This is a genomic window from Shewanella abyssi (assembly GCF_023284025.1).
Classification (GTDB): domain Bacteria; phylum Pseudomonadota; class Gammaproteobacteria; order Enterobacterales; family Shewanellaceae; genus Shewanella; species Shewanella abyssi.
Genome location: NZ_JAKIKR010000043.1, coordinates 1 through 43,248, shown reverse-complemented (window position 1 = coordinate 43,248; position 43,248 = coordinate 1). Strand labels below are relative to the sequence as shown.

The 43,248-nt window shown below is 44.8% G+C and carries 27 protein-coding genes and 1 tRNA gene; 17 read left to right on the top strand and 11 right to left on the bottom strand.

What is annotated here, in order from left to right:
- Window positions 1-1,300 precede the first annotated feature (1,300 nt).
- Complete coding sequence (gene xseA / locus L2755_RS16545; protein WP_248981781.1) at window positions 1,301-2,638, bottom strand: exodeoxyribonuclease VII large subunit; 1,338 nt, start codon at window positions 2,636-2,638, stop codon at window positions 1,301-1,303.
- Between the two features lie 120 nt (window positions 2,639-2,758).
- Between xseA and guaB the strand changes: the two genes are divergently transcribed.
- The 3 genes from guaB (at window position 2,759) to tadA (ending at window position 6,616) form a co-directional block, all read left to right on the top strand.
- Window positions 2,759-4,231: an IMP dehydrogenase gene (guaB, locus tag L2755_RS16540; protein WP_248981780.1), complete on the top strand. Its 1,473-nt coding sequence runs from the start codon at window positions 2,759-2,761 to the stop codon at window positions 4,229-4,231.
- A gap of 121 nt (window positions 4,232-4,352) precedes the next feature.
- Window positions 4,353-5,930: a glutamine-hydrolyzing GMP synthase gene (gene guaA, locus L2755_RS16535; RefSeq protein ID WP_248981779.1), complete on the top strand. Its 1,578-nt coding sequence runs from the start codon at window positions 4,353-4,355 to the stop codon at window positions 5,928-5,930.
- 167 nt (window positions 5,931-6,097) lie between these two features.
- Window positions 6,098-6,616, top strand: coding sequence for a tRNA adenosine(34) deaminase TadA (gene tadA / locus L2755_RS16530; protein ID WP_346348097.1), 519 nt, complete (start codon window positions 6,098-6,100; stop codon window positions 6,614-6,616).
- 264 nt (window positions 6,617-6,880) lie between these two features.
- Here the strand turns inward: tadA and mltF are convergent, their stop codons facing one another.
- Complete coding sequence (mltF, locus tag L2755_RS16525) at window positions 6,881-8,302, bottom strand: membrane-bound lytic murein transglycosylase MltF (protein WP_248981783.1); 1,422 nt, start codon at window positions 8,300-8,302, stop codon at window positions 6,881-6,883.
- Between the two features lie 290 nt (window positions 8,303-8,592).
- Between mltF and purL the strand changes: the two genes are divergently transcribed.
- The 4 genes from purL to cydX all read left to right on the top strand — a co-directional run bounded on the left by purL (window position 8,593) and on the right by cydX (window position 16,525).
- Window positions 8,593-12,474: a phosphoribosylformylglycinamidine synthase gene (gene purL, locus L2755_RS16520; protein WP_248981782.1), complete on the top strand. Its 3,882-nt coding sequence runs from the start codon at window positions 8,593-8,595 to the stop codon at window positions 12,472-12,474.
- Between the two features lie 1,208 nt (window positions 12,475-13,682).
- Entirely contained in the window at window positions 13,683-15,239 is a 1,557-nt protein-coding gene (locus L2755_RS16515) for a cytochrome ubiquinol oxidase subunit I (RefSeq protein WP_248981778.1), read from the top strand.
- Between the two features lie 15 nt (window positions 15,240-15,254).
- Entirely contained in the window at window positions 15,255-16,394 is a 1,140-nt protein-coding gene (cydB, locus tag L2755_RS16510) for a cytochrome d ubiquinol oxidase subunit II (protein WP_248981777.1), read from the top strand.
- Between the two features lie 14 nt (window positions 16,395-16,408).
- Window positions 16,409-16,525: a cytochrome bd-I oxidase subunit CydX gene (gene cydX / locus L2755_RS16505; RefSeq protein ID WP_248981776.1), complete on the top strand. Its 117-nt coding sequence runs from the start codon at window positions 16,409-16,411 to the stop codon at window positions 16,523-16,525.
- 130 nt (window positions 16,526-16,655) lie between these two features.
- Here cydX and L2755_RS16500 read toward each other — a convergent pair whose 3' ends face one another.
- The 4 genes from L2755_RS16500 to L2755_RS16485 all read right to left on the bottom strand — a co-directional run bounded on the left by L2755_RS16500 (window position 16,656) and on the right by L2755_RS16485 (window position 23,944).
- Entirely contained in the window at window positions 16,656-17,066 is a 411-nt protein-coding gene (locus tag L2755_RS16500; RefSeq protein WP_248981775.1) for a DoxX family protein, read from the bottom strand.
- A gap of 384 nt (window positions 17,067-17,450) precedes the next feature.
- Window positions 17,451-19,454: a methyl-accepting chemotaxis protein gene (locus L2755_RS16495; protein WP_248981774.1), complete on the bottom strand. Its 2,004-nt coding sequence runs from the start codon at window positions 19,452-19,454 to the stop codon at window positions 17,451-17,453.
- A 282-nt stretch (window positions 19,455-19,736) separates the two neighbouring features.
- Window positions 19,737-22,826, bottom strand: coding sequence for an efflux RND transporter permease subunit (locus L2755_RS16490; RefSeq protein ID WP_248981773.1), 3,090 nt, complete (start codon window positions 22,824-22,826; stop codon window positions 19,737-19,739).
- 5 nt (window positions 22,827-22,831) lie between these two features.
- Complete coding sequence (locus tag L2755_RS16485; RefSeq protein WP_248981772.1) at window positions 22,832-23,944, bottom strand: efflux RND transporter periplasmic adaptor subunit; 1,113 nt, start codon at window positions 23,942-23,944, stop codon at window positions 22,832-22,834.
- Between the two features lie 161 nt (window positions 23,945-24,105).
- Here L2755_RS16485 and L2755_RS16480 point away from each other — a divergent pair, with 161 nt between their 5' ends.
- Window positions 24,106-24,720, top strand: coding sequence for a TetR/AcrR family transcriptional regulator (locus L2755_RS16480; protein ID WP_248981771.1), 615 nt, complete (start codon window positions 24,106-24,108; stop codon window positions 24,718-24,720).
- Between the two features lie 138 nt (window positions 24,721-24,858).
- Here the strand turns inward: L2755_RS16480 and L2755_RS16475 are convergent, their stop codons facing one another.
- Both L2755_RS16475 and L2755_RS16470 read right to left on the bottom strand, forming a co-directional pair.
- Window positions 24,859-25,419, bottom strand: a complete 561-nt coding sequence (locus tag L2755_RS16475; RefSeq protein ID WP_248981770.1) for a chalcone isomerase family protein — start codon at window positions 25,417-25,419, stop codon at window positions 24,859-24,861.
- A 28-nt stretch (window positions 25,420-25,447) separates the two neighbouring features.
- Entirely contained in the window at window positions 25,448-25,927 is a 480-nt protein-coding gene (locus tag L2755_RS16470; protein WP_248981769.1) for a DUF2947 domain-containing protein, read from the bottom strand.
- 497 nt (window positions 25,928-26,424) lie between these two features.
- Here L2755_RS16470 and L2755_RS16465 point away from each other — a divergent pair, with 497 nt between their 5' ends.
- From L2755_RS16465 to L2755_RS16440, 6 genes are all read left to right on the top strand, one after another.
- Window positions 26,425-28,407: a methyl-accepting chemotaxis protein gene (locus tag L2755_RS16465; RefSeq protein WP_248981768.1), complete on the top strand. Its 1,983-nt coding sequence runs from the start codon at window positions 26,425-26,427 to the stop codon at window positions 28,405-28,407.
- 299 nt (window positions 28,408-28,706) lie between these two features.
- Window positions 28,707-29,792, top strand: coding sequence for a hypothetical protein (locus tag L2755_RS16460; protein WP_248981767.1), 1,086 nt, complete (start codon window positions 28,707-28,709; stop codon window positions 29,790-29,792).
- On the top strand, window positions 29,789-32,383 hold the full coding sequence (locus tag L2755_RS16455) for a hypothetical protein (RefSeq protein ID WP_248981766.1): 2,595 nt from the start codon (window positions 29,789-29,791) through the stop codon (window positions 32,381-32,383). Before L2755_RS16460 ends, L2755_RS16455 begins: the two co-directional genes overlap by 4 nt.
- Window positions 32,380-32,577, top strand: a complete 198-nt coding sequence (locus tag L2755_RS16450) for a hypothetical protein (protein ID WP_248981765.1) — start codon at window positions 32,380-32,382, stop codon at window positions 32,575-32,577. Before L2755_RS16455 ends, L2755_RS16450 begins: the two co-directional genes overlap by 4 nt.
- Before the next feature lie 2 nt (window positions 32,578-32,579).
- Window positions 32,580-32,882 (top strand): hypothetical protein, encoded by a 303-nt coding sequence (locus tag L2755_RS16445; protein WP_248981764.1) that lies wholly within the window; start codon window positions 32,580-32,582, stop codon window positions 32,880-32,882.
- A 630-nt stretch (window positions 32,883-33,512) separates the two neighbouring features.
- On the top strand, window positions 33,513-34,334 hold the full coding sequence (locus tag L2755_RS16440; protein ID WP_248981763.1) for an HNH endonuclease signature motif containing protein: 822 nt from the start codon (window positions 33,513-33,515) through the stop codon (window positions 34,332-34,334).
- A 234-nt stretch (window positions 34,335-34,568) separates the two neighbouring features.
- Here the strand turns inward: L2755_RS16440 and L2755_RS16435 are convergent, their stop codons facing one another.
- Entirely contained in the window at window positions 34,569-35,561 is a 993-nt protein-coding gene (locus tag L2755_RS16435; RefSeq protein WP_248981762.1) for a putative porin, read from the bottom strand.
- A gap of 578 nt (window positions 35,562-36,139) precedes the next feature.
- Here L2755_RS16435 and L2755_RS16430 point away from each other — a divergent pair.
- Window positions 36,140-40,045, top strand: a complete 3,906-nt coding sequence (locus tag L2755_RS16430) for a Dyp-type peroxidase (RefSeq protein WP_248981761.1) — start codon at window positions 36,140-36,142, stop codon at window positions 40,043-40,045.
- Between the two features lie 192 nt (window positions 40,046-40,237).
- Here the strand turns inward: L2755_RS16430 and L2755_RS16425 are convergent.
- Together L2755_RS16425 and L2755_RS16420 are read right to left on the bottom strand one after the other, a co-directional pair.
- Window positions 40,238-40,313 (bottom strand) — tRNA-Arg (locus L2755_RS16425).
- 92 nt (window positions 40,314-40,405) lie between these two features.
- Window positions 40,406-41,575 carry a flagellar assembly protein FlgT gene (locus tag L2755_RS16420; RefSeq protein ID WP_248981760.1) on the bottom strand — a complete coding sequence of 390 codons (1,170 nt, stop codon included), beginning with the start codon at window positions 41,573-41,575 and terminating at the stop codon, window positions 40,406-40,408.
- Window positions 41,576-41,894: 319 nt separating this feature from the next.
- Between L2755_RS16420 and L2755_RS16415 the strand changes: the two genes are divergently transcribed.
- Together L2755_RS16415 and L2755_RS16410 are read left to right on the top strand one after the other, a co-directional pair.
- Window positions 41,895-42,524 carry a FlgO family outer membrane protein gene (locus tag L2755_RS16415; protein WP_248981759.1) on the top strand — a complete coding sequence of 210 codons (630 nt, stop codon included), beginning with the start codon at window positions 41,895-41,897 and terminating at the stop codon, window positions 42,522-42,524.
- On the top strand, window positions 42,525-42,983 hold the full coding sequence (locus L2755_RS16410; RefSeq protein WP_248981758.1) for an LPP20 family lipoprotein: 459 nt from the start codon (window positions 42,525-42,527) through the stop codon (window positions 42,981-42,983).
- Window positions 42,984-43,248 lie beyond the last annotated feature (265 nt).

Sequence of the window (43,248 nt, the reverse complement as noted above, 5' to 3'; positions counted from 1 at the left end):
CTCGTGGTAACTTTTGTTTGGCGATAAATTTGATCACCAAATGCCATGAATGTTCCTTACTATTTTATCTATCTCATTATTTTCATTTATCTTTTTGTGGGGATTCGTCAGGGTCAGAGTAAGATTTAATCGTGATCATAATTTCGTGTCATTTCAGCTCAATTTTGAAAAACAGAAATGACACATGACTCAACCTCTTTACCAAGCCTTTCAATCAAAATTCGATTAGTTTTTATATGTCTCAATGCTATTGTTCTCGAGTAGATAACATTATCTGCCAACTCACAATGGGGCAGAAGCGAGTTACCTTTAAGCTAAAATGGTTCCAATTGCCTGCGGCAGGCGTATGTGCAGACGCGACTGTGGCTCGCCGCAAGCACGTCCCTGTGGGCTCAACGAAAACGTCCCTGTTTTCGACGGCCTCAGCCGCATCTACACTGGGTTATAAAAGCATAATCATCTGGCATTCGAGTTATCCATCAGAAAACACGAAAGCTCAACTATAAATTCAAACTAACAGATAACACCCATCTTCCCCGTTGGAAATTTTGCTGTTTAAATTTCGCCGGGGCGCTGAGGGTTCGACTCTTATGAAATCAAGAGCGGGTATAAGCGCTTTACCCCTTGGCTCTACTCTTGATTACAAGAATGGGCGAAGCACCACGACGTTGACGTTGATTCTGATTTGAAAAAGCAATAACTGATATTGCAGCCAGCACACAATGGGGCATAAATGCTTTAGCTGCTGACCGAAGTGGTTCCAATTGCCTGCGGCAGGTGCTGGACAGGATGTCCGAATGTCGTGATCACATGGTCGATGATGTTCCCGACATCATAACGACATTTCCCATATCCCTATGGGTCAGATGTGATTTAGCTTCACCCCTAAGTGGTTCCAATTGCCTGCGGCAGGCGTATGTGCAGACGCAACTGAGGCGCGCCGCGAGCACGTCCTTGTGGGCTCAACGAAAACGTCCTGTTTTCGAAGGCCTCAGCCGCATCCACACTGATTTCGAAAAGCGCAAACTCTCGGCATTTGAGTTTTCAGTTTAAGACTAAGAAGTTAGATAGTTAATCTATAGCTGACAAGTAACACCCATCTTCCCCGTTGGAAATTTTGCCGGGGCGCTGAGGGATATCCAAAAGGGGGACAAGCGCTTTCCCCTTTTTGGCCGGGTGTGGGATGGAATCCCACGACCTTTATCAAACGAAGTTTGATTAGCTGTATGCCATCTCAAACGAAGTTTGAACACTGTTCTAAAATGGAAATTGTATTCAACCCTAACAGGCTGAATTAAAGCTAACTAACCTCAACAACCGTTGAAGTCACACTGCCATCTCGAAGACGTGTCGTCAACGTATCCCCCACAAGCGTATCGTCAGCGGTCTGTAGCACCTTACCTTTGCCATTTAAGGTAATACTATAGCCTCGGCTCAATGTCGCCAGTGGACTCACTGTGTCTAACTGCTGAGCGCGATGGCTGATACGTTGCTCGCTCATGTTTAACTTATCGGTCATTAGTGTGGTTAGCTTGTCACCAAGATAACTCAATCGCTGGCTTTCCAAGTTCAATCGATGCTGTGGCGATTGGTTGTCGAGTCGATTACTCAATTGCTGCTGCTTTAGTGTCAAAGCGTGCAGTTTTGACTGCAGTGCTTTTTGCAGCCTAAGTTGCATCTCGTCGAAGGTTTGCTCATAGGTTTGCAAGCGTCGCTGTGGATCTTGCTTTTGCAGCTTATGCTCGCAAGTTTGCAGTCTATTTTGCTGCTTTAACTGATAGTGCTGCCAGCTTTGTTGTAATCGAGAGAGCACAGCCGTTAGCGTTTGCGCCTTGTTGTCGGCATCATTTGATAATAGTTCAGCACCCGCTGATGGGGTCGGCGCGCGCAGGTCGGCGACATAATCACTGATGGTGGTATCGACTTCATGACCCACTGCGGAGACTACTGGAATACCACTGTTATAGATCGTATGGGCTAAGCCTTCGTCGTTAAAGCTCCACAAGTCCTCTAATGAACCACCGCCGCGGGTGACCAGTAATACATCGACCTCAGCACGGGTGTTGGCGATGTTGATGGCGCTACAGATGCTTTTGGCGGCGTCAACGCCTTGAACTGGCGTTGGATAGATGATCACTTCTACCGATGAATCGCGCCTTGCTAATACGTGCAATATGTCGCGAATCGCCGCGCCAGTAGGGGAGGTCACAACACCAATGCGTTGTATGTTTTTCGGTAATGGCCGCTTGGTGTCAGCAGCAAACATGCCTTCAGCGGCGAGCTTCATTTTCAGCGCTTCATACTGCTGCGCCAGTAAACCATCGCCCGCTGGCAGCATTGATTCAATCAGTAACTGGTAATCGCCTCTTGGTTCATAGACACTAATATTGCCTTTTACCAAAACCTGCTGGCCATTGACGGGACGAAAAGTCACCGCTTGGTTGCGGCCTTTGAACATGGCGCAACGTATTTGCGAAAAATTGTCTTTAAGGGTCAAATACCAATGACCAGAACCCGGGGCGGCAAAGTTTGAAATTTCAGCATTTAGCCAAATTCGGCCTAACTGTCCCTCAAGAAGTTGTCTGACTTCACCATTGAGCCGAGAGACGGTATAAACATTGTTTTTTGAGGTTTTCATGATTTATTTACACACAAATGCGAATTAATGCCTATTTTCCATTTACCAACCCTAATATGCAAGGTATAATCTCGCCGCAATATTTCACCTCTAAATCCTACTCTCTTGGGGAGATGTTGCATGTTAAGATTAAAGAAAGAAGCGCTAACGTTTGATGATGTGTTGCTAGTTCCAGCGCACTCCACCGTCCTCCCAAATACTGCCGTTGTCAAAACACGTCTAACAAATAAGATAGAACTAAACACGCCTATAGTGTCAGCTGCGATGGATACCGTCACAGAAGCACGCTTAGCAATTGCGATTGCTCAAGAAGGTGGTTTAGGATTTATCCATAAGAATATGACGATTGAACAACAAGCTGAAGAAGTTCGCAAAGTAAAAATTTACGAAGCGGGTATTGTTCAGCAGCCAGTCACTGTGACGCCAACCACCACCCTTGCCGATCTAAAAGTACTCACTGTTAAAAACGGTTTTGCGGGTTACCCTGTTGTGAACGAAGCACACGAATTGGTCGGTATCATTACCGGCCGTGACGTGCGTTTTATCACTGATTGGAGCCGTACTGTTGATCAGGTGATGACCCCTAAAGATCGTCTAGTGACAGTGCCTGAAGGCACTAAGCTTGATGAAGTTCAAACGCTAATGCATTCTCACCGTGTTGAGAAAGTACTGGTGGTCGATGATAACTTTAAGCTTAAAGGTCTTATCACCGTTAAAGATTTCCAAAAAGCTGAGCGTAAGCCTAATGCCTGTAAAGACGAGTTAGGTCGACTACGTGTTGGCGCTGCCGTTGGCGCAGGACCTGGTAATGAAGAGCGCGTTGATGCGCTTGTTATCGCCGGTGTCGATGTATTGCTTATCGATTCATCTCATGGTCACTCTGAAGGCGTTCTGCAGCGTATCCGAGATACCCGTGCTAAATATCCAGAACTACAGATTGTTGGCGGTAACGTAGCCACAGCTGAAGGTGCATTAGCCCTCGTTGAAGCCGGTGTTAACGCGGTTAAAGTTGGCATTGGCCCTGGTTCTATCTGTACCACTCGCATCGTTACCGGTGTTGGCGTACCGCAGATCACCGCGGTTTCCGATGCAGCTGAAGCAGTTAAGCATCTTAATATCCCAGTTATCGCCGATGGCGGTATTCGTTTCTCTGGCGATTTGGCTAAAGCCTTGGCTGCTGGTGCATCATGCATCATGGCGGGGTCTATGTTTGCCGGCACTGATGAAGCACCTGGCGAGACAGAACTATACAACGGCCGTGCTTATAAGTCATACCGTGGTATGGGTTCTCTTGGCGCAATGACGCAAACACAAGGTTCATCTGACCGTTATTTCCAAAGCGATAACGCAGCAGACAAGTTAGTGCCAGAAGGTATTGAAGGTCGCGTGGCTTACAAAGGTAAGCTAAAAGAGATCATTCACCAGCACATAGGCGGTTTGCGTTCATGTATGGGTCTAACCGGTTGTGCCACCATTAAAGATCTTAATGAAAAAGCTGAATTTGTGAAAATCACCTCCGCAGGCATGGGCGAGTCCCATGTTCACGATGTGACTATCAGCAAAGAAGCGCCGAACTACCGTTCAGGTTCTTAAGCTTTGATAAAGGCGACAGTCACTGTCGCCTTTTATTTATGTGTTAAAAGACTGGCCTACTCACGGCGCAAGTTTTTACCTACAACAATTGTTAAATAAAACTATAAAGATAAGGTACCCCATGAGCAATATTCATGAGCATAAGATCCTCATCCTCGACTTTGGATCGCAATACACCCAATTGATTGCCCGCCGTATTCGTGAAATCGGTGTTTATTGTGAACTTTGGGCTTGGGATGTTTCCGAAGAGCAAATTCGTGGTTTTGCACCTAATGGCATTATCTTAGCCGGTGGTCCAGAAAGTGTGACTGCCAAAGACTCTCCACGTGCCCCTGAATATGTATTTAACGCTGGCGTTCCAGTACTTGGAATTTGTTACGGCATGCAAACCATGTCTGAGCAGCTTGGCGGTAAAGTGATTCAAGGTGTTGGCGAAGGTGAGTTTGGTTACGCCCAAGTTGAAGTGCAAACTGAATCAGCACTGTTCAAAAGCATTGAAGATGCCATCGGTGAAACGGGCAAACCACTGCTTGACGTATGGATGAGCCACGGCGATAAGGTGTCTGCAATCCCTGCGGGTTTTGTCACCGTCGCAACGACTGAGACATGTCCATTTGCGGCTATGGCCAACGAAGATAAAAAATTCTACGGTGTACAATTCCACCCTGAGGTGACCCACACTCGCCAGGGTAAACGTATGCTGGAGCATTTCGCTTTAGAGATCTGCGGCTGCCTTGCGAATTGGAAATCGTCATCAATTATTGAAGATGCGATTGAGAAGCTTAAAAAACAGATCGGTAACGATGAAGTTATCTTAGGTTTATCAGGTGGTGTTGATTCATCAGTAGTGGCAATGCTGCTGCATCGCGCGATTGGCGATAAGTTGACTTGTGTGTTCGTTGATAACGGTCTGTTACGTTTAAACGAAGCAGAGCAAGTGATGGATATGTTTGGCGATCACTTTGGCCTTAAGATTGTTCACGTCAATGCAGAGCATCGTTTCCTAGAGCAGATGGCTGGCGAAGCAGATCCAGAAGCAAAACGCAAAATCATCGGCCGAGTCTTTGTTGAGATCTTCGACGAAGAGTCAAAGAAATGCGCTAATGCTAAATGGCTTGCTCAAGGCACTATTTACCCGGATGTGATTGAATCTGCGGGTAGCGCCACCGGTAAAGCCCATGTGATTAAGTCACACCATAACGTTGGCGGGTTGCCAGATGATATGGAGATGGGCTTAGTTGAGCCACTGCGCGAGTTGTTTAAAGATGAAGTGCGTAAAATTGGTTTAGAGTTAGGTCTGCCATATGACATGCTTTATCGTCACCCGTTCCCAGGGCCTGGTCTTGGGGTACGTGTACTTGGCGAAGTGAAGAAAGAGTATTGCGACTTGTTACGTTTAGCCGATGCGATTTTCATCGAAGAGCTACATAACGCTGATCTTTATAATAAAGTGAGCCAAGCGTTCACAGTGTTCCTGCCGGTACGTTCTGTAGGCGTCATGGGTGATGGCCGTAAATACGATTGGGTTGTTTCCTTACGGGCGGTAGAAACTATCGACTTTATGACAGCACATTGGGCGCACTTACCCTATGATTTCTTAGGCCGTGTTTCTAATCGGATCATCAATGAAGTCGATGGCATCTCACGTGTTGTTTACGATATCTCAGGTAAGCCGCCTGCGACAATTGAGTGGGAATAATAGTTAGCGATTAATAGATTGATAAAAGGTGCTACGGCACCTTTTTTATTTTGTACCACAATTGATAGAATACGCCTGATTAAGGTTAATGTAGGCTGGAGAGCAGATTGTCAGATAGCGATAGTACAGATACAACACAAGCCGATAAGTTTTCATCTGCAGCAGAGATAGCGCAAGCTAATGAAGATAGCCGTTTTATGATGATGGCGATGCAGATGGCCGCTAAAGCGGAAGAGAAAGGCGAGGTGCCGGTTGGCGCCGTGCTGGTCAAAGACGGTGCAGTGATCAGTGGCGGTTTTAATTACAGCATTGGTTTACACGATCCAAGCGCCCATGCCGAAATGCAGTGTATTCGCCAGGCGGGTAAAGTGTTACAAAATTATCGTCTACTTGATAGCACCTTGTATGTCACGTTAGAGCCGTGTGCCATGTGCGCTGGCGCCATTGTTCATTCAAGAATTAGCCGATTAGTCTTCGGTGCTAATGACGAGAAAACGGGCGCTGCAGGCACCGTGATTGACATCGTACGTCACGAGGCTTTTAATCATAAAGTTGAGGTGACGGCTGGCGTATGTGAGGCCGCTTGTAGCGAGCAATTAAGTGCGTTCTTTAGACGCCGAAGAAAAGAGAAAAAAGCGGTAAAAGCACTGGCTAAATTGGCTGCTGAAGAGTGCGCTAAGCGATAAGAGTGACGTGTGTTGGTAAAGGTTCGGCTTGCTAAGTAAGGCGCCTTGAGCTAATCCAAAGGTCTGATAACGGCAAAGAACTGTTTATGCCTGCTAAGGGTTTTAAAGTGACGAGTTTTTAATAGTGTACGACGACGAGCGGCCATATTGTTAATTGCTTTTTTTCTCATGTTGAACTCTCCTGATTTTTTGATAAGACAAATAGTTTAACCCAGTGCGATGAACTTTAGCTGAATCGACGTGAAAAATGTGCTTAATAACCCATTACTGTGGTTGAACACTGTCGATTATTGCTTTTCCGCTGTCGGCAGTTTGCGTTACATCTTCCTTTAGCTCAAGCAAAATATTCTGGTTATCAATCCACACTAACGTATCGTAATAACGACGGATACTATCGACATAGTGTACTGCTTCATTGCCGCGAGCATAACCATAACGGGTTTTCTGGTAATGTTTACGCTTTTGTAGCAGCGGTAACACCTCTTTTATATCGCGCCAAGCACTCGGATTCAGCCCCATGGATTGGGCGAGTTTACGAGCATCTTCCACATGGCCCAAACCAATGTTATATGACGCCAGTGCAAACCACATCCGCTGACTCTCTGGTATAGAGTCGGGCAGACGCTCAAGCATACTGTTGAGATACTTAGCGCCGCCTTGGATGCTTTGAAAAGGGTCAAGGCGATTTTTAATTCCCACCTGTTTTGCTGTGGGCAGGGTGAGCATCATTAATCCACGCACACCAGTTGGTGAGCGTGCATTGGGGTTCCAATGTGATTCTTGGTAGGCGGTCGCGGCAAGCTTGCGCCAATCAATCCCCCCCGCGTATTTTTCAAAGGCCGCTTGATATTTTGGCAGCTTATTATCGATGGCACGTATAAAGGCGCGTGTGTCGACGTAATCAAAGCGCTTTACGTGAGCAAAATATTTTTCGTTCAGATGGGCGAGGGTGCCACTGCGCTTTTCAATATGCCAAAACGCTAATAGCTGGCTCATAAGACGGTCACTATTATTGGGCGGCAGTAACCACACTACGGGTTGTTTTTCTTTCAAGATAGGCCCTTGACGTAACTCAGGCATAAAGCGTCTGTTAATATCTAAACTGGTCGAGTCGGCAATGGTATAGAGTAGCTCGCCAGCGGCTATCATGGTGAGCAACTCTTCGGCATCCTTATCTTTTTCCTGACTCCAAACAAGATCAGGGTTAGATTTTTGCAGTTCAGTTAAGGTGTCGACAAATGAAGAGTCGCTAATAACGGTAATATCGCCCTGTAAGTCGTTAATGTCTTTAGGCTGCGGCGTGCCCTGACGATAAACTAAGACTTGGTTGACTCGGTATAAAGGTGGACCAACACGAAACTGCTCTCTTCTTGCTGGTGTATCAGCAAGGCCTGCTGCAATCAAATCAATTTCGCCACGCCTTAGTGCATTATAAAGGTCACTGATATTGCCGTAGGGCTGCATCTTCAGCTCTAGATTTAAGTATGTGGCAAAACGCTCAGCCATCTCAAAATCGTAACCAGAGTCACCTTGACCAGAGCTAAAGTAGATCTGCGGGCCAAACATAGTGCCAACCACTAATTCTGTTTTAGGGGCTATAACGTGGACTTTTTCTTGCTCCACTGCCACCTTCTGGCAGGCTGCCAGTAGGATTATGCAGGTAAAAACAAGCAAAAGTCTTTTCATCATTGTTATTGGTTAGCGCTTAAAATATAAAGAAATAGTCGTCGATTATACCACATTCTGCTATAGGGTAAAAAAACGCCGCTTTTCAATTAGGCTGCTATTTTATTATGACCCTAAATCGAGATTTTGCTGCAAATTTGCTCAGCAAATCGACAAAAAACAGAGAGCGCTTTTTCCTATACAGGAAACACTGTTTTCGACAGCGACTGCTAATGATTTGTGGTAAACATTTCCCTATAATAGCGCCAGATCTGACCCTGCAATTATAATTTATAAGGTGAAAAGACGTGATGGAGATCATTCGCGGAGCCCCTGCACTTTCGGCGTTTAGAGTACAGAAGCTGATGGAAGCTTGTGGATCGGCAGCACTACCTGTGCGCCAAATCTATGCCGAGTTTATCCACTTAGCTGATTTGAAAGAATCACTAGATGAAAATGAAACTCAACAGCTTGAAAAAATCTTAACCTATGGCCCTGCTATTGAAGCACACCAGCCAGAAGGTAGCCTCCATTTTGTCACCCCCCGTCCCGGTACAATTTCTCCTTGGTCTTCAAAAGCAACGGATATCGCCCACAACTGTGGACTCGACAAAGTATTGCGATTAGAGCGTGGTATCGCTTACTACGTTGTCGCTGACGAGTTGACAGCTGAACAAGAAAAGACGTTATTTGCACTGTTACATGACCGCATGGTCGAAGTGATCTTAACTGACTTTAATGCCGCCGATATACTGTTTGTTCGTACAGAACCGGCAAAATTCAGCAGCGTTGATATTCTTGGGCAAGGACGCAGCGCACTTGAACTGGCTAACACTACGTTAGGGCTGGCATTAGCTGAAGATGAAATCGATTACCTTGTTGAGAACTTTAAGCTGCTAGGGCGTAACCCACACGATGTTGAGTTAATGATGTTTGCCCAAGCAAACTCTGAGCATTGTCGTCATAAAATTTTCAATGCTGATTGGACAATTGATGGCAAAGTACAGCCTAAATCATTGTTCAAGATGATTAAGAACACCATGGCTGTCACCCCCGATAATGTCTTATCGGCTTATAAAGATAATGCCGCGGTGATGACGGGTGAGACAGCGGGTCGATTCTTCCCTAACCAAGAGGGTGTATATGCTTACCACACTGAGCCTATGCATATCTTGATGAAGGTCGAAACCCATAACCACCCGACGGCTATTAGCCCCTACCCAGGCGCTGCCACAGGTTCCGGTGGTGAAATTCGTGATGAAGGCGCTACCGGTCGTGGTTCTAAGCCAAAAGCAGGTCTTACCGGTTTTAGCGTTTCAAACCTTAAAATTCCAGGTTTTGTGCAACCGTGGGAAGCCGATTATGGCAAACCCGATCGCATTGTTACTGCACTCGATATCATGACAGAAGGCCCACTGGGCGGCGCGGCATTTAACAACGAGTTTGGTCGTCCTGCACTGGTGGGTTATTTCCGTACCTATGAGCAGGAAGTTAACAGCCACAATGGCGTTGAAGTGCGTGGTTACCACAAGCCGATTATGCTTGCCGGTGGTTTAGGCAACATTCGCGAAGACCATGTGCAAAAAGGCGAGATCACCGTCGGCGCCAAGCTCGTCGTGCTCGGTGGCCCTGCAATGAACATCGGTCTTGGTGGTGGTGCGGCGTCTTCAATGACATCGGGCCAATCGAGCGAAGACTTAGATTTTGCTTCCGTTCAGCGTGAAAACCCTGAGATGGAACGTCGTTGCCAAGAAGTCATCGATAGATGTTGGCAGATGGGTGATGAAAACCCAATTCAATTTATCCATGATGTGGGTGCTGGCGGTTTATCAAATGCCTTCCCTGAGCTAGTCAATGATGGTGGCCGCGGCGGTAAGTTTGAGCTGCGTAACGTACCCTCGGATGAGCCGGGCATGAGCCCGCTTGAGATCTGGTGTAACGAGTCGCAAGAGCGCTACGTTATGTCAATTGCCCCTGAGAATTTACCCGTGTTTGTCGCCATTTGTGAGCGCGAACGGGCACCGTTTGCGGTTGTCGGTGTCGCGACGGCAGAGAAAGAGCTGATCCTAACTGATGAACACTTCGACGATCACCCCATTGAGCTGCCATTAGAGGTCTTGTTAGGTAAAGCCCCTAAGATGAGCCGCGATGTTGTCAGTGCTAAAGCCAACTCGGCAGCACTGGATCAAAGTGTGATTGAAGTTAAAGAAGCGGCGCATCGTTTGCTACGTTTACCGACGATTGCAGAGAAAACCTTCCTGATCACCATTGGTGATAGAACGGTAACCGGTTTGGTTAATCGTGACCAAATGGTGGGCCCATGGCAGGTTCCTGTTGCCGATTGTGCCGTGACAGCGTCAAGCTATGACGCCTATGTGGGTGAAGCCATGTCGATAGGTGAGCGTACGCCGCTGGCACTGCTCGACTTTGGCGCATCGGCTCGTATGGCGGTAGCGGAATCAATTTTAAATATCGCCGGTACTGATATTGGTTCATTCAAGCGCATCAAATTATCTGCTAACTGGATGTCACCTGCGGGTCACCCTGGTGAAGATGCGGGTCTGTATGAAGCCGTGAAAGCGATTGGTGAAGAGTTATGCCCTGAGTTGTCACTGACCATCCCAGTGGGCAAAGACTCAATGTCGATGAAGACAGCATGGGAAGATAACGGCGTTCAAAAAGCGGTTACCTCACCAATGTCACTGGTGATCACCGCCTTTGGTGTGGTTCAGGACATTCGCAACACTGTGACACCAGAACTACGCACCGATAAAGGTGATAGTGAGCTATTGCTGTTAGATTTAGGGCTTGGTCAGAATCGCCTTGGCGGCTCTTGTTTAGCGCAAGTGTACAGTGAACTGGGTGATGTCGCGCCAGATCTGGATAACTCAGCGACCTTAAAAGGTTTCTTTGAAGTGATCCAGCCTTTAGTCGCCGACAGATCAATTATTGCTTATCACGATAGAAGTGACGGTGGCTTATACACCACACTCGTTGAAATGGCATTTGCCGGTCACACAGGCCTAAATATCGATTTAAGTGCCTTAACAGGGACTGACGTTGAGCGGCTATTTAACGAAGAACTGGGTGCTGTTATCCAGGTGAACCGTGAACAGTCTGCCGCGATTAGTGCTCAGTTTACCGCTGTGGGTGTGCCTTGCCATAAAGTAGCGACGCTCAACGATACCGATCAAATCGCTATCTTTGATGGTCAGCGTGAGATCTTAACGGAGTCACGTACATCATTGCGAACTATGTGGGCTGAAACCACTTATCGCATGCAGTCACTGCGCGATAATCCAGAGTGTGCCAAAGAGGAGCATGCGCTTAAACAAGACAATAACGACCTTGGTCTTACTGTTGATCTAAGTTTTGATCCTAGCGAAGACGTTGCTGCGCCGTTTATCTTAAAAGGTGCAGCCCCAAAGATGGCTATCATTCGTGAGCAAGGGGTTAACTCGCATATCGAAATGGCCGCGGCATTTGATCGTGCAGGCTTTGAATCGACAGATGTTCACATGAGCGACATTCTAAGCGGTCGTATCAGCTTAGAAACGTTCCAAGGCCTAGTGGCTTGTGGTGGCTTCTCTTACGGTGATGTGCTGGGTGCTGGCGAAGGTTGGGCTAAGTCTATTTTGTTCAATGAGCGTGCTCAACAGCAGTTTAGCCAGTTCTTCGAGCGTAACGATAGTTTCTCTCTCGGTGTGTGTAACGGTTGTCAGATGTTGTCTAACCTAAAAGACATCATTCCAGGTACTGAACTATGGCCACACTTTGTACGTAACCGCTCTGAGCGTTTTGAAGCGCGCTTTAGTTTGGTTGAAGTACAAAAGAGTCCATCGTTGTTCTTCCAAGGTATGGAAGGTTCACGTATGCCGATTGCAGTCTCTCATGGCGAAGGTCGTGCAGAGTTTGCATCACCGGCAGCATTAGCAGCCGCAGAAGCCTCTGGCACCATTGCACTGCGCTATGTCGACGGTAATGGTCAAATCGCCACTCAATACCCACAAAACCCTAACGGTTCGCCAAATGCGATTACCGCACTGAGCTCAACCGATGGCCGTGTCACCATTATGATGCCGCATCCAGAGCGTGTATTTAGAACGGTCGCCAACTCATGGCATCCAGATTCTTGGGGTGAAGATAGCCCATGGATGAGAATGTTCCGTAACGTTAGAAAATCAATTGGTTAATTAGCATTAGCGCAATTTAGCGTGACAATTAAGCAATTTAAAGCCCCTAAATGTTAGGGGCTTTTTTTTTAACTAAAATTGAGATGAAAAAAAGAGTAGTTAAACAGGCTATTAGCTTAAGTTTAGCGATGCATGTAATGCTTAATTAAGCTGTTTTATAGTTGTTAGAGATTGCCGAATGACTAGGTAAAGTTATTGCAGGTTAGCGAGAAAAGCTAATGGAAAGGCGAACTTATGGAAAGAGTGGCTTTTAAATATTAAAAAGCCACTCCTATTGCTAAGAGTGGCCGCTTTGCGCTAACAAAACTTCAAGATTAATCTTGCAAAGAAAACGTAAATTAACGCTCTCTTGAGGTATAAAGCTCAACGAAAACACGCTGATAGCGGCTAACTAGACGCTCAAAAAATGTATTCATAATCGTATCTCCACGCTTGGTTGATGATGTAAGCGGAGTCAGTGTTTCCGGGTAACTTCACCAGGGCAGCTTCACTGTCTCCTTAACTTGGTGCTCATTCTATGGGAAACAATGTTTTTCATCAAACGAGAAAAAATATTCATAAGGATTAGATTTTATAATCCAATATTATGTGGTTAATGAGCTGACTCTTGCGTGTTGTGTTGTAACTATTTGTTTTGCATGACTTAAAAGTGGTCAGTGGTCTTTGCGGTAAATGTTATGAGATATAAATACTAACTTATATTCTTGACTGTTTGTTATTTATATTTGGTTGGTGGTAAATTCGCTTGTTAACGATGTAATCTTGGCTTTTTATCCCTGTGGTTGGCTTTCCTAGCATGAGGGTAATATACTGTCAATGGTGAGTTGGGTAGAACTGTGTGCTCCAGCCCAAAACCCGTTGAAATCGAATGCATTGATTGATTTGAATCAATTTTGAATGGTATAAATTCACTGCGGATATAGTTGTTTTTCAATACAAGTGACTGATACTAACTGATTTGTTCGTTTCGCATTTGTCAGTTTGGGATCTTGATCACGTTAACGGATAATACTGTGACAGCAAGCTATCGCTTGATGGTTTTTCGCGCTTTAAATTACAAGATTGATGAATTAAACAAACAGACGCATTTAAGTGGGCTTTTTATTAAGATTGCCCAGTTTACTGCACTACTCTTCCTATATAGGCAGTTACTGTTGTTGATGGGGATCTAACAGCAGTAATTGGACGCACCACCTAAGGAGTCACAAATGATTTTAGAAGAGGTTGTTGAGCTGTCGCGCTTTCAGTTTGCGATGACGGTCATGTATCACTTCCTATTTGTTCCCTTGACCTTGGGGCTAGCATTTTTGTTAGCCATTATGGAATCACTCTATGTGATGACCAATAAGCAGATCTATAAAGATATGACCAAGTTCTGGGGTAAGTTATTCGGTATTAACTTTGCACTCGGCGTAGCTACTGGCCTGGCAATGGAATTTCAGTTCGGCACCAACTGGTCATACTTTTCACATTATGTTGGCGACATTTTTGGCGCGCCACTCGCGATTGAAGGCTTAATGGCCTTTTTCCTCGAGTCGACCTTGGTCGGCATGTTCTTCTTTGGCTGGGATCGCTTTAGCAAACGTCAGCATCTGGCGATAACTTGGTTAGTCGCCCTTGGCTCTAACATGTCTGCGCTGTGGATTTTGGTGGCTAACGGTTGGATGCAAAACCCAGTCGGTTCGGTGTTCAACTACGAAACCATGCGTATGGAGATGACTAGCTGGGGAGAAGTGTTATTTAACCCCGTTGCACAGGTGAAGTTTGTTCACACTGTAGCATCAGGCTATGTTGCCGGTGCAATGTTCGTATTGGCGATCAGTGCGTACTACATCTTGAAGAAGCGAGACCTACCGTTTGCTCGACGCTCTTTTGCTATCGCTGCAAGCTTTGGTATGGCGTCTATTCTGTCTGTTATCGTACTCGGTGATGAGTCGGGTTATAAAGTCGGTGAAGTACAGCGGGTTAAACTCGCCGCCATTGAGGCTGAATGGCACACTGAGCCAGCACCTGCAGCATTTACAGTCGTCGGCTTTCCTAACCAGGAAACGCAGCACACTGATTATGCGATTAAAATTCCATTCGCAATGGGTATTATCGCCACGCGTTCACTTGATGAAGAAGTGACGGGTATCAAAGACTTAATTGCTGAGCATGAAGTACGTATTCGTAACGGTATGGTGGCATACGGTTTACTTGAACAACTTCGAAATGGTAACGAAACGGCTGAAATCAGAGCTGCATTTGAAGCGTCGAAAGATGATTTAGGTTATGGTTTCTTGCTCAAACGTTACACCGACAAAGTGGTTGATGCGACTGAAGAGCAGATCAAAGCGGCTGCGGCTGACTCCATTCCAAGCGTAGCGCCTATGTTCTGGTCTTTCCGCGTGATGGTTGGCGCTGGCATATTGATGTTGTTCGTGTTTGCTGCGGCATTCTGGCAAAGCACACGTCATCAGATTGAAGAGAAAAAATGGGTACTTAAAGCGGCACTTTACAGCTTACCTCTGCCTTGGATCGCTATCGAGTGTGGTTGGTTTGTGGCTGAATATGGCCGTCAGCCTTGGACTATCTCAGAAGTGTTACCGACCTATATGTCAGCTTCAAGCTTGTCGGTTAACGATCTGTTGTTCAGTATCATTTCTATCACTGTTTTCTACTCAATCTTGTTAGTGATTGAGCTTTTTCTAATGATTAAGTTTGTGCGTCAAGGTCCAAGTTGTTTGAAGACTGGTCGCTATCACTTTGAAAAGCTTGATGCTTAAACTGGAGATCTGATTATGTTTGATTATGAAATGTTAAGATTTATCTGGTGGGCACTTGTGGGTGTGCTGCTCATCGGTTTTGCTGTCACTGATGGCTTCGATATGGGGGTGGGGGCATTATTACCGATTATCGGTAAGGATGACACTGAACGTCGTATCATGATTAACTCTATCGCCCCCCATTGGGACGGTAACCAAGTTTGGTTAATCACTGGTGCAGGTGCATTGTTTGCGGCTTGGCCTACGGTCTATGCGGTTTCTTTCTCAGGTTTTTATGTCGCAATGATGTTGGTATTGTTTGCGTTATTCCTAAGACCTGTAGGCTTTGATTACCGTTCAAAGATTGAAGATCCAAGATGGCGTAAGTCATGGGATTGGGCACTGTTTGTCGGTGGCTTTGTTCCGCCGCTGATTATCGGTGTCGCCTTTGGTAACTTATTGCAAGGGGTACCGTTTAACTTTGACGAATACCTACGTGCAACCTACTACGGTGGTTTCTTCGGTCTATTGAATCCATTTGGGATACTTGCAGGTCTTGTGTGCGTAAGCATGTTCATGCTGCAAGGTTCGACTTGGTTGCAGATGAAGACAGAAGGCGAGCTACGTGTTCGTGCCACTAAGATGTCACAGTTACTATCGGTATTGCTGTTTGTGTTCTTCGGCGCTGCAGGCGTATGGCTAGCGAACGGTATCGACGGTTATGTGGTTACCTCGATAATCGATACTTATGGTGTATCAGATCCGACACTTAAGACTGTTGCGGTTGAAGCGGGTGCATGGTTGGTTAACTATGACAAGTATCCGCTGACGATGTTGTTCCCAGTATTGGGCTTATTAATGCCAATCTTAGTATTGCTATCAAGTCGAATGAACCGTTCTGGTTTTGCGTTCTTCTTCAGCTCAATCGGTATAGCGGCGGTTATCTTAACTTGTGGTGCAGCAATGTTCCCATTTGTTATGCCATCATCACTAGAGCCAAACGTCAGTTTGACCATGTGGGATGCCACCGCGAGCGAAGTCTCACTAACGGTAATGACATGGGCTGCAATCATCTTTGTCCCTATCGTACTAAGCTACACCATTTGGACTTATTTGAAGATGTTTGGCCGCTTATCACGCGACTTCATCGAAAAGAATAAGACCTCACTGTATTAATAGGAGCCTAGACTATGTGGTATTTTGCTTGGATTTTAGGCGTGTTGTTAGCCTGTTCCTTTGGTATTATCAACGCACTTTGGCTTGAAAATACTGAAAATATGGATCGAGATATTGAGAAAGAAGATTAACTTCTGATTAATTGAATGGTTCTAAAAAGCCCCGCATAGCGGGGCTTTTTTTATGAGGATGAACCAGACTGTGATGTTTAGTGACTCTGAGGATCTAGGGTCCACTTCTCAGTGTCTTTATCGAGGTTAACTACAGCGCTTTGAGTTTATCTTTTTTATTCATATGCGGATAACCGATGCAAAGCAATGAGACCACTAGCAAAGTACTGTATTCGATACCATTGGTTCCTGAACCGACAACAAACCAACCATGCTCTAGGTGGACTAGAAATATTCCACTGATATATATCACCATATAACTGGCGCAAATATAGGGTAGCTGTTTCCCCATCAACAGGAAGAGAGAACCGATGATTTCAAACAGTGTAATTGCCCATGCTATGGCTAGACCCAATGGGAACCCTTGACTGGTTAACCAGCCTCCAAATGGCTCATAACCGCCGCTGAGCAGCCTATGCCAGCCGTGACTGGCGATAATAATTGCTACGATAACCCGCAAAAAAATGAATGCGACTTCCTCTTTCGTTTTCGTTTTGTCCATTTTAAACTCCCTATGTCCATATAAACCCATCGCCTCTGAAACGAGCATCTTCGAGTAGGATGGGTATAGATAAATCAATTAAATGATCCCAGTAAAACTATCAACAGGGATCATGGTTGTAAATTGAATGATTTTCCTGATCCTCATGGCAAAATGACTAGAGGCAAACACGCCATGTTAGAGGGTGATACTAGTTCGATTGCTCGCACTTGAAAGAACAGTTATTGCAGAAATGATGAGCGGGAAGGCGAAACATTTTGGGGGCTGGAAGTCGCTGTGGCTATCACTATCGTAAAAGTAACAGCTTAGGCTGTTACTTTTACTTTAAGTGACTCAGAAGCGGTCTAGGTCACAATGAGATCTACTCATTTTAATTGAGCTGAATTACGCCTTAAACACACTGATTTTTTGCTTAATATCATTAGCGATAACGGCAAGATCTTCAGCTGAATTGACGGTATCACCAGAACGTTGTTCGCCATCTCTGGCAAGTTCAGTGATCTGATGTAGATTACGGGTTATCTCCTCAGCGACTGCGCTTTGTTGTTCGGTGGCGCTGGCAATGCTGCTCGATGCGATAGCTAGCTCACCAATGCTTTCGGTGATGGTAATAAGCAGTTCGGTGGCTTCTTTACCTTGAATTGCCGAGCGGTCACCAAGTTCATTGCTTTGATTCATTTGAGCTTCAGTGGCTTTGACTTGATTTTGCAACTGGGTAATAGTGTGCGAAATTTCAGATGTTGATGTTTGGGTGCGCTGGGCTAAGGTACGTACCTCATCGGCAACAACGGCAAATCCACGACCTTGCTCGCCCGCTCTAGCGGCTTCAATGGCGGCATTGAGTGCCAGCAAGTTAGTTTGCTCTGCAATACTGTTGATCACCTCGGTAACTTGGCTAATCGCTATGCTCTCTTGACTGACAAGCTCAACACTACTGTGACTCCTCGCCAGCTGTTCGCTAAGGCTTTGTAGATCGATAACAAGTTGATTGAGACGGTCGAGGCCATTTTGAGTGGCTGAATCCACTTGCTGGCTCATAAGCGCACCTTCGCTTGCATGGTTGGCAACATCACGCACGGAAGCCGACATCTCTTCAATTGCGGTGGCAATTTGATCTGTCTGCGCCATTAACGCTTGAGACTCTTCACCATTAAGCCTGGCGGTTTCTTGCGTTTGCAGCGCATGCTCTTGCAGTGAAGTTACCGATTGCTGCAGCGAAATGATAAGTTCTCTTAGGTTAGTGGCCATTCTAGCGGCGCTTTGGGTGATTTTGTCGACCTCGTTATTTGAGTTACTGTCGGTATTTGCAAAGCTTTGTGACAGATCGCCTCTACCTAAATTATCGAGCTGAACTTCAAGCTGTCGCAGCGGCTTAAGCGTTCTGAGTAAAATAAGCGAGAGCAGTATGGTGATGGCTAATAAACCGATGGTGCTAAAAATCAAATTAATGGTTAGCAATTTAGCACTTTCTTCATTGAGCTCTTTCATCGGCACCTGACCGACTAACGCCCAGTTCCAACCTGGTATATTGAGAGTGTAAGCATAGGATTTATCACCATTGCTATCGAGGTACTCCCATGAGCCTCGATCGGTTAATGCTTGATCTACAGTGATACCATCGAGCACACTTTTGTCAACTTCAGCGCCAATCTCATGACCGGGGTGGGCGACAATGGTTTGATCTGACTTACGTATAATAAGAAAACTACCGGTTTCTTCGAGGCGCAGCGAGTTGGTTGAACTCCGCAGCTGTGTCAATGAGTCGCTGATATCGAAGCCGATATAGAGGATCCCTATCACCTCACCAGCGGCACTTTTAATCGGGCGATATACTGCCATATAATCGTTACCGAATAGGCGAGTATAGCCCTCATAGATCTTCCCCTGCAGTAATCTATTGTAACCAGGGTGTTTTTTCCCTAAATAAGTGCCTAAAGCGCGCTTACCATTAGCTTTCTTTAGCGATGTTGCAATTCGTAAAAAATCATCACCATCTCTAACAAACACCGTGGCGTTGCCGCCCGTTAAATTAGCATAGCGATCAACTTTACTTTTTGATGAGTTAACTTGTTGGCGCTCATGAACCAGCGACGGAGTGTCTTTACCCAGTACCCGCACGGTTCTATTGGGTTTATGAAAGTTGCCAGGATACATGGCTCTAAAAACATCGGCATTGCGGTGGGCGAGCGCTAATAAACTGTTGTATTGCAGTTCGATAAGATCGGCGGTGCCGTGCATTTGAGCCTGCATTGCCGTTTCTGCTTTCTCGGTTAACACATTCGAGGCAGAAATATACGAGGTCATGCCTAATGCGCCAAAAACAATGATGCTGAGAATAAAGGTGACAAATCCAATCTGTTTGGCCACTGGCCAATTTTTATATTTCATGACAGGTTAATGTTATCTGTAGGATGTTGCGGTTAATCTAATGGAAATTAAGGATAATTTATTTGATGTAGGTCTAATACTTAAGTCGTTTTAGCTAAAATGCTAAAAAATTAAGCGACTAATGTGGCTATTCTGGTGGATCTGTATGGGAACAGCTGGTTATCAAAGTTTAGGTTGTTGCTGTAGAAGCATCATTTGTCCTCTATTTACAAGGACAAATGATGGTCGTATTTAATGGGACCCTAACGTTATGCCTTCCACTAAGGGATGATTAATGATGTATTAAGTGCTGGTGTTGGTCATTAACGGTAAAGAAGAATCGCTCTCTGTGGTTTTTTTAGGGCGCATAATTAAATGATACATCGTCGGTACCCACACCAGCGATAACAGGGTGGTAAGCAGTGTACCGCCTGCGATGGCGATGGCAAAGGGTGGCCAGAAGCCGCCGCCAGCGATAATCAAAGGTAAGAAGCCGCCAATCGTGGTAATCGTGGTTGAGCCGATATGGCGACCACAACTACTGACGAGTTCGACAATCACTTGCACGTTGCCATCACGAGTGGCAGGCACCTCTTCAAGCTCCGCTAAAATCACGATAGCAGCGTTAATCGCCAGTCCCATTAAGCCGAGTAAACCGATAATAACGGTAAAGCCAAACGGATAACCGAAGGTATAAACGGCCAGTAAGCCAAGACCAGCCGACTGAATCGCGCTGAACAGTATAATGCCAGTCAACCTAAACGAGTTAAATGACAGTACTACGGTGGCGAATAGCAAGGTTACCACTAACACCAGGTTAGACATTAGATTACCGACAGCTTCATTGCGTTTGGCACTTTCACCCCCCACCTCAATTTTATAACCACTGGGTAGCGCAATCGCGTCGAGCTTGTCTTTAGCGTGGTTCAAGACTTCTTGGGGTAATACCCCGCTAGTGATGTACGCCTCAATGGTATTGACGCGTTGGCCATCACGGCGAGGGATAGCGCCGCGGCTTACCTCGATTTTGGTGGTCGATATTGCCGATAATGGAATACTATTACCACTGCTCGACACCAGCATCAAACCTGACAGTTTTGTTTGCTCTTCTCGGGTACTGTCGTGTAAGCGCACTCTAATAGGCAGTGACTCCGTTTGCTCTAATATACTGCCACCATTAATACCTGTGGTCGCCATTTCAACTTGTTTGGCGATGTCGGTTAACGACAAACCGCTCATTAAGCTTGCATCTTCATTGACCTGTAGCCAAACCTTGGGTGCACCGGCACTTAATGTAGCGCGAGTATGGATCACGTCCTTGGTGTCACTCAGCACCTTTCTTACCTGCTCACCGAGCAGCTTTAACTGATCAAGGTTAGGGCCAAATATTCTGAGCTCAACCGGCGCGTTAAAGGGCGGGCCTTGTTCAAGTTTTCTCACAATAACTTGCGCCTGTGGGAACGCTAAGTCGAGGGATCTCTGCAGCTGCGGAATAAGTTTGTTGGCGGTGTCAAAGTCACGCACCTTAACCATGGCTTGGGCGTAGTGGCTGGCGCCTTGCTGCCGTTGTAGTAGGTTGTAATAAAAAGAGGGTGCATTGCCGCCAATAACCCAATCAATGCGGGTTATGCCCGCGGTTTTACGCAGCTCGCTATCCATTTTTTCGACCTGAATACGGGTATTGTCAAGGCTGACATGTGGCGCGAGGTAGACCTCGATTTGAAACATATCCCTGTCTGATGGCGGAAAAAACTGTTCGGTCATTTGCCCTGCGGCAATAAAGCCCATCACAGGCAATACACCAATGACGACCGCGGAGAGTAATGGACGCGATAAGGCAAAAGTTAAACTGCGCTTAAAGGCATTGCTCATCGCTGGCAGTCTTATGCCATGGTGATACCACTGAGTGCCTTTGCCGTCGCTCCCAAATCGCCCCGCGAGTCCGGCGATAATAGTGTGGGAGATAATAAATGAACCAAGCAGGGCAAACATCACTGAGATAGCGATACCGCCAACAAACTCTCCCGCGGCACCTGGCATCAATACAATCGGTGCAAACGCTAACATGGTGGTGATCGTTGAACCTGCCAAGGGTAGCCATAGATGCTGCAGTGTCTCCTTAACGGCTTGGATTTTGTCTTTGCCTTGTTGTCTGCGCTGGGAAATAGCATCGACAATGACAATGGCGTTATCGACCATGATCCCTAACGCAACGACTAAGCCGGTGACAGACATCTGGTGAATCGGCAGTCCGATGTATTTCATGCAAGCGAGGGTAAATAGGGCGGTTAATGGCAGTGACAACGACACAATAACAGCGTTTCTAAGCCCGAGCGTTAGCATTAATACCGCCAGAATGATCACGAAACCTAGCAATAGGCTACCGACTAATCCGCTTAATCTCTCAGTGGTATAATGCTCTTGGTCAAACAGCCATTCGATTTCGATATTGGCTGGGATCCCCGCTTGCATCTCATCGACAACCACGCGCACTTTTTCGAGCCAAAGATCGACGCGGGTATTGTTCAGCATGCGTGCTGCCACCATCACACCTTGTTGTTGCTCAACCAGTGCGATACTGCTGGCGGGCGTTTTAGGTTGCCTAGTGATCTTGGCAAGGTCGCCTAAGCGAATGATCTGTCCGTTACTGGTCACTTTTAAGGGCACTTGACGCACACGTGCAATCGAATCGAGTTCACCGGAGACCTCAATCAAGGCTCTGAAATTATCATTATTAATTTCACCGGCAGACACTTTGGCGTCGGCATTTTGCAGGATCTGCGCTATGCCCTTCGATGTTAACTGCAGTTGATTGACCTTGTGGCCGTCAAGTTGTACTAAGATCTCCTCAGTCGGCTGGCCATACAGTTTGACAAAATTGGTGCCGTTTAACAGTCGCAGTCGGCTCTGTAGCTCTTTAGCATATCGATTTAACATGTCGGTACGAACAGCACCTTCACCACGCCATGCGATGCCTAAAATGGCGGTATTGGCATAGCCGACTTTGTCATCGAGTATGGTATTTTGTGCCGAACTCGGCAGTAAGCCTTTGGCGTCGCCGATCATGTCTCTAGCACGAGACCACACTGGCGCGGTTTCTAAGACATTATCTTTAAGTTCAAGCTGAATGACTGAAATACCGGGGCGAGAGGTTGACTGCACCAACTTTAACTCTTCTAAACGCCTCAATTCACTTTCGAGTACTTCAGTCACTAGCGCTTCGACGCGCTCGGCCGATGCACCAGGATATAGGGTGATAACGGAGGAGAAACGGTTGGTAATATCGGGATCTTCCATGCGTGGAAGGCTTGAAATTGCCCCTAAACCTGCTACCAGTAATAATGCGATGACCAAGCTAATTAAGCGGCCATTTTCAACTAATGCTTTGACCATCTTTATTACCTCGTTGCCAAGTTAGTTTGGCGAGTCACAATTTGGCCAGCAACCAACTTATGTAAGCCTTGGTCGACATAAGCTTCGTTAGCTTTTATGGCGCCATTGATGAAGGCTTTATCTTTTGCGGTGTAGATGATTTCAACATCGCGGCGCTCGATGCGAAAACGTTGTTCACCGTCTTGAGTTAACACGTAGATATTCCACAGGCCGCGAATGCCATCGGTAAGCGCGGATATTGGCACCCAATAGCCTGCCGTATCGATAGCATGTTGGTAAGCGAAGTAGCTTAACTCGCCATTAATGACATCGGCATCAGAGGGCAGTGTCACTCTTAGCTCTACGGTGCGAGTCACAGGATCTAGCTGTGCGCCGATCCCGGCAATGTTAGCTTGATAGCGTTTATTTCTAACGCGTAAGTCAACCTGTTGGCCAGTGGTTAAGGTGCTAGACACAGCAATGGGCACACCGATATAAGCTTGCACATTGTGATGTTGGATTAAGGTAAATACCGGGCTGCCGAGGGCAATAACTTCACCGAGGTTATGACTTCGCTTACTAATGGTGCCATTGAAAGGGGCGAGCAGATCTGATTTTTCAATCTTAAGCTGGTTGGATTGAATCGCGGCGTTAAAACGGCTTTTTGCTGCCAGTAAACTATTGAGTTGGCCTTTTAGTTCATCAAGTTGTTGCTCAGAAACATAACCTTGCTTCTTAAGCTCGAGACTACGGTTAAGTGTGGCGGTTGCAAGATCTAAATCGGCTTTATTCTGCGCCAAACTTGCAAGCAGTTCATTTTTCTCAGCCTGTAAAAGTCGCGTATCTAATTGGGCTAGCAGCTGACCTTCAACAACGCTATCACCACTGTCGACAGTGAGTGCATTAATTTTACCTGCTAACTCAAAACCAACGCCTGTGGTGTTGCCTGCGCGGATGGTTCCAGAAAACTCTTGAGCATAAGAGTAGGATGATTCAGCAATTAACTCACTGCTGCTAACGGATTGGTAGTTTGGCGCCTCAGGGGGCGCAACGGGGGCATCCTGGCATGCAGAAAGAAAGCTAACAACAGCTAAGCTAATAAGCAGCTTACGGCGAGTCAAAGCCCTTTTAATATCCATTTTATAAAATCCGTTTGAGTAAGTTAATGGTTAACACAGCGTAAAGAAAACGTTAAACTAGACTGTCTAGTCTATTTCTTAAGAACTAGACTGTCTAGTCCATTTTGTGATTAAATAGTTAATTGAGCTATTTCAGCCCCCTTAAAAGAGCGTAAACGCCAATGAATGCACCTGTGATGAGTCGTAGTGAGCAAAAGAGAGAGCAAATATTACTGGCTGCAAAAGAGCTTTTTTGCGGGCAGGGCTTCCCTAATACCAGCATGGACGAAGTGGCTAAGCTGGCAGGGGTCTCGAAGCAAACGGTGTATTCACACTTTGGCTGCAAAGACGATCTGTTTGTTGCCTCCATTGAATCTAAATGCCTTATTCATGGGGTAAACCAAGAGATGTTGTCGGATCCAGCAACCCCTGAAGACAATTTGGCCATGTTTGCCAAACACTTTTCCGAGGTCATCACCAGTGCAGAAGCGATTACGGTGTTTAAAGCCTGCGTGTCACAAGCCGATACTCATCCTGAGATCTCTAAGTTGTTTTACAGCGCAGGTCCTGAAAACATACTGCGGATATTAACGGACTACTTTATTAAGGTGACAAAATTGGGTCGATATCAATTCGATAACCCACAACACTGTGCGGTAAGGTTTTGCTTAATGACGTTTGGTGAAATGAGAATGAAGCTAGAACTCGGCTTAGATGTAAGCGACCTTTTAGCTGATAGAGCTGAATATATAGAGGGCAGTGTTTCGATGTTTTTAAACGCCTACCGAGTCAAATAAGCCAGCCAATGGTTATGGGGGGGACTTCTTTAATGGCGAACTTGAGCTTAATCCACAAGGCAGCAAGGAAGATATTGAAAACCAAGGCGCTATCGCCTTGGTTTTTACTCACAAGTTCTCAGCAGTAAACGCCAAAATTTACTTGCCCAGCATGGCTTTTTTTAAGCTATTTTGGGCCGGTTCATCCCCTAGCCAAATATTGAGTAGTGCTTGACGGAACGGCTCGCTGATAATGGTCGCTTGGGCTGTGCCATTTTTAAACGCCGTGACGCCAGAGGCTTTACTTGCCAGAAAAGTAAACTGATCGCCATCGACAATCTCAGCGCTAAATAGCCCCATAAATTGATCTATCTGGGGTTGAATCGCCGCAGTGTTGCCATCGGTTGCATCATCGAACCCTTCGTTGATGGCATCTTTCATCTTATCGGCAGTAATCATACCTGAGGTAATATTGAGTCTCACAGCGACGTTATCGGCGGCTATTACTGCTGCGGTATTATCAAGTGTTGTCGGGACATATAAACTACCCACATAAAGGTCGATAAAAAACTTACTGCGGACACCCGCGCCATTAAGTACTAGCGGTTGCTCGTTAAACGTTAATGTTTCATTCACTTCAACACCGGCTACCTCTTTTGCTTGTAAAGAGAGTGGCAAAAATAGCGTGGCAGCAATAACAATAGTAGAGATAAACTTCATAAAAACCTCAAATAATAAATAGCAGCGATTAACCACGTGCACCCAGTTGATACTCACCACTTTGAAGAAACATGATAGCTTGCTTTTGCTTCGGTGAAATAAGCAGTGGACCATCGTCAAAAAACAGAAAGCATTTCCAGTTTCTAACAAATACATCCCAACGGGTTTCGATCACTTGATACTTTTCATAGCAAAAATAGACCTTGGCTGCATCCTGCCACTTAATATGCTCGGCGATAGGCTCTGGTAGCGCGGGGTCTTCGCTGTCCCAAGCACTTTGCCAAGGTTCCGGTAATGCCCAAGCGTCTTGCTTTGCTGCCCAATCACCTTTACCAAATTGTTCAGCACAGCTACTTTTATTGCTTATCCATTTATTCCAAACTTCCATCGATGCTTTTTGAGAAAGCGGCATAATTAGTGCTTTATCTTCATCGGTAACAGGCAGATCTTTGTGATTAAAAATCCACTTACGTTTGTATTGTTCTAATGGAATATAGGTATCAGACACAGGGCCTCTCTGTTGAATTTAATTAGCTTAAAACGCAGTGCCCAGCATTATATACCCAAACCGATTATAGGGGCATAGAGGGTTAAGCTTTTAATTGTTGCTATTGGTTTTACTGATGGGTGCTAGGGGGTTTTTGTGTTGATGTGGCAAGCGTACGAAAAACAAGCTAAATCGTTGCGAAATACTAAGTAGACCTACACTTAGCAAGGGCTTCGAGCTTGATTTTCAGAGTCTATTAGTCTGCATAATATGAGTATTTATTGATTATTTAGAGTAAGTTACTTAGAAATAGCTATTTAGCACCACAAAGGTCGCACTTTTGGTCTATCTTGTGATCTGTGCGTACTTTTGCGGCGTTGCAAGTTACAATAATGTTTCATTGAATATTATGTGCAGTATGGAGTCTTGTCTTTTTGATTTCATCTTTGAGTGTTTGAAAGCATATTTATTTACAATAAAATCAAATGATTAATAAATAATAAGTTAAGAATACTTTTATGACATTAAAATACAAATTATTATACTCGTTTATTTTTTTAGGCATGGTACCTGCAGCTATCATTGCTTTTTTCTCCCTGTACATCACCAGCCACAGCATTGAAAAGCAAGCTTACAATCAGCTGACATCAGCAAGAGAGATCAAGAAAAAGCAGTTGGAAAACTATTTTGAGCAGACGCAGAAAGATCTCTCTTTAATAAACAGTGTATGGTCAAACAATCTAAAGCTCGACTCTGAGCTTAGCCCTGAACTGCTGGCAAAGTTTAAGCATCGCTTTTTTGAGTCTTTTATCAGAGAATATCATTACTACGATCTGTTTATTATTGATGATGAGGGGGAGGTATTTTATACCGTTGCGAAAGAGTCAGACTATCAAACAAACCTCAAGACTGGGCCTTACAACAAATCGGGTTTGGGAACGCTGTTCCAACGAGTCAGTTTAAGCCGAAAATTAGAGATTGTAGACTTTGCGCCCTATGCGCCAAGTAATGATGAACCTGCGAGCTTTATCGCAGAGCCTATAGAGGTTAATGGCAAGTTTATTGGCGTTATTGCACTGCAGCTATCAATCGAAAGAATAAACCAAATAATGCAGCTGCGTGAAGGGATGGGGGAGACCGGAGAGACCTATCTTGTTGGCGAGGACCACAAGATGCGTTCTGACTCATTCTTAGATCCTGTCGGTCATTCGGTGGTTGCCAGCTTTGCCGGCAGTGTTCGCCACAATGGCGTGCAAACCCAAGCAACAGAAGCGGGCCTTAGAGGCAAATCTGGCACGGATCACATCATCGACTATAACGGACATCCGGTACTGTCTTCCTACAGCCCGGTTGATTTCTTGGGGCTAAACTGGGTGTTAGTGGCGGAAATTGATGAAGCAGAAGCCTTTGCCGAACTGAAAAACCTGCAGAGCATCATCATAGTGATCACCCTGCTAACCTTGGGCATTATCCTTATCGCTACATGGGTGATCTCAAAATCAATTTTGCGCCCCATAGGCGGTGAACCCGAAGAGATGCGCTTATTGACTGAGAAAATAGCCGCAGGCGATTTGACCACCCATCTAGCGTTCAGTAGCGAAAATACCGGGGTTTATGCGTCAATGGTATCGATGAGCCAAAACTTGACTCGCATGATAACCACTCTGAGCCATGCGACTACCGAACTGTCGAGCGCAGCAGAGCAAACTAGCAGTGCTAGTGTGCAAGCCAGTGCCAGTTTGCAAGAGCAACAAGCCAGCATTGAAAGTGTCTCTTCCGCTATGTATGAAATGTCTGAAACAATTGCAAGTGTTTCAGAAAATGCGCGTTCAGTGGCTGATTTATCGAAAAATGCCACGGCAACCTCACAACTTGCAACTAACAGCATGGCTAACACCATCAATGAGTTACATGAGCTGGTGGAGGAAGTTGGCACTGCCACAGAAGTGATTGCCGAGATTGAATCTAAAAGCCAGGGGATCGGTTCAATTCTAGACGTTATTCGAGGGATTTCAGAGCAAACGAATCTGTTAGCGTTAAATGCAGCCATCGAAGCGGCGCGGGCCGGAGAGCAAGGCCGAGGCTTTGCTGTGGTGGCCGATGAAGTGCGTCAACTGGCACAGAAAACACAGTTATCCACGAGAGACATTGAAGAGATGATTGCTCAACTACAGCTTGATGCTCAAAACGCCGTCACGGTAATGAAGCAAAGCCGTGATCATACGCAAAAAACCATTAACGCTGCAGGTGGCAGTAAAGAGTCGATTCAGCTGGCAATGGAAGAGATGCAAAGTATTTCGGCCAATGCCGAGCAGATTGCCACGGCCACAGTGCAACAGTCATTAGCAGCACAAGAGATAAGCCAGAGCATTACTGCGATTAATGATACAGCGGCTCAAAATGCCGCGGGCTCAGAGCAGGTCGCCGCAGCAAGCGAACATATCGATAAACTATCGCAGCAACTGTACTCCCTAACAGCGCAGTTTAAGCTAAAAAGTTAGTTAACAGTTACTTATAAGCGCTAAAGTCCGCAGCATTATATTTTCAATAGGAGCCAGCAATAGCTGGCTCATTTTCTACTGCTCCTCATTGTCACTGACACTGCTGCGTCTGCACCATTTGGGATTAAATCTGCTGCAACAGACTCGGTCAAGTCGATAAGCTTGCGTACGTATATTGTTAATGTTCGGCCCTGCTGACGCACAACTTGCACACTTAAATCACTCATTTAATTACAATCTGTTGCATTTGCGCGGTGGGTGTATTATTTTGCCCACATGATAATAAAGAAGGATTTTTTGTGTCGTTACTAAGGACAATCTCGCTATATTTCTTGCTGTTTTTTTTGCTTTGGGGCTGCGCGGTAGATAAAAGACCCGATCATTATGTTTCGGCTATTTCAGTCAGCAGCTCATTGGCAGCTCACGCAAGCACTCTTCCCCAGCACCGTGAATTACAAATTGCGTTAAAGCATCGGAACCTGATTATCTCTGAGACGGGAGAGGTGCTGCCGATTAACCAAAGTGTTTGTCAGTCACAGCTCATTTATCGGGTCACTCAAGGCGCTTTTCCTCAATATGTGGGTAAGCATCAAGATCTACTCTCGGGCTTTTACCTTGATGTAGCAAGGGTCAATAACGACTGGCTTGTGGTTGATACCGACAATGACTTTGCTCAAGTCCAGAGTAAAACCCCAAGCCAACTGACTTTAAACACCTTGCTGCTAGCCTTAAAACCAAGGCTCATGAGCCGTGATGTGATTATCATCAGACCTGAGCCTGAGTTAACCCGCTCAAACCTAAAGCAGTTGATTGATTCGATTAAGGCGCAACTTCCAAAGCATCCTCTGCAATTTGTGGTTGCTGATAAGTATGTCGCGCAAGTTGAAAAATCAGGCTTTAAAGCTGTGTCAGACAGCCCTGGTAAATCTCATCTATATCTCGCCCCGACTCAACTGACGTCAGATGCGCGAAAACGAATATTAATGAGCGTCGATAGTTTTAATGTGGCAGAGCCTATCGCAATCGTTGTAGACACGCAGCCATTAATGGCCTGCATGCAGGCAAATAAAAGTGCGGTGCCTGCGCCAACCCAAAAGATCATAGCGCCGCCATTAAAGGTTAACGCGGTATTACTTGCCAATGTATTACCGTCCAATGGGGATTTTAATCGTCTCGATGAGCAACAACGGCTACTGAGTTCTGGTCAATATTTAACGATTGATAACCTACAGCAAAGTTATCCGCTGAGTCATCAAGTTGACAGCAATCGCTGTCGTAAGCTTAAGCCTGGTGATGAGTTCTATCGATACTGCTTAGATAGACAGCAAGATGGCGATACCGCGGTCACAACTCAAAAATACATCATGAAGAAACAACAAAAATGATATTAAGTCAGTTTTCAAAGCAAGCAAAAATCTTACTATTGCTGTCGCTCTTTATGGTTTATGTCTGTTTAGAGTTATCGCTAAACATACTGTTAATCGACATGTATGCCCAACCTATTCAAGCGGTCTTTGGTGAGCACAGAATGACTGCCGAAAGGTTAGAGTTATTTGGCAGAACCCTCTCCGGATTTGGTTTAGCACTGGCTTTAGCGACATTTATACCGGCGAAGATTTTTAATGTTTTTATTGGTGATGAAGCCAAAAAAGTCGTGGCCAATAAACCGATTGAACCTAAAACGGCTCAGCTCATCAATGGGGTTTTTCGTCCTTTGTTACTGGTATTGCTATGGGCGTTAATTATCCCGTGTTTGAGGATTGCCGTTGATGGTGTTGTCGATACCACTTCTAACGACAAAAAACTCAGTGCAGTTAGAGCGATTGTTTATAAAGAGGCCTATTTGGCGGAAACTGTCGCAATTGAAGGTTTTCCCGAGTTTGACGACATTGTTAGCGATCCCCAGCGCAAAGATTTAATGGTGGCGCTCATTCCATCTCTGGCTTACTTCTCAGCAGGATTTAATCAATTGATTGAATCGAACTTAGAAAACATGGCTGACCAATTTCTGCTGAATCGCCAAGAAGTGTCTTTTATTACCGAGGCCATCCCCCGTATTCGGCAGTTTGACCGTACCTATAAACAAGAGCTGGCAAGCTATCAAAAAGCCAGTAAAGCGTACTTAGTGGCATTAAAGAAAGAGAACAACTATAGCCTGATTGAACAAGAAAGGCTGTCGTTATTAAATCAAGCGAATGCCAGCATTACTGACCATTGGAAACGTTATTCACAAGCGCTACTTGATGCGGACAATTACCGTAAGGATGTGGCTGAAGATGCTAATAATGCCATAAGAAAAGGCTATAGCTCAGTCAAAGATGACTATTTTAGCTCAAGCTGTAAATCAGACTGCCGCCAGCAACTAAAGGTCGATTTTGCCGAGTACCTAAGCACACTCAAATACGACACTGGCGAATCATTCGGTGTTTACCTGACCGCTGACGATATCACCGTTGCCAAAATGCTTAAGTCAAAGTACTACCTTATGTCGATGTTCGAGCGTGGGCGGATAAAATACCTACACCGACAGTATGGTATTCCAGAAGATATGGAATACGAGCAATATAATAGTTCATCTCAAGCGGTATCCGTCGCAGTGAATGTGTTTAAAAAGCAAGGGGTCACTGTTGCTAACGATTGGACCTTAAGCGATCAAAGAGGGCTACATAAAGCCATTGAAGCCAAGTATAAAGGCCGTGCCAAAGCACTTTGGAATGACTACCGCAAAAACGCTACTTTTTCAGTAACAAAACCACGTCTAGACAGAGTCGGCTTTGCCCGGTTACCCCAGGTGACTCAATACGCCAAACAAACCTTGGGTAACTACTATTTAGCGGAATTTACCCCGAGTATTTCGGAGCGAAAATACAAAAAACTATGGCTCGCCAAACAAGACAATATCTCCTTTATTAAAATGGTGACCTCGACCGCTGCGACTGCGGCTTTCTCTCCTGGTGGCAGTATGTTCATGCTGGGTAAAGATGCCGTCAAGTTAGCCGTTATTCCGCCGATGAGTATCGCCGCGAGTTTATTGGCTATCTTTTTGTTGTTTATCAAACTAGGTGTGTACTTGTGGTCACAGAGTAAAGGCTACCTCACCCTAGCAATGCTCGCGGGTATATTGGCTTTTGGCGTGCCGGTAGGTAACTCTATGGCAGATAAAAATGCTTATCACGTGATGATGGGGAACTTCGCAGAAGCGTTCAGTACGGTTGACCCATTTGATAAGTTTTTTACCATCGGCTTTGGCTATGTTCTGGATATTGAAAACGGAATTTTTCAAACCTATCGGGACCTAACCGTGGTGAAATTGGTTGGACAAATCATTAAGTATCGCCCGCCATATCAACTGCAAGATCAAGCTCAGCCTGTCGAAGCTATCGCCGAACACGACGAACACTTTTTATGTGCCTATGATGATTTTGCTTATACCTGGCTATCATTTTTGCCAAAGCATTATGGTTTTGGCGAGGTTATCAAACCCTTCGACACCAATATAACGGTACTTAAGCAAGACTTGAATGTGGGGGCGTATATTGGAGTGCGACTTGAGAACGAAAAAGTGACTTCGGTTAATATGCCTAACTTTTTGCAAAACTCCGATATTGGCGTGCTCGCAGATCAAAAGTTTTTCTATAAGCCTGATGTGGCTGGACTGGTGTCTGAGTTTGCCTCTAATTTCGACGACCCGCAGTATTGGCTTAAATTGGGGCAAGGTGATATTGGCAAAGAGTCGTTAATGCAAAAGCTTGAAATAAACATGGCGGCTTATCTTAATAATCAGCCTGCTACGCTGTCGCTGTTAAATACATTGCACAAGAAGGGGCAAAATAATTTGATTCTACTTGAGCTTAAACGCAACAAAAAATACCGCTGCTTTGTGCTCGGGGTGGTTGATGCCCAGATGATAAGTGACTCAATCAACGTCAACTTCTTCGATTATGAAGAGTTACCTAAATGTAAGGCTGTCCTATGATAAAAAAGATGTTCCTTTCCAGCACTGAATGGATAGCAGAACAACTAGCAGAAAAACTGCTATTGCTACTCGCCGCCGGTGTTTTAGTGGCTTGCATTCAATATTTTAATTACCAAGAACATCAAGCAATAAGTGATGCAGCGAAGCAAACTGAAATTATAAAAATTAAACTTTCAATGATTACGGAACAATAACCATGACAGCAGAAACTAACAAAAAAAGATTCTCTTTCGAGTTTGATATATTTAGCTTACTGACCTTGGTCGTTGTTTTATATTTGGCCTATAGCGCCCATACGACCAACATGAAAAATGCTGAGAAGCTCAATGGTTTACTGAGCAAATACGAACAAACATTAGATATGGCAATCGCTAATGACAAAGTGACACTGGACCGTTACCAAAAGAATGTGAAAAAAGCGGTACAGTCACTGTCGCCAAAAGAGCGTCAGTTGATGTTAGCCCTGCTTGAAATTGAGCGAAAGAAAGTAGCGCTATAAGTATTATCCCCATCTTCAAGTAGGATGGGAATAAAGGCAAGGTGCTGACAAGTGCCTTGTTCTCTATCTCTGTAAGAGACAGAGCAGCCACTTTTTGACAGCTGTTAACTTGTACTTAATGGGACTTAAAGTTAACTTATTGGTTCAAGATTAAATTAGACCATTGGCGAGAACAACCAAACATAGGCCTCCACTGCTAAAACTTCCTATATAACTGTCCATATTAGCGGCAGAACCCTCACTTTTCTCCCGCCATATTACCGAATGAGCAGGCTTTGCTGTACGCAGTAGGGCAAAGGTGTCACTATCGTTGCACTAAGTCGTGCCATTGCCTGTTTGAGTTTCATAGGCGGCTATCGTTCTTTCTATCAAGATGCTAGTTAATAGTCGCTTCTTGGGTCTTAGCTAGCGGTCGATACACAGAGCTCTGAATAATAGCCAGTATCACAGCAAGTCGCTATTGCCACTTAGATCCCCATTTAAATGTGGAGCCGGTCAAAGGTGAGCTTGGTATCTTAAGTGCTAGGTTCGAGTATTAGAGGTTCTAGGTTAATAAAAGAGAGAGCCGCAAGACAGGCAAGAGATGTTTAATCGTTTATTTGTTAATAATAAAAAATCACAAGGAACAATATGATACAGCTAACTAATTCTGTGTGCGAAGCCCTCATTTGTGGTGTTTGGCGTTTAATTCCAGTTGAATCATTACATGGGAGCACTGGGATTTTACGCAGATGCCCAGAGTGCCATGCCTCTATCAAGCTAATGAAGCTGGGTAAAGAGGGACAACATCCGTATTTTGAGCATGAAAAAAGAAACCCTGCTTGCAGCCTCATTTCAGCTAAAGGCAAGGCGGTTAAGTATGTTCATTCTTCGGTTAACGTATCGGAAAAGGATAGAGAAGACAGTGAAAAGTTTGAAGGTCTATTATCCCTCTGCATCAGTAATAATGACATGATCAACGACGGTGAGATGGGCGAAGATATTATCGATGTGTCTGACTCGACTTTATCTGATTTAGAAAAAAGACACGCTATAAACGCGCGTATAGGCCTAGGAACATTTAAAGAAGCAGTCATCAGCGTATGGGGCAGTGAAACCTGCGCGTTAACACTGACACCAGTGAAAGAGATGCTTGTTGCTTCACATATTAAAGTTTGGCGCAATTGTGAAAATACCGCAGAGCGACTAGAGGGTGCTAATGGCATTCTATTGTGTGCTCATATCGATAAGTTATTTGAGAAACATCGAATCACTTTTAGAAAAGTTGGCCGTGAATATAGATTGAAACTGGCTGATGATTTAGACAGTTCACTAATGACACAATTAGGGATCAATGAAGGGGATGCACTCGCGACTGGCAGAATGAATGCCGCAGACCTTGAAAAATTTGAAGACAATCTAGCCCATCATCAGAAGATTTTTAATCATCTAAATGATAAAGAGATAGTCTAACCCCAACTTATAGAACAGCAGCTAAAGTAAGCTGTTGTTCTATATTGCATTTAAGTACCAACCCTTCCATGTGTAAAGCCATTATTCGTGGCCAAAGTACTCAACTAAAAAATCTATAAATGCTATTAAGGTCGATTCTCTTATTCAGATTTGGCTTATTTAAAGCGTTCAATGTGCATAACCCATTCATCTATAAAAAGCGTCAACCTATTTCAGGACGGGACATATCTTGGATTAGAAGCGACCGTTGAGCGATACACCGACCATAAAGCCATCGGGGGTATTATCACCGTCTAAACCAAATTGTTTGGCAACACTGAATTTTGCGGCGAAGAGCTGAGATATCTGCCACCAGTATGAGCTTGAAATCGAGTAGGAGCTGTTACTGTCATCATTACTGTCTTGATTATTACCATAAGTAGAGATGTACTTACTCTCGGTATCATATTGACTCCATAAATAACCGGCGCCAACAGACCATGACTTTGTGATGTACCAATCAGCGCTTAAGTTTACTATATTGCTATCTATTTGAGAGTTTCCGCTATAGTTGCTAGTACCGTCGTTATCAATCGATTGGCTAATATAATCATAGTCACTATCAATATAACTCCATTTAGCGAGAAAATCTAAACCTGAAAATGATTGTAATGGCACGAAACTGTGTATTTGCGCCGAGTAGCTTTTACTGTCTATTTCCGAACTCGTAAAGAGGGAATAGACATCGTTGCCAAAAGAGCGACTACCTGAGCTTGAGCTGGTTTGATAGGACAATGAAAATTCAGAAGTTTGATTAAAATAGTAACCTAGGCTAAATCCATATGCAGAAATGTCATCCCCAAGAGCTACAATGAATGCGTCATCGTCTAAGTCGACCTCGCTATAATTGGCAGCGACAAACCAATTCGAGTCCAGTACATAGGTGCCGTCGATACTATAAGATACACTGTCATCGAGTATACTCACTTGAGCATATTGTGCCTCGAGGTTAGATGTTTGTGCCAGAAAACCATTGAGTGCGTAGGGACCATTTTGGCTATCGACCGGCGTGAAATAAAAGCGGTAATCTACACTCCAGAGTCCGTTATCCAAATCATCGGTATGGCTACCATAGCTGACATTGGCTTCATGCTGATAAGTATTAGTAGAGGCATTATTGTCGTTGGCTTTAGCTGAGGTGGAAAAAAGTCCTAACAGTACTGCAAAATATAAGCTGTTCTTGTGCATATTACGTCCTTGTTTGAGTTAATTACAAAGAAGCTGGATATAAAAATGCTTAAGATATGCATTTTACATATATTTAAAGCCCATTAAATCAACTCGTTGCCTCCTTGCTATCAGTAATATACCTGAACAGTGGTTTAAATGTAAACACTTAACATCTATGGATTTCTTTATAAGTGTTTATGAAAATATAAGCGTGAAAAAAATGAAAAGCTGAGTTAGATCGCCAGCTGTCTATGTCAGTTCAAGATCTGTTCATCTGCAAGTTTGCCCAATATGCCGGTTATCTGCTGATTGTTCCTCTGCGTTTTTACTAATGTTTTAATTGTATATAAAATAGTATGTTACAAGAGAATGTGAACAGAAGGAAAGTTTATTAGCTGATTATATAATGGTTATAGTCACTCTCTCGAATGACCCTATACTAAGCTCTATTCGCTTGATGACTGTTTACAGAACCGCTACTTAAGCTGGATATAAAATGAGTATCTATCTTCATTGCGGTGGCAACAACGGTTTAGCATTTACCAATGCGTAAACTGTTGAATATTACAAATCAATCACTATAAAAGGACTTTGATGTGACTAATAAAAATGCAGGTTTTATCGATTTAAATTATGATCAACGGTTGAAAGAAATCTGGAAGTATACTCAGCGTGGGTTGGTCTACCCAGCACCACATGCCATTTTTACCACTATAGCGCTTAGTGCAGATATATCCCGACAGAGACTCGCTACCGTTGTTGCCAAAGCACGGCAGTTTATTCATAACAGCCCTAATGTAAAAAACCGTCACTCTTCGGTGATTTTGGGGGTATCCCTGCCACGATGGAAGAGAATATGTCAAAGCGAAGGGATTGAAGTTCCAAAAGGAATGACATTGAGCTCTCCTGAAGGGGAAACCCCAGAGGAATCAAGTGTTTTTAAGCGTTCTTCTGGTTCATTTACTGACTCTAACGATGATCTTTGGTTCCATATTAAGAGTGACAGTGAAACGGCTTGCCAAGAAATATTGGCGTTTATAAAAGCAGAGCTAGCAGGCGTAATAGCGAATAGTGTTGATGTCACTGCAGCATCGAAGTCTAAGTACGATGATGGTAAACAAGGCAAAGTCTTAGGCTGCCGCTTCTCTGAAAATCTCAATAATCCAGCAGATCCTGTTTCAATTGCGAAGCACACCATTACCGGGGTAGAGGATATAGAGCACATAGGTTCATCTTATGTGCTTGCGCAACGTTTCGTTATAAATTGGGATCAAATAAATAGTATGACTGAAGATCAGATTGAAGATCTGATTGGGCGTAAAACCGACGACACCATTATTCCTTCTAGGGACCAGCGTTCACATATAAAGTCGGCAAGAATGCAGGATGATCAAGGAAATAATACCCCTATATTGCGTCTTGGCCTTCCGTTCGGAAAAGCATCGACCAAAAGCTGTACTCGGGTAGCGAAGGGGACCACGGTGGCTGATGAAGAGGGCATATATTTCGCCGGTTTTGCCAAGTCTGTGACAATTCTAGAAAACATCATGAATAACCAAATTGGTGGCACTCTAGGTTATATGGATGACCGTTTATTCAACCATATAAAATCAGATCTAGGTGGGTTCTTTTATATACCGAGCGTCCAGGATCTTTCACTAGAGAACAACAATGATTACGCTAATGATTTTTCGAAGTTAGAAGCTGGGGACTGGTCTGCTTTTCCTGGGGTCGATTGGTCAAGGCTAGACCGACATTTTGAGCAAAGATCTGAAAATGGCCTTATGTATTACAACCATAAAAACTACCTTAACCGAATGGCGACAATGTCTGCAGAGGATAAGCTTACCTATAACCCTCCTTCAGCAAGAGTGTTAAGCCTGTTAGAAAACACTTTCTCCCTTTGGCAAGATAACTGGTACATAAATAGAAAGCAGGATGAGATTGCTCATAATCTTCAACATTACATGCAGCAATACCACGGTGAAGATAAGCTCGAAAGCATCATGCTAGAGTCTGTGATGTTGCGTAAGGGCTGGGCAACAAGATTGAGTCTGCATCTGTTCACTTCAAAAGAGTACGGCTTCCGTGGTAGAAAAATCCTGCTGGACGATGGTAGCCTTTTGCCATATCCAGGACATGATCCTGAAGTTGGTAAAGTCATCTATGGTTCTGACACTTTCCGCATTTCTCCCGAAGAGATTATTGTTGGAGCAATGCCTAACCTTAGTTTAGGGGAGGGACGGTACGTGATGGAATACCTCACTGAAAGTGAAAGGGTTGATGGCTTTATCAAAGGTTTGAGTGAAGCTTCAGGTGTTGGTCATGTTATCCCCAACTTCAAAAAAGTCCTTGAGCGAGGCCTAGGTCAATTAATCGCCGATACCAAGCAGATGAAGACAGGATCATGTGATAAAGCGGAAGAAGATTTCTATCAGGCGGCAATTCTATCTCTACAAGGTATTAGTGAGTATTGTCTCCGTTATGCTGAACTGGCACAAAGCAAAGCAGAAAACCTGAGTGATGGTGAAGAAAAAGAAAGGTTGAATTTAAAAACTATTTCCAATCGAATGAAAAAGCTCGCAACGGACAAGCCAGAGTGTTTTATAGATGCATTACAGCTAATTTTCACCATTCATAATTGTTTACACCTGACTGGCGAACCAACTGCATTTGGAAGAATGGATCAATTGTTACAGCCATTTTTGGATGATGATTGCATTAGCTTAGATGAAGCGCAGGAGGCAATTGATGCCTTTTACGTCAAACTAGATGAAAAAGTTCAGCAGAACAGAGTCTTTATGGAAGATCATCAGCCATTTGGTAATCTTGCAATGGGAGGAAGTTCAGCTTCATATCCTCAAGGGGCATCACTTGGGCAATGGATTCAACAAATTACAGTCGGCGGAACTGTAGCAGATGGGGAACCATTTGAGACCAGCAAGCCTGCTTATAATGATGTGACCAAACTCTTTATACGTGCATCAGCAAGGTTACCTCTTAATGCGCCTTGTCTCTCATTACGGACTAGAAAAGACATGCCCGAAGAGATCTTGCAAGAGGCCGCTGATGCTATTCTTTCTGGTGGTGCACATCCCATTTTACTTAATGACGAAAAAATTATCGCAGGGCTAAAAGGAAGTGGTAAAAGTGTTGGTGGGGGAGATATCGCGGATAAAAGTGATGGTACTTGGAACTCTGACGTAACAGATGTTTCAGCACAAAACTATGGGTGTGACGGCTGCTATGAGCCACAATTCCCGGGTGAAAACTGGTTCGCCCTTGGTGGGTTCGTCACACTAACACCATTGGAGTGTGCCATAAATAACGGCAAAACATATGCCTCAGCAGGTGAAACTTTTCTCTATGGAAAAGTAGAGTCTTTGGCTTTTTCTCCAGTAGATAAAATTGACAGTTTCGACGCCTTATTAGCGCTGTACTTTAAACATTTTGAATATTTAAATCGTAAAGCTATACATCAGCAGTTAGAGACTTATGGTGCAAATAGTAAATTCTGTCCTGCGCCACTGCTTAATAATTTCATGGATGGCTGTATAGAGAAAGGCCAAGATTTTTACAGTGGAGGGACAAAATACAACATCTTCGGCCCTTGTTACACAGGTTTGAGTTCAACGATAAACTCGCTCTACTCAATTAAGCAGCTAGTGTTTGATGAAAAAGAAGCGATTACAACATTACCTGAACTACTCGAATGTCTATGTTGTGACTGGGGCTATAAAATGACAGAGCCATTTATTAGTAGTTTGGCGGGAGAGGGGCGTATAAGCGCTCGCTCAGACAGGTTCAAGCGTCTGAGAGAGAAAGCATTACAGCTACCTCGTTATGGCCGCGGAGATGAAGATATTGATGCTTTCGGTGACTTAATAGTTAGTAAGGTTGCAGATATTGCTGTAGAGACATTTACTGAGCCATGGTTAGCATCTCAAAAAATTATGGCTAAGCTTGCCAAATCCTTTGGAAGTGAGGAGTTTCCTTTTGGATTTCAAATACAGCCAGGGGTTGGCACATTTGAAAATACTGTGGCATTTGGAGCTGGCAGTGGAGCAAGTGCTGATGGAAGAAGAAGTGGTGCCAGTATAGCTTCAGATCTAAGTGCTGCGCCGAGCCCCGCAGATCGAAGTGTAGATCACCAGTATGCAGGGTTTGGTCAATCATTAGCAGGTTTTAATGGTACTGGCTCGCAGAAGATGACTGAAGGCGCTCCTACTGACTTTAATATTAGAGAAGACTTTCCTAAAGAAGAGCTTGTTAAAGTATTGAAGCAGTTTGCGGAAGGAAACTCTTCCAATGTGCTGACGGTTACAGTGGCTAATCCTGAGGTCTTCAGCGATGCAACTGCGCACCCTGAAAAGTATGACCTATTGCGAGTGAGGACTGGCGGTTGGACTAACTTTTTTACTTCGGTATTTCCAGCTGTGCAGGAACAACACAAGCGTAGACCTGTATCTGTACCTGATGGGCAATGTCCGTTTGTGAATTAACATAAATGTGAAGGCGGGTATTTAAGTTGAGTCTTCTTAACTTGAATACCTAGCTGTTACATGGGCAGTTCTCAAGGGAATAGCGACTATCGTATTTTGTTTTGCCTGAACGCTAAAGGCTACAAAAAATCGAAATTGTCAGCATGGTGTTGAGATTCTTGGTACTGAATTGCAAATACAAAAGGTCGTATATGGTCTCCCCACAGGGACTCGAACCCCGATCGATCGCTTAGGAGGCGACTGCTCTATCCTGTTGAGCTATAGGGAGACGCCAGTGATTATACTGGTTTTACTCTAGATGAAAAGAGTGTATACAAAGTCTTTGAATTTATTTGCTTATTTTGCTCGTTTATTACTCGGCTAGAGCTTTATCGCCAGATCATTGATCTGAATATTCAGTGAAGCACTCACGCCTTTAAGCACTGCAGTGGCACTTTCTTCAGTCACCTGGTCGATAGTGATAGTCGCTTTGCTCTTGCCGGCAACGGCGCGCATGTTATCCAATCTATCGGGCATATTTTGTTGCAGAACCAATTGCAGCGTATCGCCGACACGGATACCGTTACGTCGGCCTAGGTTGAGTATGATCCTATCAGCCTGCCTAGCAACGACCTGGCCTAAAAGCGGGCGACAGTTCAGTGCTTCGTCAATATCTTGGCTGGCTTGGATTAATATCGTGCTGATCATGTCACCATATTCAGAACGCCAGAACTGATCGCTATTGGAGTTTACCGTTTGCTGCAGTGAAAACTCCCATTCAGCGGATTGCGCGTATTGCTTGCTCCACACCTTTTCGCCGCTAATGGCATGAAATAGCGACAACCTAAACTGGAATGCACGCATAGGGTCATTTTCCCACAACCCAAATGTGCGGGTCGAGGGCTCGGGTGATATATCGATGATCTCGGGCAATAATATGTATTGGCTGTCGGTGATCTCACCTAACCAGCTGGGCAATCTATAACCTCTAATATCAACTAACGCCTGATCTACATCTAAGCGTTCATTAGCGTGCAGGTGGGTAAAGCTGCTGCTTGAGTTTGTTTCAATGACTTGGGCGAGTTGCTCTGACAGGTTTTGCTCGAACATGCCGAGATTGCCGTATCTGAGTTGTGCTCTGTCTTTCATTGAGGCTTGTGGCACTAAAATAGAGGCTTTTAAATTATTGGCTTGGCAAGCTTGCTCAAACGACTCAATGATGTCGATACGAATATTAACGGTGATGTAGTCATCTTCTATAAGCTCGCTGACCATTTCTACCGCTTGGCCTTGTGCATTGCGAGTGAGGGTAAAGCTGTCATTGACCAGTTGGCCATTACTGACGGTTTGCTCACTCGAAAAACGAGCGCCGCTTTTTAAGGTGGCGTAACTCACTGCTTGCTCTATGGCATTTTCTCGGGCTTTTGCTAAGTTGTTGTCGACAATCTTGGCTTGTCCGCTCGCTTGGATCCACTTTGCTTGCACTGGCGCTGTAATCATAAAAGAGCAAGCCAGAATGACAGTGATAATGCTACGTGAAGCCAGTTTCATATTAATCTTCCAAGTCTTTAGGCCAACATATTCGGCTTAATATAGGGGGACTGTTTGTCAAAAAAAGGTGCAATTGCTTGCCGACAAAATGACAGTCTGAATCGATAAGCTTGAAATAAGCAATATCTATGCCCTTTATTGAGTTAGTCGCATGGAATTAGCGATAAAGTTTCTCAGGTTTGCGCCGATAACTGCTGTAGATAACAATATAAGTTTTGGTTGGCCGCCGTTTAAGCAAAGCGCCGTTTCTACTGACGACAAGTAGATGGTTTTGTTTCAAATAGGCCAATCTCTGTTGCTGCATAACAGGAATAAAAAGATGTATAAGACATTAATCTTGCTGCCGCTACTGCTGGTGCTAGGCTGTGAAACCACGCAGACCGAAGCGTCTGGCCAGCAGACGCTAGTGAGCGGCAATGGCTTGCCGCACCTGTCATCGATTAACTATCTGTCGCAACAGATGGTTAATGAGCTCGTCAGGCAAAACGACAGTTTAAAACCTACGCAGCCGCTATTAGTGGCAACGCCGGTGATGTTGTCGGATTTAGCGACCACCAATGAATTGGGCTTGCAGTACCAGCAAGGGCTAATTGCGGCATTACATGATCACCAGTTTAATCTGGTCGACATGAACGTGGCCGAAACATTGCGCGTCACTCAAACGGGTGACTTTATCTTGAGCCGAGATTGGCAGCAGTTACCAGCAGATATCGATGTCAGGCATGTGGTGGTCACCACGATGAGCCCAGACAAAGACGGTATGGTGATTTACAGCCGTATTGTTGACGTGAGTAATAACCGTGTGGTTTCTGTTGCACAAAGCTTTGTACCCATTGCGTCGATGTCTGGCATGTTAAGCCGCGCTGAAAAAGTAGTGTCTGAGAATGGTTTGTTGTACCGCTCTGAAAATGCAGGGCAGCGAATGGCAACAGTGGTGGGAGCCCAGTAGATGAAAGCAATGATTCGATGTGCGGCGGTAATGCTCTTAGTCGCTTTAAGTGGCTGTTCAGCACAGGACCGTTATGTACAGTATGAGACAGAAGCGCCAGAGACTTTTCCGACATTGACAGCCGTTGGTTATGCCACCTTGGCTAACCAACCCTCATCAGACCCGGCGCAACGGGTACTAATGGCGATGCAAGCGTCAAAGATTGCCGCTTATCGCGAGCTGGCTGAGCAGGTGTACGGCCAACACTTGGCAGCCTCAAGCCAGGTCAGTGACTGGATGTTATCGGATGATGAGATCAAAACTTCGGTCTCTGGCGTGATCCGTGGTGCCAAGGTGGTTAAGAGTTATCCCGCTGGTGAGCATTATGTCACTGAGTTGGAATTGGACTTTGAACAAGTCTGGGCACTATATCAGCAGCAAAACCGTTCGCAAAAAGTAAAAGAGATCACTTATTTTTGAAGATGGGCTGCTGAGCAGCTAAGGAGGCCTTCAGCCTGATAGGTACTCGGTACTAGGGCGTTCGCCAGCTCACTGCTAGGACGGACTACCTCCTGCTAGGAAATCAACAGCAAACACCCTTTAGCTTTTGATGTTGATTTTATGCTTTGCTAGCACCTATCTGAAAGCTGAGAAGGTACTAGGTACTAGGACGTTCGCCAGCTCACTGCTAGGACAGACTACGTCCTGCTAGGAAATCAACAGAAAACACCCTTTGGCTTTTGAT

Excerpts from the sequence above, each read along its gene's own strand:
- L2755_RS16415 (WP_248981759.1), top strand. The coding sequence starts at position 41,895 with ATGTATAAGACATTAATCTTGCTGCCGCTACTGCTGGTGCTAGGCTGT.
- L2755_RS16420 (WP_248981760.1), bottom strand. The coding sequence starts at position 41,575 with ATGAAACTGGCTTCACGTAGCATTATCACTGTCATTCTGGCTTGCTCT.
- L2755_RS16465 (WP_248981768.1), top strand. The coding sequence starts at position 26,425 with ATGACATTAAAATACAAATTATTATACTCGTTTATTTTTTTAGGCATG.
- L2755_RS16500 (WP_248981775.1), bottom strand. The coding sequence starts at position 17,066 with ATGGACAAAACGAAAACGAAAGAGGAAGTCGCATTCATTTTTTTGCGG.
- L2755_RS16440 (WP_248981763.1), top strand. The coding sequence starts at position 33,513 with ATGATACAGCTAACTAATTCTGTGTGCGAAGCCCTCATTTGTGGTGTT.
- L2755_RS16410 (WP_248981758.1), top strand. The coding sequence starts at position 42,525 with ATGAAAGCAATGATTCGATGTGCGGCGGTAATGCTCTTAGTCGCTTTA.
- guaB (WP_248981780.1), top strand. The coding sequence starts at position 2,759 with ATGTTAAGATTAAAGAAAGAAGCGCTAACGTTTGATGATGTGTTGCTA.
- L2755_RS16445 (WP_248981764.1), top strand. The coding sequence starts at position 32,580 with ATGACAGCAGAAACTAACAAAAAAAGATTCTCTTTCGAGTTTGATATA.
- L2755_RS16450 (WP_248981765.1), top strand. The coding sequence starts at position 32,380 with ATGATAAAAAAGATGTTCCTTTCCAGCACTGAATGGATAGCAGAACAA.
- L2755_RS16515 (WP_248981778.1), top strand. The coding sequence starts at position 13,683 with ATGATTTTAGAAGAGGTTGTTGAGCTGTCGCGCTTTCAGTTTGCGATG.
- L2755_RS16485 (WP_248981772.1), bottom strand. The coding sequence starts at position 23,944 with ATGGATATTAAAAGGGCTTTGACTCGCCGTAAGCTGCTTATTAGCTTA.
- guaA (WP_248981779.1), top strand. The coding sequence starts at position 4,353 with ATGAGCAATATTCATGAGCATAAGATCCTCATCCTCGACTTTGGATCG.
- L2755_RS16455 (WP_248981766.1), top strand. The coding sequence starts at position 29,789 with ATGATATTAAGTCAGTTTTCAAAGCAAGCAAAAATCTTACTATTGCTG.
- L2755_RS16490 (WP_248981773.1), bottom strand. The coding sequence starts at position 22,826 with ATGGTCAAAGCATTAGTTGAAAATGGCCGCTTAATTAGCTTGGTCATC.
- L2755_RS16435 (WP_248981762.1), bottom strand. The coding sequence starts at position 35,561 with ATGCACAAGAACAGCTTATATTTTGCAGTACTGTTAGGACTTTTTTCC.
- xseA (WP_248981781.1), bottom strand. The coding sequence starts at position 2,638 with ATGAAAACCTCAAAAAACAATGTTTATACCGTCTCTCGGCTCAATGGT.
- L2755_RS16475 (WP_248981770.1), bottom strand. The coding sequence starts at position 25,419 with ATGAAGTTTATCTCTACTATTGTTATTGCTGCCACGCTATTTTTGCCA.
- L2755_RS16495 (WP_248981774.1), bottom strand. The coding sequence starts at position 19,454 with ATGAAATATAAAAATTGGCCAGTGGCCAAACAGATTGGATTTGTCACC.
- mltF (WP_248981783.1), bottom strand. The coding sequence starts at position 8,302 with ATGAAAAGACTTTTGCTTGTTTTTACCTGCATAATCCTACTGGCAGCC.
- purL (WP_248981782.1), top strand. The coding sequence starts at position 8,593 with ATGGAGATCATTCGCGGAGCCCCTGCACTTTCGGCGTTTAGAGTACAG.
- L2755_RS16480 (WP_248981771.1), top strand. The coding sequence starts at position 24,106 with ATGAATGCACCTGTGATGAGTCGTAGTGAGCAAAAGAGAGAGCAAATA.
- cydB (WP_248981777.1), top strand. The coding sequence starts at position 15,255 with ATGTTTGATTATGAAATGTTAAGATTTATCTGGTGGGCACTTGTGGGT.
- cydX (WP_248981776.1), top strand. The coding sequence starts at position 16,409 with ATGTGGTATTTTGCTTGGATTTTAGGCGTGTTGTTAGCCTGTTCCTTT.